Origin of the sequence: Enterobacter cloacae complex sp. I2 (genome assembly GCF_014896205.1) — a bacterium.
In the GTDB taxonomy this organism is placed as follows: Bacteria; Pseudomonadota; Gammaproteobacteria; order Enterobacterales; family Enterobacteriaceae; genus Enterobacter; species Enterobacter quasihormaechei.
In genome coordinates this window covers 56,751-114,108 of the sequence record NZ_JADBRA010000016.1, presented here as the reverse complement: position 1 = coordinate 114,108, position 57,358 = coordinate 56,751, and the positions used below count along the sequence as shown (strand labels likewise).

The window sequence follows — 57,358 nt, the reverse complement described above, 5'->3', positions numbered from 1 at the left end:
TAGATGAATGACAAGCGTTATTTTCATTAAGCATAAAAAAAACCCCGCCAGAAGCGGGGATTTTTCTTATTCGGTTGCAGCGACCGCTGCGCTCCACGCCTGGCTAAAGGCCTGGTGCTGGGACGCGAGCGGCCCGATCAGCGTATTGTACTGGCTCGCCTGCTGGGAGGTCGGGAACTGAATACCGTTAGAGACGAAGCTCACCTGCGTACCCTGCTCACTGATAAAGTCACCTACCTGAACCAGCTGCTGAGTAAAGACCTGAGCCGCTGGGATCAACGGCTGCAAGGCGTTTGACGGTTTAGTTACCACTTTCTCATACACCTGGTCATAAACCGGCTTCAGATCTTCGCCCTGCTTCAACGCGGAACGCGAGGCATCAGCCTGCATTTTGGCATTTTGCAGCTGCTGGCTCAGCACCCCGAGCGCGCCGTTGGACTGGCGCAGCGGTTCACGCTGGGTCACATAATCCTGTGGAACGCGGATGGCGTTCACGCTATCCACCACCGGGCGGATACCGGAATCCATCGCCTGGCTTACCTGCTGTGAATAGCCATACAGAATGGCGTAATCCGACACGAATGGACCAAACTGTTTTTTCTGATCCGCAGTCAGCGTTGGTAAACGCTCGCCGCTACGCATCACTGTATTCTGTAGAAAATCGATAAACGCTTTGCGCTGATCGCCTTCTTTATCGAAACACCCACTCAGGCTAACCACCATCAACAACGCCGCAATAGGCGCAAACCAGCGAGAGCAGGACTTTCCTGTCGCCATTTTATTACTCCTTTCACCCAAAAAAGCGCACACCGGCACACGCGTGCCCAACGCTGACAAGGATAGTCCAGGTCAGCCTTGCAAGATAGAGTTTTCATGCAAAACGGGTATTCCCGTTTTTGTACTGACTATTTACAAAAAAATACCTGTTCATTCCTACATATGACTAATCAGGTAATTAGCATAACTATCCATATAGCTGAAACGGTTAAAGCGATCGTGATCGCACAATTAATCACAGCCGTGACGATCCTGTGTTTGGTTTAGGGACTATTCTTAACATGCTCTCTGATGTTCATGATCCCGATGTGTGATTTATGAGGAGTTCTCAATGGAATTAAAAGATCCTGAGTTTGAGCTGCTGAGCAGCCTGGAACAGATTATTTTTAAAGACGTACCGCCGACGATTACCCTGAATCAAAAGTCCAATCCTTTTAGTGAATTTGAGCGTTTACGTAAAGGGTCGGGCCTGAAAACAGATGAATTCGCAAGAGCGATGGGTGTCAGCGTAGCGATGGTGCTGGAGTGGGAGTCAAAACGTGAAAAACCTACCCCAGCCGAGCTAAAGCTGATGCGCCTGATCCAGGCAAACCCTGACCTTCGCAAGCAGTTAGCCTGATAAAGTTTGTTTGCCCCCGCCCTTGCGGGGGCTTGTGTTTAGAGCCTTTCACATCGCCATCCCGACTCCTCCCACACCAGCTCATGCGTCAGCTTTAATCCTGCCAAAAACGCTTCATCATGGGACACCACCAGCAGCGCGCCGGGGAAATCGGCCAGGGCCGCTTCAATGGCCTGCACGGAGGCCAGATCGAGGTGATTGGTCGGTTCATCCAGCAGCAACAGCTGCGCCGCCTCTTCACGCCACAGCGCGCAGGCCAGCGCGGCCTTCAGGCGCTCGCCGCCGCTTAGCGCGGCCAGAGGCAGCGTCACTTTCTCCGCGCCCAGCTGAAGCTGCGCTAAACGGGTACGTAGCGCCCCCTCCTCGAGCGGTGTATTGCAAAGGCTGAGGTGCGTCATTACCGACTGAGACAGATCCAGCCGGGAAAGATGCTGATCGAGACAGGCATGCCTGACGGAGACCTTACAGGTTCCCGTAACAGGGGCGGTTTCGCCCAGGATCACTTTCAACAGCGTGGATTTTCCACAGCCGTTCGGCCCGCGTAGCGCCACACGCATCGGGCCATCCATTCGCCAGCCGATCGGGGGGACAGGCACGTGCGGAAGCACCAGTTCTTCCAGCACCAGCACCTGTTTCCCTTCCGGAATTTGACTGCCCGGCAGGGTAAACATCACCGCGTTATCCTCTTCAACCCGCTCGCGTGCCTGGTTAACCGCAGCGTTCAGGGCATGATTTTGATCGCTATGCTGTTTTTTCCAGGAACCAATACGCTCTTTCGCCGCTGCTTTGTATTTGACCCGTTCAAACGAGGCAATGTTAAGGCTGTCGACCTTGCGAAGCGTTTTGGCTGAACGCCGCTGGCTGTCGTCATGCTCTTTATGCATACGGGCTCGGGTACGTTTGCGCTCGGTGGCAGCATGCTCCAGCGCGGCGCGGGCGGCCTGCTGCTCGGCATCACGCTGGGTTCGATAGTCAGCATAATTCCCGCCGTAGCTGCGCAAGCCCGAAGCACTCAGTTCAAGTATACGCGGCACCTGCGCCAGCAATTCCCGATCGTGAGAGGCCACCAGCACCCCGCCCTGATACCGGGCAAGCTGCTCGTAGAACCACATGCGGCCCTGCCTGTCGAGGTGGTTGGTCGGTTCGTCCAGCAACAGGTAATCAGCATCTGCGGTGAATGCACCGCACAGCAAGGCACGAATGCGCTCGCCGCCGCTCAGCTCTGCCGCGGGTTTATTCGGGTCAAAAGGTGGAAGCGAGGCCGCGATAAAAGCCCGGCTAAGCCGTTCAGCCAGATCCCAGTGGCCGTCGAGCGTGTCCAGATCGTCGGGTTCATAATGACCGCTGTCGATGCGCGTGCGCGCCGCAAAGATCGCGTCGTAGCCAAGCAGTTCGGCAAGCGTGGTATCCGCAGAAATATCCTGCTGCTGCGCCACACAGGCGTGTGTAGCAAAGCGCTCAATGTGACCGCTGGCGGGCTCATCAATACCTGCCAGCAGCCGCAGCAGGCGCGTTTTGCCGCTGCCGTTGCGGCCAACCAGCGCGCACACTGACGCATCCAGAGAAAGAGACAGAGGGCCAAAAAGGATATCGCCCGTCGCAAACTGACAGGTGACCTGATGCAAAATAAAAGAGGGGGACTGCGCAAAATGAGCCATAAGCACTCCTGAATGAAATCAAAACATCCCCTACCGACGCGGTGCGTTTAGCAAGGATCGAAATTCATCAGTCGTGTTTGTTCATTTTTGGGGGGCGCTCCTGAGGGCGAAAGTTAACGGGAACAAGAATAACGGCAATGCGCCGCCCGTTTCAAGGTTAAATTTTCACCAGCGCCATTGTCAGCGTGAAAAAAACCCGCCGAAGCGGGTCTCTCAATCAGATAAACGCAAACGCATCGCCGAACAGACGATCTTCCCGCGCGTCACGCTCGTTGCAGAACAGGTCGCGGGCAATTTTCGCCATTTCGAAGCGACCGGCGATGTAGATATCGTGCCCCGCCAGCGTCCCGTGATCCTGCAATACCGCGGTCAGCACCGTACCGCTGCGCCCGCGCCAGCCCTCTTCCGGCTGCTCGACAACCGGCTCGATGCGCAGGTTTGGATGATTGACGCTCAGCGCTTCCAGCTCAGACAGATCGTAAAGATGCTTCTCTTCACGGCCGCCCCAGTAGATGGTGATATCGCGATTTGGATTACGCGCCAGCGCCGTTAACAGAATAGAGCGGACATAGGAGAAGCCCGTACCGCCGGCAATCAGGATCAGCGGACGGTCTTCGTCTTCACGCAGCCAGGCCTCACCGTGAGGAATATCGACCACGATTTCACGCTCTTTCAGGATGCGGTCCATCACGGCCATCGCGTACAGGTTAAGCTCAGACGCACCAATATGCAGCTCAATAAATTCCTGCTCTGCTGGCGTTGAGGCCATAGAGAAAGGACGCTTATCACGCTCGTCCATCACGACCATCAGGTACTGACCGGCACGGAATGAAAATGCCGCTTCAGGAACCAAACGGACGCGATATACGGTGTCGGTAATAGCATCTACCGACGTCACTTTACAGCTTAAGGTTGTCATTCGCTCTCTCTGTCGGGAAGTCTATAGGGCTAAACGGTCTTATTCTGCCTTACCGTTATTCATTATGGCCAGCTCGTCCCAGATCGCGTCAATTCGCGCGGTCACGGCAGGATCTTTTACGATCGGGCGACCCCATTCACGGTCGGTTTCGCCAGGCCATTTGTTCGTGGCATCCAGTCCCATTTTTGAGCCAAGGCCGGAAACCGGCGAGGCAAAGTCCAGATAATCAATCGGCGTGTTTTCCACTAACACCGTGTCACGCGCCGGATCCATACGCGTGGTGATGGCCCAGATCACGTCATTCCAGTCGCGGGCATTGACGTCATCATCGCAGACAATCACAAACTTGGTATACATAAACTGGCGCAGGAAGGACCATACGCCCATCATCACGCGCTTAGCGTGACCGGCATACTGCTTCTTCATCGTCACCACCGCCAGGCGATACGAACACCCTTCCGGCGGCAGATAGAAATCCACTATTTCCGGGAACTGCTTTTGCAGGATCGGCACGAACACTTCGTTCAGCGCCACTCCCAGCACCGCCGGTTCATCGGGTGGACGGCCGGTGTAGGTGGAGTGATAAATGGCATCTTCACGCTGGGTAACGTGCGTGACGGTGAATACCGGGAAGTTATCCACTTCGTTGTAATAGCCGGTGTGGTCGCCGTACGGCCCTTCGGGTGCCAGCTCGCCCTGTTCAATGTAACCTTCCAGCACGATCTCCGCGCTGGCGGGCACTTCCAGGTCATTGGAGATGCACTTCACCACTTCGGTTTTGGTGCCGCGCAGCAGCCCGGCAAAGGCATATTCAGACAGCGTATCCGGAACGGGCGTCACTGCGCCCAGAATCGTTGCCGGATCGGCACCCAGCGCGACGGATACCGGGAAGCGTTCGCCCGGACGGGCCGCGCACCACTCCTGGAAATCCAGCGCGCCGCCGCGGTGGGACAACCAGCGCATGATGAGCTTGTTCTTGCCAATCAGCTGCTGACGATAAATGCCGAGGTTTTGACGCTCTTTATGCGGCCCGCGCGTCACAGTGAGGCCCCAGGTGATCAGCGGTGCGGCATCTTCAGGCCAGCACTGCATGATCGGAATTTTGGTCAGATCAACCGCATCGCCTTCCAGCACTTTTTGCTGGCACGGCGCACCACGCAGGCGCTTAGTTGGCATGTTCAGCACCTGCTTAAACTGCGGCAGCTTGTCGAACAGGTCGCGGAACCCTTTTGGCGGCTCCGGCTCTTTCAGAAAGGCCAGCAGTTTGCCCACTTCACGCAGCGCCGTGACATCTTCCTGCCCCATGCCCATCGCCACGCGGCGAGGTGTGCCAAACAGGTTGCACAGTACCGGCATGGCGTAGCCTTTTGGGTTTTCAAACAGCAAAGCCGGGCCGCCCGCGCGCAGGGTACGGTCAGCGATCTCTGTCATTTCCAGATACGGATCAACAGGAAGCGTAATGCGTTTGAGTTCGCCCTGCTTTTCCAGCAGCGCCAGGAAGTCGCGTAGATCGTGGTATTTCATGCAGTTAATCATGGCCTCTCTGTAAGCGCTTCATTATACGGCGTAAGACCGCGTGATGCTGTAATTTTGTTAAATTAGCGTGAACTTCCACGACTTACTCTCTTTTTCGCCATTATAATCACCTTAGCGATCCCGCCAGGGTTTTGGTATGCTTGCGCCCCGAACAATGGGAAGAGTGATTATGCAGGCCTGGTATTTACTGTATTGCAAACGCGGGCAACTTCAGCGCGCGCAGGAACATCTTGAACGTCAGTCTGTTAACTGCCTGACGCCCGTGATCACGCTTGAAAAAATGCAGCGTGGAAGACGCACAACCGTCAGTGAGCCTCTGTTCCCGAACTACCTGTTCGTTGAGTTCGACCCCGAAGTGATCCACACCACGACGATCAGCGCTACCCGCGGCGTCAGCCATTTTGTGCGTTTTGGCGCCCATCCGGCAAGAGTACCGTCATCGGTCATTCATCAGCTTTCTGTCTATCAGCAGCCTGACGATATTACCGATCCTGAAACCCCGTACGCCGGAGACAGCGTGGTGATCACCGAAGGTGCCTTTGAAGGGTTACAGGCCATCTTCTCTGAGCCGGACGGTGAAGCGCGTTCCATGCTGCTGCTCAACCTGCTGAACAAAGAGGTGTTGCAGAGCGTTAAAAACACCGATTTCCGCAAAGTTTAGAACTGCACGCCGAACAAACGACGCACGTTATCATCGGTTTGTGCTGCCAGCCACTGCGCATCTTCTCCGCGCCAGTGCGCCACTCGCTCAGCAATATGCCCCAGATAAGCCGGTTCATTACGTCGTGATGCCGGTTTGGGCTGCATATCCCGGGGCAACAGATACGGCGCATCCGTTTCCAGCAGCAAACGATCGGCTGGGATAACGGGCAACAGCTCGCGCAGCCCCAGCCCACGACGCTCATCGCAAACCCAGCCCGTGATACCCAAATAAAGCCCACGGTTCAGGCAATCCAGCGCCTCCTGACGGGAGCCCGTAAAGCAGTGCAATACCGCACCGGGCAGCTTCTCCAGCCACGGTTCCAGCAGCGCCAGAAAACGTTCATGCGCATCGCGACAGTGCATAAACACCGGCATCCCCAGCTCTGCGGCCAGCGCGAGCTGGGCGGTAAATGCCCTCTCCTGGTCTTCAGGCGTCGAGAAGTTACGGTTGAAATCAAGCCCGCATTCGCCAATGGCAACCACTTCTGGCGTTTGTGCCAGACGATGAAGCACCTCAGCGCTTTCATGCGTCCACTGGCTGCTGTCATGCGGATGCACGCCGGCGGTGGACCAACAGTGTTGATAGCGTTGCGCCAGCTGCCGTGCCTGCTCGCTCTCATGCAGGTTCGTTCCCGTCAGTAACAGCCCGTTCACGCCGGCGGCAAAAGCGCGCGCCACCACCTCATCGCGGTCTTTCGCAAACTGCGCACTGGTCAGGTTAAGCCCGATATCAAACATACGTATCCCCATATGACAACCGCCCTGACGGGCGGCTGGTTTTATTCTTTGGTGGTCTCTTCAGACGGCTCGTCTTCTTCGTCCCCGGTACGTCCCTTTCCTACGTAGAAACGTGCGAAGAACACGCCGACCTCAAACAGGCAGTACATGGGTATCGCCAGTAAGGTTTGCGAGAAGACGTCCGGTGGCGTCAACAGCATACCTACGACAAACGCACCCACCAGGATATAAGGACGCTTCTTACGCAGATCGTCAGGCGTGGTCACGCCCACCCAGCAGAGCAGGACAATCGCGACGGGCACCTCGAAGGCGACACCAAAGGCCATAAACAGCGCCATGACGAAGCTGAGGTAGCTGGCGATGTCCGTCGAAACCTGTACCCCTTCCGGCGCGGTATGCGTCAGGAAGCCAAAGGCCAGCGGGAAGACAACGAAGTAGGCGAACGCCATGCCGATGTAAAACAGCAGCGAGCTGGATACCAGCAGCGGAATAACCAGCTTGCGTTCATGCCTGTACAGCGCGGGCGCCACAAATGCCCAGACCTGATACAAAATGACCGGTGCAGATGCAATCAACGATACCCAGAAGGTCAGCTTGATGGGGGTAAAGAACGGTGAAGCAACGTCCGTTGCAATCATCGTCGCGCCCAGCGGCATCTGTTTAATCAGCGGCGCAGAAACCACCTGATAGATATCGTTGGCGAAATAGACCAGACATAAAAAAATGAGGAAAACCGCAATAATGCAGTTTAACAGGCGCTTACGCAGCTCAATGAGGTGCGCAATCAGCGGTTGAGTATCATCTACTGCCATGTTTACGCTTTATCACTCGACGAGGGGGATGATTCGGAAACAGGCGCGGCGGGTTTTACCTCAGCCGTTTTGACCACGGGCTCTTCCGGCGGCACCTGCTTTTTCACTTCGGGCTCCTGAGGCGATTGCTCTGGCGAAGCGGCCTGATGCTCCGCGCTGGAAGGCGTCACACCCTCGCGCTGCTCTTCGCTGCCCTTCACCACCGGATTATGGATGGTGTTTGCTTCATCGCTCGCCTTCTCAGGATCGTTAATGCTGTATGAGCGCTTCATGGATTCAGCCGCTTCGCGTAGCTCATCCATCGACGCTTTCAGCTCCGGCGTCAGGTTGTCCATGCTCGCCTTTTCAACCTTTTTCAGGCTGTCCTGAAATTCCTGAAGCTTCAATTCCTGCGCCAACTCGTTCTGCACGGTCGTTGCCAGCGAGCGGAGCGCCCGCACCCAGCCCACGACGGTTTTCACCGCAACGGGTAAACGCTGCGGCCCCAGCACGATCAGACCAATCACAAAGACCAGCAGTAACTCACCAAAACCAATGTCGAACACGAATTACACCTGCTCTTTATCGTGACGTTTGGCCTCTTCCTTTTTGGCTTCGTCCTGCTTATCGGCGATAGATTTAGCGGTAAAATCAGCATCCTGACCGGTTTTTTCCTGCTTATTCTCATCATCGCTCATGGCTTTCTTGAAGCCTTTGATTGACGCGCCCAGGTCGGAACCAATCGATCCCAGTTTTTTCGTGCCGAACAGCAGCACAACGATGACGGCAATGATCACTAACTGCCAGATACTGATACCACCCATGCGTGTTCCCCAGTGATAGACGATTAATTAGTCAGATCGCATTATACGTATGCAATCCATCGATAGCGACGCTAATTCAGCGCGTTTTTCGCCAGCCAGCAAGCCAGACAACCACGCCGGCAGCCATAATCCAGGCTGGCATCATTTCCCAGTCCGGACGATTGATCAACAGCAACGTGCCGCTTATCAGCAGCGTCGCGCCAATTCCGAAGAGATAGCGGGACTGCCCCTGACGCACGCGACTGGATTGAAGCTCGTGCGCGATTTTATCCATGCTGTGCTGAAGGTTCTTGCTCTGACGCAAACTGTCGTAAACCAGTTCAGGAATTTCAGGCATTTTTTCAATCCAGAACGGGCCTTTCTCTTTAAGCGAGCGAACCAGCGCAGGAATACCGACCTGATCCTTAATCCAGGACTCAAGGAACGGTTTCGCGGTTTTCCACAAGTCTAACTGAGGATAGAGCTGGCGGCCTACGCCCTCAACGTAAAGTAATGTTTTCTGAAGTAAAACTAATTGTGGCTGCACTTCCATATTGAAACGGCGTGCGGTGTTGAACAGGTTCAGTAAAACGTGACCGAAGGAGATCTCCGACAGCGGCTTTTCAAAAATCGGCTCGCAGACGGTGCGGATCGCAAACTCAAACTCTTCCACGTTGGTATCTGGCGGAACCCAGCCTGAATCCACGTGCAGCTCGGCCACCTTACGGTAGTCGCGGTTGAAGAAAGCGATAAAGTTCTCGGCGAGATAACGCTTGTCCTCTTTATTCAGCGAGCCAACAATTCCGCAGTCGATGCCGATGTATTTCGGATCTTCCGGGTGCTCGTAGCTGACGAAAATATTGCCCGGATGCATGTCAGCGTGGAAGAAGCTGTCGCGGAAAACCTGCGTGAAGAAGACCTGCACGCCGCGCTCGGCCAGCAGCTTCATGTTGGTGCCCTGCTTTTCCAGCGCTGCCACGTCTGAGACCGGAATGCCGTAGATACGTTCCATCACCATCATGTTCTGGCTGCAATAGTCAGAGTAGACTTCAGGAACATACAGCATCGGGCTGTCTTCAAAGTTACGACGCAGCTGAATGGCGTTCGCCGATTCACGCAGCAGGTTAAGCTCATCAATCAGCGTTTTTTCGTATTCCCGCACCACTTCCAGCGGACGCAAACGGCGGCCATCCGGCAACAGGCGCGGCACCCAGCGGGCCAGGCGATAGATCAGCTTCATGTCCGCTCTGATAACCGGCAGGATATCCGGGCGAATCACCTTAATAACCACCTCTTTGCCATTTTCCTTCAGGCGCGCGGTGTGAACCTGCGCAATAGACGCTGAGGCCAGAGGCTGGATGTCGAAATCATCAAACCAGGTGTCGATGGGAATATTACCCATCGCCTCTTCGATTTGTTGCTTTGCTCTCTCCCCGTCAAACGGGGCGACGCGGTCCTGCAACAGCGCGAGCTGATCGGCAATCTGCGGCGGGAAAAGGTCGCGACGCGTTGAGAGCATCTGCCCAAACTTGATCCAGACAGGGCCGAGCTCCTGCAACGCAAGACGCAGGCGTGCGCCCAGCTCCTCATCCTTATGGCGATTCGGCATCCAGAACAGCGTGCGCCGCCAAAGCCGAAGCGGCAGGGTGATGCGCATTCTGGGGATAAGCTCGTCGAGCCCGTAGCTCAAAAAGGTGCGAACGATAAAGTAGAGGCGCCGAATTTCACCAGGCGTCATTTGCCCTCCAGTTTTTCCAGCCGTTTGGTTAACGCATCAACTGCGCGCTCAACTGCCGCGGTCTCTTCAGCAAACCAGGCGACCTCTAAAGGCCCCGGCGCCATACGCCACTCTTCGGTCAGCACCTCGGCAGCATAGCGCTGTTGACGGAGCAGACCTTTGCGCAGGAAAACGGAGCCCGTGCGCAGCGTTTTGCTTATCCCTTCGGCCGCGATGTCGCCGATATAGGGTGCCAGAAGTTCCGCCGGGTCGAATTCGGCCTGATCGCTGAGTGCAACGAAGTTCTGCACCACCTGAATGTCGCCTTCGACCTCCAGCTCACCGCTGCGAATAAGCGCCGTCATCTGCTGACGGTCACGTAGTTTTGGCAGTACGCTCATGTGCGTAATCACCGAGCAGTCAGCCGTGCCTTCCCATTCACCCAGAACGTCAAGCTGGCGTTCGCTGAAGACCAGCACAAGCGGCGTCGAGAACTCCTTTAATACGATACGCAGTACCTTCCCGTTAAGCCGCTGACGTGCGGTTTTCAGCGCCGGTGCGCGATACAGAAAGGCATTCAGTACATTCTCGATGCCAGCGGTGACTAAGGGTTTAATGGGCACGGGAAACCTCCACTCAGAACTTGTAACCACGATGCAGCGCGACGACACCCGCCGTCAAATTGAAGTATTCCACGTTTTCAAACTCCGCATCCTGCATCATCGCTTTCAGCGTGTCCTGATCCGGGTGCATTCGGATGGATTCGGCCAGATAACGGTAACTTTCGGCATCGTTCGCCACCAGCTCGCCAATGCGCGGCAGAACGTGGAAGGAATAGGCATCGTAAGCTTTGCTCAGCGGGTCGATAATGGGTTTTGAGAACTCGAGAACCAGCAGACGACCGCCCGGCTTCAGCACGCGGTACATGGAGCGCAGCGCCTTGTCTTTATCGGTCACGTTACGCAGACCGAAAGAGATGGTGATGCAGTCGAACGTATTGTCCGGGAACGGCAGCGCTTCGGCGTTCGCCTGAACATATTCCACGTTCCCCACCACGCCAATATTGCGCAGCTTTTCGCGGCCCATTTTCAGCATGGAGTCGTTGATATCCGCCAGCACCACGCGGCCCGTTTCGCCTACCAGACGGGAGAATTTTGCGGTCAGATCGCCCGTGCCCCCGGCTAAATCCAGCACCGTTTGCCCACGGCGCACGCCGCTGCAATCAATAGTAAAGCGCTTCCACAAGCGATGAATGCCGAATGACATCAAATCATTCATCACATCGTACTTCGCCGCCACGGAATGAAATACGTGGGCCACCATGTCAGCTTTCTGCGCTTTGGCGACAGTCTGAAAGCCAAAGTGCGTTGTGTCTTGTGAATCGTCAACCATCTCAGAGCCTGCTAATCAGTCAAATGTTCGTGAAGTGTAACAGATTGGGCGCATTTGCCCTACGTTTCAACCACCGTGAAAGAAACGTGCCGGCTGCTCATCTGGCGATAAACTCGCCGCTAAATCGTTGTCTTCATTGCGGGAATTTTGCTCAGCGTCGCCTTCGCGCAAGCGGAACTCTTCGTCCTGAGCGGTCGCCTGCTCCACCAGTTCCGGATTAATCTCGCGTTTCACCTCCACGCCCAGGCTGCGGAACGCCTCCGCCTGTGCCAGCAAATTGCCGCGCCCGGAGGAGAGTTTTTTCATCGCCTGGCGGTAATTATCCTGGGCGCGATCCAGGCTTTGCCCCACCGAGGACATATCGTCAACGAACAGCCGCATTTTGTCGTACAGCTTGCTGGCGCGATCGGCAATCTGCTGCGCGTTACGACTTTGGTGCTCATAGCGCCACAGGTTGGCAATGGTCCGCAAAGCCACCAGCAGCGTGGTGGGGCTGACCAGCATAATGTTATTTTTCAGCGCTTCGGTAATAAGCTCAGGCTGTCTGTCGAGCGCCAGCAGGAATGCAGGCTCGACCGGAATGAACATCAGCACGTAATCCAGCGATCGCAGCCCCGGCAGCTGCTGATAATCTTTCCTGCCCAGCAGACGAATATGGTTACGCACGGAGGCGATATGCTCCTGCAACGCTGATTCTCGGGTGTAGTCATCGTCAGCGTTGAAGTAGCGCTCATAGGCGACGAGCGTCATTTTGGCGTCGATAACCACATCTTTGCCCTGAGGCAGACGCACAATCACATCCGGCTGCATTCGCGAGCGCGCGTCGTTTTCAATGCTGACCTGCGTCTCATATTCATACCCTTCGCGCAGGCCCGAGGCCTCCAGCACGCGAGTTAAGACCACTTCGCCCCAGTTTCCCTGCGCTTTGTTATCGCCTTTGAGCGCCCGCGTCAGGTTGATTGCCTCCTGCGCCATCTGCGCATTCAACTGCTGGAGGTTACGGATCTCGTGCGCCAGGGTGTGGCGCTCGCGCGCTTCCTGTCCAAAGCTGTCCTGCACCTGACGGCGGAAACCGTCCAGCTGTTCGCGCAGCGGCGTCAGCAGGCTGTTCAGGCTCTGGCGGTTTTGTTCATCCACGCGGCGGTTGCTGTGCTCAAAAATACGGTTCGCGAGGTTTTCGAACTGCTCGCTGAGGCGCTGCTCGCTGTTGATCATCTGGCGGATTTTGTCTTCGGCGTGCAGCTGGGTGGATTCAAGGCGGGTGGTCACTTCGCGGAGATCGGCCTCCAGCGAGGTATTGATGTCGCGCAGGTTACGCAGTTCGTTATTGAGCAGTTCACACTCTTCGCGCCAATGGTCGCTCAGCGCAAGCTGCTGTTTCGTCGCGCTGAGTTCAGCCACGATCTCTTCGCGCTCTGCCAGCTGTTCGGCTTTCTGCTGCGCGTGCTGGTAGCTGGAAATGAGCCAGCCAATCCCCACGCTCGCCAGCGCCACTACCGCATAAACCAGGATTGAGATATCCACAATGCCCCCCTGCATCCACGTATAACCCGCACAAAATAGAATTGTGCTGTATAAACGTCCAGTTTGAAAGGGTTTTCCTGCGAGGCGCTACGCAAAAAATAAAGGCCGAACGCGTCGGCCTTTTATCTCAGAAGAGAGAATTAGAGGAGACGGCGAGCCGCTTCAACCACAATTTTCACCGCATGACTTTCGGTCTGCTTCATGGTTTCGGCGTTCGGGATCTCCTGCTGGGTACGGTTGACGATCACGCCCGCCACCATACCGGCACGCAGACCCTGGCTTGCGCACATGGTCAGCAGCGTTGCAGATTCCATTTCATAGTTCATCACGCCCATGGACTGCCACTCTTCCATTGAGCCTTTGAAACGGCTCACCACGCGGCCAGAGAAGGTGTCGTAACGCTCCTGGCCCGGGTAGAAGGTGTCGGAGGAAGCCGTCACGCCCACGTGAGTGGTTGCGCCAACGGATTTCGCCGCTTCAACCAGCGCGGTGGTGCACTCGAAGTCAGCCACTGCCGGGAATTCCATCGGTGCAAAGTGCAGGCTTGCGCCGTCCAGACGCACGGATGCCGTCGTGACCAGCACGTCGCCCACGTTGATGTGCGGCTGAATGGCGCCCGTGGTGCCGATACGCAGGAAAGTACGAATGCCCAGCTGCGCCAGCTCTTCAACGGCGATTGAGGTAGACGGACCACCGATACCGGTAGAGCACACGATCACCGCTTTGCCGTCCAGCTCTGCGCGCCAGGTGGTGAATTCGCGATGGGCTGCCAGCTTAACCGGCTTATCCATCAGCGCGGCGATCTTTTCCACACGCTCAGGATCGCCAGGGACGATAGCCAGCGTAGCCCCTTGTAAATCGTTTTTAGTGAGGCCGAGATGAAAAACATCAGACTTAGACATAGGTGACTCCTCTGTGGGTCGGTTAGTCAGAAGAAGTAAAAAGGTACTTTACAGAAGCAATGTGCATTATTTCGTGATGCATCTCACCATGAATGAAAAAGATTGCAGTTAATTTCCATCAAATAGTGATTCACATCACATTAACAAGTTATATCGACGGGTGCTGCACAAAAGATAGACGCTATAAGGCACTGTGGATTGTTAACCTGGTGTCTATATTTATCTTTGCGCTAATCCATTCATTGGTACGGAGAATGCCATGACTGAAAAAACCGGTTTTGCACCTGCTGCTGCCCCGCATGCCTCAACCATTGTCTCAACCCCTGAAGAGGCCATCACCGCAGGCGAAACGTCGATTCCCTCTCAGGGAGAGAACATGCCGGCGTACCACGCGCGGCCAAAATCCGCCGAGGGCCCGCTGCCTATCGTGATTGTGGTTCAGGAAATATTTGGCGTTCATGAACATATTCGTGACCTCTGCCGCCGCCTGGCGCTGGAGGGTTATCTGGCCGTTGCGCCAGAGCTCTATTTCCGCCAGGGCGATCCGAACGATTACAGCGACATCCCGACGCTATTCAGTAACCTGGTCAGCAAGGTGCCGGACGCGCAGGTGCTTGCCGATCTTGACCACGTTGCCAGCTGGGCGGCGCGCAACGGCGGCGACCCGCACCGTCTGATGGTGACCGGCTTCTGCTGGGGCGGGCGCATTAGCTGGCTGTACGCCGCGCATAACCCGCAGCTGAAAGCCGCCGTAGCCTGGTACGGCAAACTGGTGGGTGAAAAGACCCTGAACTCGCCGAAGCATCCGGTTGATATTGCTACCGATCTCAATGCCCCGGTGTTAGGGCTGTATGGCGGTCAGGATACCGGTATTCCGCTTGATACCGTCGAGACCATGCGCCACGCGCTGCGGGCGGCAAACGCGAAGGCCGAAATCGTGGTGTATCCCGATGCCGGACACGCGTTTAATGCCGATTATCGTCCGAGCTATCACGCGGAATCGGCGAAAGATGGCTGGCAGAGAATGCTGGCGTGGTTTAGCCAGTACGGCGGGAAAAAAGCATAAAAAAAGCCCGGTGGCGGCTGCGCCTTACCGGGCCTACTGGCAGGCCGGGTAAGCGATAGCGCCACCCGGCAATCCAGCACCACTACGCCTGACGCAGATTCTGCGCTGCCTTTACCATATTCGCCAGCGCGGCGCGCGTCTCCGGCCAGCCGCGGGTTTTCAGGCCGCAGTCCGGGTTTACCCACAGGCGTTCCGCCGGGATGCGCTGGGCGGCTTTCCTCAGCAGCCCTTCAATCCACTCCACGCTCGGCACGTTCGGGGAGTGAATGTCATACACGCCCGGCCCAATTTCGTTCAGGTAGTCGAACTCTTCAAACGACTCCAGCAGCTCCATGTCTGAACGCGAGGTCTCGATGGTAATGACGTCGGCGTCCAGCGCGGCAATGGAGTCCATGATGTCGTTAAATTCGCAGTAGCACATGTGGGTGTGGATCTGCGTGTCATCCTTCGCAACGGCGGCGTTAATGCGGAAGGCTTCCACGCCCCACTGTAAGTACGCATCCCAGTCGCTGCGACGCAGCGGCAAACCTTCCCGCAGCGCCGGTTCGTCGATCTGAATGATGCCAATCCCCGCCGCTTCCAGATCCGCCACTTCATCGCGCAGCGCCAGCGCGATCTGTTTGGCAATCGTCTCGCGCGACACGTCTTCGCGCGGGAACGACCAGCAGAGAATGGTCACCGGGCCGGTCAGCATGCCTTTTACCGGTTTATCGGTCAGAGACTGGGCATACTTCGCCCACTCCACGGTAATCGCCGCCGGGCGGCTGACGTCACCGATCACTACCGGCGGCTTCACGCAGCGGGAGCCGTAGCTCTGCACCCAGCCGTTCTGGGTAAAGACGAAGCCGTCCAGGTGCTCACCAAAATATTCCACCATGTCGTTACGCTCGGCTTCACCGTGCACCAGCACGTCCAGCCCGAGGCGTTCCTGCTCAATAATCGCCTGCTTGATGTGTTCCGCAATGCCGGTGCGGTAATGATTCGCGTCCAGATTGCCCTTTTTGAAGTCCAGACGCAGGCCGCGGATCTCGGTAGTCTGCGGGAATGAACCGATGGTCGTGGTCGGCCACGCGGGCAGGTTGAAGCGGGCGCGCTGGGCTTCGGCACGTACCTCGTACGGGCTCTGGCGCTGGCTGTCCCGGGCGGTAATGGCCGCCAGACGCTTTTCCACCGCCGGGTTGTGCACGCGAGCCGAGTGACGACGCGCCTGGATTGGGGCGCTCCAGTCGGCAATCGCCGCCGTATCGCCGCTGTTGAGCGCATCGCGCAGCAGCGCCAGCTCTTCACATTTTTGCAGGGCGAAGGCAAACCAGCTTTTCACTTCTTCGTCCAGGCGGGTCTCCACGCTCAGATCGATCGGACTGTGCAGCAGAGAACAGGACGAAGCCACCCACAGCTCGCGTTTACCGACGATGTCTTTAATTTGCGCGTATTTCTCGGTCAGATCGGCGCGCCAGACGTTACGACCGTTGACCAGACCGGCGGAGAGCAGCCAGTCCGCAGGCAGACGCTTATGCAGATCCGTTACGTCGTCTTTACCGTGAACGAGGTCCACGTGCAGGCCCTGAACCGGCAGCGCGGTAATGGTGTCGAGGTTCGGCGTCACGCCTTCGAAATAGGTGGTCAGCAGCAGCTTCACCTGGCCAGTGAGCGCGTCATACGCCGGTTTAAAGGCATCCAGCCATGCCTGCGGCAGCTCAAGCACCAGCGCCGGCTCGTCGATTTGCACCCACTGGATGCCGCGTTTGCCGAGCTCGATCAGCACCTGCTTATAAACCGGCAGAATATCGTTCAGCAGGCTGAGGCGGTCAAACGGTTCGCCTTTCACTTTGCCCAGCCACAGGTAGGTTACCGGCCCCAGCAATACGGGCTTCACCTGATGGCCCAGCGCCAGCGCTTCGTCCACTTCATCCAGAAGCTGCGTCCAGGTCAGCGCAAACTGCTGGCCCTTAACGAACTCCGGCACCATATAGTGATAGTTGGTGTTAAACCACTTGGTCATTTCCGCCGCTGCCGCTGGCTCACCCGTTGGCGCACGACCACGGCCGATGCGGAACAGGGTGTCGATATCTACCGATCCATCGCTGTTCTGATGACGAGCCGGCACGTTGCCAAGCAGCAGGCTGGTGGTCAGAACATGGTCGTACCAGGCGAAATCGCCCACCGGCAGCAGGTCAACGCCCGCCTGTTTTTGCTGATCCCAGTGACGGGCGCGCAGCTCGCGGCCCACCGCCAGCAGTTCTTCACGGGTGGCGTTACCCGCCCAGTAGCTTTCTTGCGCTTTTTTCAGCTCGCGACGCAGGCCAACGCGAGGGAAACCGAGAGTGTGAGAGCGGATTGTCATGGCATACCCCTTGTAGAAATTCGTTATTTAGACGTCCAGATGTTTACACTTCTATAATTGGCAGGTACTGTATATTCCTCAAGCGCAAAATGTTCATGGCGAAGTGAAGGACTTTCATGATCGAGATAAAACACCTGAAAACGCTACAAGCGTTGCGGAACTGCGGTTCTCTTGCGGCGGCAGCGGCCACGCTGCACCAGACTCAGTCTGCCCTTTCTCACCAGTTCAGCGATCTGGAACAACGCCTCGGTTTTCGTCTTTTTGTGCGTAAGAGCCAGCCCTTGCGCTTTACGCCGCAGGGCGAAATTTTGCTTCAGCTGGCGAACCAGGTGCTGCCGCAGATTGCCAGCGCGTTGCAGTCCTGCAATGAGCCGCAGCAGACCACTCTGCGCATTGCCATTGAGTGTCACAGCTGTATTCAGTGGCTGACTCCCGCGCTTGAGAACTTCCGCCAGAAGTGGCCGCAGGTGGAGATGGACTTTAAATCCGGCGTTACGTTTGATCCGCAGCCGTCGCTTCAGCAGGGTGAGCTGGATCTGGTGATGACCTCAGACATTCTGCCGCGCAGCGGCCTGCACTATTCGCCGATGTTTGATTTTGAGGTGCGTCTGGTGCTGGCCCCGGATCATCCGCTGGCCGCCAAAACGCGCATTACGCCGGAAGATCTTGCCAGCGAAACGCTGCTGATTTACCCGGTACAGCGCAGTCGTCTGGATATCTGGCGCCATTTTCTGCAACCCGCAGGCATCAGCCCTCAGCTGAAAAGCGTGGACAATACCCTGCTGCTGATCCAGATGGTGGCGGCCAGAATGGGGATCGCGGCGCTGCCGCACTGGGTGGTCGAGACGGTTGAACGCCAGGGTCTGGTGGTCACCAAAACCCTGGGTGAAGGACTGTGGAGCCGGCTGTACGCTGCCGTGCGCGACGGCGAGCAGCGTCAGCCGATTACGGAAGCGTTTATTCGCTCAGCGCGGAACCACGCGTGCGACCATCTTCCGTTTGTGCGGAGCGCGGAGCGACCCAGCGGCGATGTACCCACAGCGAAGCCAGGATCACCGTTCCCCCAATAAGGAAGCTCGGCCAGTGCGGCTGTTCCTGCCAGATGGCAAGATTTACCAGCAGCCCCGCCGGGACGTGTACGTTGTTCATGATCCCCAGCGTTCCGGCGTCTACCTGCGTAGCGCCGTAGTTCCACATAAAGTACCCCAGCCCCGACGCCACCACGCCCAGCCAGACCAGAACGCTCCACTGCACGGTAGTGGTCGGCAGCCTTTGCGGATTGCCGAGCAGAAACCACGCCGCCACCGCGACAATCGCCGCGCCCACATAGAACCATGCAAACGCGTTATGCTGCGGCATCGGGCGGGTTTCCATCAGGCGTTTGTAACCCACCATCCCGATGGCGAAGCTGATATTGGCGAGCTGGACGAACATCAGCCCGGTCCAGAAGTGATCGCTCACCTTGTCGTAGCGAATGATCGCCGCGCCAATCACCGCCAGCGCGGCGCTCAGAAGATATCCCCAGCGCAGGCGGCGCTTGCTGAGCAGGTCGTAAATCAGCGTGATATAGAGCGGCGTCAGGACGGTAAAGAGCAAGAATTCCGAGACGGACAGGTAGACGTAGGCCCGAAAGCTGAACAGATACATGATGCCGAGCTGCATCGCGCCCACCAGCATGTACAGAAGAAGGGTTTTCAGCGATTGCCCGCGGGTGCGCAGGAACGGCAGAAATACCAGCGCCGCCAGCCCTACGCGCATCAGCACCGAGAAGTAGCTGTCGACCGATCCGGCAAGGTATTCGCCAATCAGGCTAAAGGAGAAGGCCCACAGGATAGTGGTGATAATGAGTAGCGCCACAATGCTTGTCTCTCAGAAAGAAGGACAGGCATTGTAGCGAACTCTTTAGTTGACAACTGAGCAATAAATAATCAAATGAAGATTATTCAAGGAACAGCTTGCGCAAATACTTAGGCACCGCGTTATCGGCGTTGGTGCCGATCACTTCCAGCTCCGGGTGCAGGTCTTTAAGGCGCTGGTGCGCGTTCTGCATGATGCAGCCTTTGCCCGCCATGGAGAGCATCTCGGCATCGTTCATGCCATCGCCGAACGCGATGCAGTCTTTCAGCTCAAAGCCCAGACGTTTTGCCACCGCTTCCAGGGCGTGGCCTTTGGACACTCCGCCCGCCATCACTTCCAGACAGGTCAGCGTGGAGAAGCTCACGTTGACGCGGTCGCCCCAACGGGCGTTGATCGCCTGCTCCAGCGGCAGCAGCGCTTCGTGGCTTTCGCAGGTAAAGAACACTTTGCTGATCCCCTCCGGATCCAGCAAACCCGGCTCATACAGCGAGTAGTTGAATACCGCTTCCTTGAAGAAGCGCATTTCGTCCGGGCGATGACGGTTCATAAACCATTCGTCGTCACGGTAAACGTTGGTGACGATATCCGGGTTGTTATGCACCACGCCGAACAGATCGGCGGCGATATCACGATCCAGGTTATGGGTGAAAATGAGGTTGCTGTCCGTGTCGTGTACGCGAGCACCGTTGGAGGTGATCATGTACGATTTGATTTCCAGGTTATCGCGGATCTGCCCCACGTCCACGTGGTGGCGGCCGGTGGCGAAGACAAAGTTCACGCCGCGGGCGGTCAGGAGTTTTAAGGTCTCTTTCGCGTAAGGCGACAGGGTGTGGTCGGGGGAAAGCAGCGTGCCATCTAAATCAGATGCAACAACCTGGTACATAGGGATTTAAACCTCTGGTGAAAACAGTAATCAGTTATGCCTGTTGAAAAATTCAACAATAGCGTTGAGCGCGACTGAGCGCATAGCGTCCTTTTCGAAAAGGATCTCATGGTACGCGCCGTTAATGACAAGCGGTTTACCCCCTTCACACGGGTGGCCCGCCGCGGCGCGCAGTTCACAATATCGATCGTGCATGCGGTTATCCACCACACGCTCTTCCTCCGCCTGAATCAGAAGCGTCGGCGTATCATCATCACCCACGCCCGCCAGCACCTGCTCGCCGGCGTGAATGCCTTCCCGCACCCAGTGCCAGGTCGGGCCACCGACGCGTAATCGCGGCTCATCGGCATAGAAGCGCAGGTTACGGCGATAGCGCTGCCGGCTGTGGGTTAACACGTTGATGGCAAACGGCAGCGCCCGCCAGCGCCCTGTCCCGATGGCATAATTTTCCCGAATGCGCTGATGGCCCTCAGCCCAGTCGAGAAGATGTCGTACCATCCAGTCAGGGAAGCGAATCACAATGCCATACATCGGCGCGGTAAGCGCGATGGCATCGCACTGGTGATCGTAGCGCTGCAAAAACAGCGTGGAAATGGCACCGCCCATGGAGTGCGCCAGTATATAGCGCTTGCGCCACGGGCCTGGCTGCACTTCCTGCTCCCAGAACGCGGCGAAATCGTCGACGTAATCGCTGAAGTTATCCACGTGGCCGCGATGGGTATCCGGCAGCAACCGGCCTGAAAGCCCCTGCCCGCGATGGTCGATAATTAATACGTCGAAGCCCAGATGGAACAGGTCATACGCCAGCTCGGCATATTTGACGTAACTTTCGATACGGCCGGGGCAGACCACAATCACCCGGTCATTTTTTTCATCACGGAAACGAACGAAGCGTACCGGGATCCCTCCGACGCCCGTAAATTCATCTTCCTCTCGCTGGCGCCAGAAATCGCTCAGCGGCCCCATGGAGAAAGCCGCAAATGCGTTTTCTCGTGTTTCCCAGTCCTTTTTCTGCTGAAACATTGGGTTTCCACCCCCCGTAATCCAGGGAATATAGTTTTTTTCGTCATCGGTCACAAAATGACTCAACAATAGCGTATTGTGGCATAAAAACAGACGATCCGGGAGTTTCAAATGACCTTCGAGTGGTGGTTCGCTTACCTGCTGACATCCATCATCCTCAGCCTTTCACCCGGCTCCGGGGCCATCAATACCATGACCACCTCCATCAACCACGGCTATCGCGGCGCGGCGGCGTCGATTGCCGGTTTACAGACCGGGCTTGGCATTCACATTGTGCTGGTGGGGATTGGCCTGGGGACGCTGTTCTCCCGTTCGGTGCTGGCGTTTGAAGTGCTGAAGTGGGCCGGTGCGGCGTATCTGATTTGGCTGGGCATTCAGCAGTGGCGCGCGGCAGGCTCAATTGACCTGAATACGCTCTCCCGGACGCAAACGCGCGGCCATCTGTTTAAGCGCGCGGTGTTCGTTAACCTGACCAACCCAAAAAGCATCGTGTTCCTCGCCGCCCTGTTCCCGCAGTTTATCGTACCGCATCAGCCTCAGGTCATGCAGTATGTGGTGCTAGGCGCGACCACCATTATTGTCGATATCATTGTGATGATTGGTTACGCGACGCTGGCGCAGCGAATTGCGGCGTGGATCAAAGGGCCTAAGCAGATGAAGGCCCTGAACAAAGTCTTTGGTTCGCTGTTTATGCTGGTTGGCGCGCTGCTTGCGTCAGCGCGTCATGCTTAGCGAGAAATGATGAGATGAATGCCGAAGCCGGCGAACAGCGCGCCGGCAAAGCCGTCGATCCACTTCGCGATACGCTGATAGCCGCGACGCATTGCCGGTAAGGCGAACAGGCTGGCAACAATAGTGAACCAGGCGAACGTCTCAACGACGATTAGCAGGAAGATCCCCCAGCGCGCGCCCGCGCCGACGCTGTCACCCACAAACAGCGAGAACACGGAGCCGAAATAGATAATCGCTTTCGGGTTCGCCAGGTTGGTCAGGAGTCCTTTCACAAAGCTGCGTCCGCCCGTTGCCAGCTCAACCTTTGGCTCTTCCGGCTTTTTCTCTTCTTTCTTCAGCGCCCCGCGCAGCATCTGATAGCCCATCCAGCATAGGTACAGTCCACCGCCGACCATAATGATGTTGTGTAGCCACGCCATCTTAGCCAGGATCAGGTTCAGCCCGAGCAGCGCAACCGCCGCCCAGACCATGACGCCCATGGTAATACCGAGCACACCCATCATCGCCTCTTTACGGGAGCGGCTGACGGCCGTTTGTGACACGAAGAAAAAGTCAGGGCCAGGGCTCATCAGCGCAACGATGTGCACTAACGCCACGGTGAGAAATAGCATTAACATAATTAGCTCGCGGGGAAATAATTCAGTGAGTCATCATCCTGGCACTTTTTCGCCCGGCTGACTACTCCTCATCATCACCATCGGCGTGAGAGCGGATGAGCGCCATAAATTCTTTACCAAAGCGCTCCAGCTTGCGCGTACCGACGCCGTTGACGCTGAGCATTTCGCTGGCGCTGAGCGGCATCTGCTCGGCCATCTCAATCAGCGTCGCGTCGTTGAACACCACGTATGGCGGGATGTTCTCTTCATCCGCAATGGCTTTACGCAGCTTACGCAGCTTGGCGAACAGCTTGCGATCGTAGTTGCCGCCGTAGGATTTTTGCATCACCCGCGGCTTGAGGGCGACGACGCGCGGAACGGCGAGCTTCAGCTCCACCTCGCCGCGCAGGACCGGTCGCGCCGCTTCGGTGAGCTGAAGCGCAGAGTGCTGGGCGATATTTTGCGTGGCAAAGCCTAGGTGGATCAGCTGGCGGATGATGCTTACCCAGTGCTCGTGGCTCTGATCTTTACCGATGCCGTAAACCGGCAGCTTGTCGTGACCCATGTCGCGGATACGCTGGTTGTTGGCACCGCGCAGCACTTCCACCACGTAGCCCATCCCGAAGCGCTGGTTCACGCGTCCGATAGTCGAGAGCGCTTTACGCGCGTCCATCAGGCCATCGTATTGCTTTGGTGGGTCGAGGCAGATATCGCAGTTGCCGCACGGCGCCTGTCGTCCTTCACCAAAGTAGTTGAGCAGCACCAGACGGCGGCAGGTTTGCGCTTCGGCAAAGGCCCCCATCGCGTTGAGCTTGTGGCGTTCGATATCCTGCAACTGCCCCTGCGGTTTTTCCTCCAGACAGCGGCGCAGCCACGCCATATCCGCCGGATCGTAAAACAGCATCGCTTCCGCTGGCAGGCCATCACGCCCCGCGCGGCCGGTTTCCTGATAGTAGGATTCAATGTTGCGCGGAATGTCGAAATGCACCACAAAGCGCACGTTGGGCTTGTTGATCCCCATCCCGAACGCCACCGTCGCGACGACGATTTGCAGGTCGTCGCGCTGGAATTTCTCCTGCACCTCGGCGCGGATGTGGTTCTCCAGCCCGGCGTGATAGGCCGCGGCGCTAAAGCCGCGGTTTTGCAGACGCGCGGCGGTGTCTTCCACCTTCGCGCGGCTGTTGCAGTAGATAATGCCGGACTTGCCGCGCTGCTCCTGCACGTAGCGTAAGAGCTGATCCAGCGGCTTGAATTTTTCCATCAGCATGTAGCGGATATTCGGCCGGTCGAAGCTGCTGACCTGGATATACGGATCTTTCAGCCCCAGCAGGCGAACGATATCCAGACGCGTGGTGTCATCCGCCGTGGCGGTAAGCGCCATAAACGGCAGCTCGGGGAAGCGCTGACGCAGCTGGCCGAGCGCGGCATATTCCGGGCGGAAGTCGTGCCCCCACTGGGAGATACAGTGCGCTTCATCCACCGCCAGCAGGACCGGGTTCCAGTGCGCCAGGTTTTCGAGGAAGTTGTCCAGCATCAGACGCTCTGGCGCGATATACAGCAGACGAACCTGTCCGGTGCGGCACCCGGCCATCACCTCTTGCTGCTGCTCGCGAGTTTGCGTTGAGTTAAGACAGGCCGCCGCCACGCCGTTGGCGAGCAGCTGGTCGACCTGGTCTTTCATCAGGGAAATAAGGGGCGATACCACGACCGTCAGGCCGTTAAGCACCAGCGCGGGCACCTGATAGCAGAGCGATTTACCGCCGCCGGTCGGCATCACCACCAGGCAATCGCGGCCTTCCAGCACGGTTTCAATGATGGTTTCCTGGCCAGGACGGAACTGCTGGTAGCCGAAGGTTTCATGCAAAACCTGTTTAGCCAGCGATTCCTGATTCAATACTTCCGCCTGCGCCACGTTAACCCCATATGCCAGAAATGAAACAGGCGCTATTTTCAGCGCCTGAGAGAGAAACTTCAACGTTTAACGCAAAAACATTCGAGCAGCTTAGAAAATATCGTTCAGCATGACGCCCACACCGACGCGGGTCTGGTTGAAGTTGTAATCGATCAGCGATTCGCCGTAGCCGCTATACACCTGGGTATAGAGACGCACGTGTTTCGTCACCGGGTAGCTCAGGCCCAGCTCAGCGCCGCCGTATCCGGTGTTCCAGTTGTACTGACCTTTGGCGCTCAGCACCGCGTCACCCAGCTGATAGCCCACCTTGAGCTGATAGTAGCCCATGTATTTGGTGATATCCGGATTGTCATCGGTGCTGCCCACCACGTACCACGGCTTCACTTCCACCATGAAATTGCCGTTCTGCGCCATCAGACGCGTATAGACGCGGTTCCAGCTGCGTGAGGTTGGGTCGGAACGACCGTTGGAATCGTGGTTATAACCCACCTCTACGTCGCGCAGCGTCCAGCCTGCAAACTCATAATCGGTGGCGAAACCGAGGAACAGCTGCGGCTCATAGTTGGTTTCGCGGAACGGTGAAGATTCGCCGCTGTTGGAGAGCTGCCACCATGACTTCTGCGTGTAGGACGCGCCAAGCACCGAGTTCGGCCCCAGGATGCCGCGCCAGAACGGGAAGGCGAGGCTGAGCTGGAACTTCACCTCATCTTTACGCGCATTATCAGACCAGTTATAGGAACTTATCGCCTCTTTGTTGAGATCGCTGGTCTGGGTGTAGATCACGTAGTTTGTGTCATAGGGGTACAGCGTGAACGGATTGTCGTGCTCCTGAAGCATATTGGCGATGATGCTGCCCTGAACGGCAGGTTTATCATGCACTTCTTTGATCGTCGCTTCCTGCGCATATGCTGTGAGGGGCAGCGCAACCGCCGCCAGTAACCAACCCAGATACGTCCGCATCGGTGGTGTTCTCCTGAAATTGTGACATTTAATGAATAGTTTTGTCTGCGCATTCTACAGACTTCTGCGATAACTTCCGCTTCCTCGTTTCTTAAAGTGGCATTCCTTTATCCTGAAGCATAAAATCAACATTTTATTAACAATAAGGATGCCACGTCTGATGTCAGCCACGCTAACCGCCGAAGAAACATTAAAACTCGTGGGCGAGATTTTTGTGTACCACATGCCGTTTAACCGTGCACTGGGTCTTGAGCTGGAACGATACGAAAAAGACTTTGCTCAGCTTAGCTTCAATAATCAGCCAATGATGGTGGGCAACTGGGCGCAAAGCATTTTGCATGGCGGGGTGATTGCCTCTGCGCTGGACGTGGCGGCCGGTCTGGTGTGCGTGGGCAGCACGCTGACGCGCCACGACACCATCAACGAAGATGAGTTACGCCAGCGCCTGTCGCGCATGGGAACCATCGATTTACGCGTCGACTACCTGCGTCCAGGACGAGGAAACCGCTTTACCTGCACCAGCAGCCTGCTGCGTGCCGGGAATAAAGTTGCCGTTGCCCGCGTTGAGCTGCATAACGAAGAGCAGGTTTATATCGCCAGCGCAACCGCCACTTATATGGTGGGTTGAGGCGGCAAATTCGGGTAAAATTGATTCACTTTTTTGTAACGGATTTTCCCGATGGATGCTAAACAGACGCGGCAGGGCGTTTTACTCGCCCTTGCCGCTTATTTTATTTGGGGTATCGCGCCGGCGTACTTCAAGCTTATCGCCTATGTCCCGGCGGACGAAATCCTCACCCACCGCGTCATCTGGTCGTTTTTCTTTATGATCGCGCTGATGAGCATCAGCCGTCAGTGGTCAGGCGTCAAAACGCTGCTGAAAACGCCGAAGAAGGTCTTCCTGCTCGCGCTTTCCGCAGTGCTGATCGGCGGCAACTGGCTGCTGTTCATCTGGGCGGTGAATAACCATCATATGCTCGAAGCGAGCCTGGGGTACTTCATTAACCCGCTGGTGAACATCGTGCTGGGGATGATTTTCCTCGGCGAGCGCTTCCGTCGGATGCAGTGGGTGGCGGTGATTCTGGCCTTCTGCGGCGTGCTGGTGCAGCTGTGGACCTTTGGCTCGCTGCCGATTATCGCCCTCGGCCTGGCGTTCAGCTTTGCCTTCTACGGCCTGGTGCGTAAGAAGATTGCGGTGGAAGCGCAGACGGGCATGCTGTTTGAAACCCTGTGGCTGCTGCCGGTCGCGGCAATCTATCTGTTCGGTATTGCCGACAGCGCCACCAGTCACATGGGCAGCAACCCCTGGTCGTTAAACCTGATGCTGATGGCCGCAGGCGTGGTCACGACGATTCCCCTGCTGTGCTTCACCGGTGCGGCAACGCGCCTGCGTCTCTCCACGCTGGGCTTCTTCCAGTACATTGGCCCGACGCTGATGTTCCTGCTGGCGGTGGTATTTTACGGCGAAGTGCCGGGTGCGGATAAGATGGTGACCTTCGCCTTTATCTGGGTAGCGCTGGCCATCTTTGTTGCGGATGCGATCTATACCCAGCGCAGGACCCGCAGAGGGATGTAGTGCTTTTTTGCCGGATGGCGGCTGCGCCTATCCGGCCTACAAGATCTGTAGGCCCGGTAAGCGTAGCGCCACCGGGCGAATTCTCAAAGCCAGTTCTTCCGCTTAAAGTACAGATACGGTGCCAGCCCGGCGAGGATCATAAAGATAATCGCCCCCGGGTAACCAAAGCTCCACTTCAGCTCCGGCATAAACTCAAAGTTCATCCCGTAGCTGGACGCCACCAGCGTCGGCGGCAGGAACACCACGGAGACCACCGAGAAGATCTTGATGATGCGGTTCTGCTCGATGTTGATAAAGCCCATCGCCGCCTGCATCAGGAAGTTGACCTTCTGGAACAGGGATTCATTGTGCGGCAGCAGGGATTCGATATCGCGTAAAATCTCACGCGCCTGCTCCAGCTGACCGCCCGGCAGACGCGCCTTGCGCACCAGGAAGTTCAGCGCGCGCTGGGTATCCATCAGACACAAACGCACCTTCCAGCCGATATCTTCCAGCTCCGCCAGCGTGGACAACGCTTCGTCGTATTCATCGCCCTGATGGCCTTCCATGATCACGCGGCTCAGCTTTTCCAGGTCGCTGTAGATGTTTTCGATTTCATCCGCCAGCTGTTCGATTTTGGTTTCGAACAGATCCAGCAGCAGCTCATAGGCGTTTCCGTCTATCATCGCCTGGCTGCGGGCACGCATACGGTAGAGACGAAACGCCGGCAGTTCGCGCTCGCGCAGGGTGAACAGGCGGCCATCGCGGATGGTGAACGCCACGGTAGAGTTCCCCGCGTGGTCTTCGGCATCTTCAAAAAAGAAGAAGGAGTGAATGTGCAGGCCGTCTTCGTCTTCAAAAAAACGGGCGGATGCTTCGATGTCTTCCAGTTCCGGGCGTGTCGCCAGGCTTTGCCCCAGTTCAGATTGTACGCGAAGGCGTTCATCGTCGTCCGGCTCGACCAGATCCACCCATACGGCATCAATGAGGGGCTGTGACTCTTCGGCTTCAAGCCGAGTCAGTCGGTTATTTTCGAGTTGAAATGCGCTCAACATGACCGGGACTCCCAATGCAAAAAATATCGGACAGTTCGGTGGGCACACAGAAACAAATTGGGTTTCAGACCATTAAACAGCCTGACTCAGCGCGACGGGAAAAATGCAGTCGCTGACAACCACTAAGGCCATCAGCAAGAGGAGATAGCCTTAGGAGTTGTTCCTGGATGACAGGGAATTGAGCCAGTATCTACTGGGTGTGTCCAAGGCGAATGTCCTCTTAGCGTAATCGTGCGCGCATGTTACGCCAGCAATAACTGTGGCGTCAACACGCAACGGAACGCTGAAGGGCATTAATTGACCTTCAGCGTATAAGGCTAGCAGAATATTACAAAATAGTGATATTTTTCTGAAAGTTACACACTTTCCAGCCTGGCATAGGCTGCCACCAGCCATTTGATCCCCTGCCCCTGGAACGCTACCTGCAAGCGGCTGTGCTCGCCGCTGCCTTCCAGGTTGACGATGGTGCCTTCGCCAAATTTAGCGTGGCGCACGCGCTGGCCCAGCTTGTACCCGGTGTCGGTTTCAGAGATTGGCGACCCCATACGCTGATGGCTGACCGGACGGCTGATGCTGGCGCGCAGGCGCACCTCTTCCACGCACTCTTCGGGCAGCTCGCCGATAAAGCGCGACGGACGGTGATACACCTCTTTCCCGTACAGGCGGCGGGTTTCCGCGTAGGTCAGGGTCAGCTTCTGCATCGCACGGGTCACGCCCACGTAGGCCAGACGACGCTCTTCTTCCAGACGCCCGCCTTCATCCAGCGACATCTGGCTCGGGAACATGCCTTCTTCCATCCCGACGATAAACACCTGCGGGAACTCCAGACCTTTGGCGGAGTGCAGGGTCATCAGCTGAACCGCATCCTGCCAGGTATCGGCCTGCCCTTCTCCCGCCTCCAGCGCGGCGTGGGAGAGGAATGCCTGCAACGGCATCAGATCTTCGTCTTCTTCGTTGTAGCTGAACTGGCGCGTTGCCGTGACCAGTTCCTCTAAGTTCTCTATACGGGTCTGCCCCTTTTCGCCTTTTTCCTGCTCGTACATGGTGCGCAGGCCGGAATCTTTGATCACCCGGTCGGTCTGTACGTGCAGCGGCATGTCGGCGGTTTCCTGCGCCAGCGCGTCAATTAACTCCAGGAAGCGCTGCAACGCGCTGGCGGCGCGTCCGGCGAGGGCTTTTTCCTGCAACAGCTCGCGGCACGCCTGCCACAGCGTAAGCTGACGATCGCGCGAGGCCTGGCGCACCACGTCCAGCGTGCGATCGCCGATGCCGCGCGTCGGCGTGTTCACCACACGCTCAAACGCCGCATCGTCGTTACGGTTGGCAATCAGACGCAGATACGATAGCGCATCTTTGATCTCCTGACGTTCGAAGAAGCGCATACCGCCATAAATACGGTACGGCATGCTCACCTGCAACAGCGCCTCTTCCAGCACGCGCGACTGGGCGTTGCTGCGATAGAGAATGGCGCACTGCTCCAGCGCGCCGCCGTTGTCCTGCCAGGTTTTAATGCGGTTCACCACGAAGCGCGCTTCGTCGAGTTCGTTGAAGGCGCAGTAAATCGAAATAGGTTCGCCGTCGACGCCGTCGGTCCACAGCTTTTTACCCAGGCGCCCGTTGTTATTCTCAATCAGGGCGTTGGCCGCGCTCAGAATATTGCTGGTTGAGCGGTAGTTCTGCTCCAGACGGATGGTTTGCGCGCCGGGGAAATCGTTGAGGAAGCGCTGGATGTTTTCCACCTGCGCGCCGCGCCAGCCGTAGATAGACTGGTCGTCATCGCCGACGATCATCACCTTGCCGGTATCACCGGCCAGCAGGCGGATCCACGCGTACTGGATGTTGTTGGTATCCTGGAATTCGTCCACCAGGATGTTGGTGAAGCGTTCACGGTAGTGTTGCAGGATATGCGGTTTGTTCAGCCACAGCTCATGGGCGCGCAGCAGCAGCTCGGCGAAATCCACCAGGCCAGCGCGGTCGCACGCTTCCTGATAGGCCTTGTAGACGTTCTGCCAGGTCTGCTCGACCGGGTTGCCGAAGCTCTGGATATGGTGCGGACGCAGCCCTTCGTCTTTCTGACCGTTGATGTACCACATCGCCTGACGCGGCGGCCACTGCTTCTCGTCGAGGTTCATCGCCTTGATCAGGCGCTTCAGCAGGCGCAGCTGATCTTCGCTGTCGAGGATCTGGAAATCCTGCGGCAGGTTAGCGTCCATATGGTGCGCGCGCAGCAGACGGTGCGCCAGGCCGTGGAAGGTGCCAACCCACATGCCGCCCTGGCTGGTGCCCATCAGCTGTGCGATACGGTGGCGCATCTCTGCCGCCGCCTTGTTGGTAAACGTCACGGCCATAATCGAATACGGCGAGCAGTTCTCCACGCTCTGGAGCCAGGCGATACGATGAACCAGCACGCGCGTCTTACCACTGCCCGCTCCAGCCAGTACCAGCAGGTTTGTACGCGAGGCGGCAACCGCATCACGTTGTTTATCATTAAGGCTGTCGAGCAGGTAAGAAACGTCCATTGGCACCGTCACGTCATGTCGGGCAGGCAAATGTTTCCATTCGCCAAAACCCTGTTAATTTATACAGAACAATTGATGATTATATCAGCGTCGTGAGGGATGCCAACCGTGAAATTTCCACGTGCGGCAGAAGACGGCTGTCCGGGGTGGTCATCAGATCGGCGTTTTCCGGCTTGATCCAGCAGGCCTGCATGCCGCAGCGGATCGCCCCGGCGACGTCCGTGGTCAGGTCATCGCCCACGTGCAGGATTTCGCCGAGCGGCAAATCCAGTTTTTCCGCCGCCAGGTGATACATATCGTTGAAAGGCTTCGAGCGCCCGTGCGGGCCCGCGCGCAGCACGAACTGAAAATAGTCACCTAGGCCAAACAGCTCGGGCTGAGCGTTGCCGTTGGTGATGGCCACCAGCGGCCACTTACTGGCCAGTTTCGCCAGCGTGTCGTGCGTCTCCTGCGGCACATCGATGCGGCTGCGCCATTTGGCGAAGTTTTCCATGGCCGCTTCGGCCCCCGTGGCCGCATCCTGCGCGCTCAGGCCGGCGTTGAGCATCGCCTGCTCAACCGCCCGGCGACGCCATTCGGTCACGTCGTGGTAAATCTCCGGTTCGGTTTCCCGCAGGGACTGACGCAGCTGCTGGAAGTCTTTATTCTGCATCGCTTTCAGCGCAGGATGGTAGTTCTGCACAAACGCCAGCGACTCCTGCTCGGTACGCAGGATCACCGGACGGTTATCGTATAGGGTGTCATCAAGGTCAAAGGTCAGGGCTGAGATCTGACCGAGTGGGCGGTAAAAACGCATTATTTCCCCCGTTTGGCGCGTGGATGCGCCGCGTCATACACCGAGGCAAGGTGTTGGAAGTCTAAATGGGTATAGATTTGGGTGGTCGACAGATTCGCGTGGCCGAGCAGCTCCTGCACGCCGCGCAGGTCGCCGCTTGATTCCAGCATGTGCGTCGCAAAGGAGTGGCGCAGCTTGTGCGGATGCACGTGGCTGTTCAGCCCCTGCTTGATGCCCCACTCCGCAAAGCGTTTCTGCACGTTACGCGCGGAGATCCGCTTGCCAAGCTTCGACAAAAACAGCGCATCTTCTTCGGCGCCAAACAGCCCGCGCAGATCCAGCCAGTGCTCAATCCAGGAGACGGCGTTGCGGCCAATCGGCAGGCGGCGCTCTTTGCTGCCCTTGCCCATCACCCACACTTCGCCCGTTTCCAGGTCGAGATGTTTTATATCGAGATTGACCAGCTCGGAAAGACGCAGCCCGGCACCGTACATCACCTCCAGCATCGCGCGGTCGCGCACGGCCAGCGGATCGTTAAGATCGATATCCAGCAGGCGGTTTACGTCGTCGACGTCGATATTTTTCGGCAGATGGCGTGGGGCTTTTGGCGTGGCGATCCCTTTTGCCGGGTTAGCTTTCAGCTTGCCCTGACTGACCAGCCAGTCGAAAAAGCTGCGCAGGGCAGAGAGCCGGAGCGCCAGGCTCGCCGGGCTTAAGTTTTTTTTACGGCTACGCACGACGAACCCGCGTACCGTGGCGGCGTCACATTGTTGCCAGCTTTTCAGGCCGATTTCATCGGCAATCTGCATGATGGCATCAAGCTGACGCTGATAGTTGAGCAGCGTAATGGGGCTAAGCTGGCGCTCTACGCCCAGATAGCGCAGAAAACGCGAGACGTCAGTGGCGAGCAGTGCGTCCGTCATACGCGCTCAATCCAGCGCTCCAACAGCTCAGGCAGCATCAGGGCGATTTCCTGTAGCAGCTGCGTGCCCTGCCCCTGCTCATAATGATGCGCGTCGCGGCTGGTAAACAACATCACACCCAGGTCACCATCACGCCCCATCAGCGACATCGCCACCGAGCCAATAGCTTTGGCTTCCGGCAACACCACCAGCAACTCTGGTCCATTAAGCGGCCCCAAATAGTGGTGCTCATGGCCCAGACGCTGAATGCGCAGCGGCTCAAACGCCTGACGGCTAAGCGCCAGATGGGTAAACCCGGACGGCGCGCCAATGCGCCAGCGGTCAGGGAACAGGCGGAGAGTTGCGCCTGCCAGCCCCAGCTCGCGCGCCCAGCGGTGGAAGCGGTTGAGAAACTCTTCGAGACTGTGCGCAGACGCCAGACGCGCCTGGAGGTGCAGAAGACGGTGGAACAGGCTTTCGTTATTGCTGGCCTGCTCCATCAGCAGCGTCATGTTCTCTTCGAGCTGATGGATGTGATTGCGCGAGCGCGCCATGTGCCATTCAACCAGCGACACGGTCTCGCGAACCGGATGCGGCACGCGCATCCGTTCGACGACGCGTGCATTGCGGATAAAAAACTCAGGATTATGCAGCAGGTAATCCACAACGGCGCTGTCGTCCAGCTCCGTTAAGGGTTCCCGCAGTTCTTCCCCTGGTTGCTTCATAGATGGATAAACCCGTCATAAACATGTGTCGCCGGGCCAGTCATGTACAGTGGATGACCCGCTCCTTTCCAGGCGATATCAAGACGCCCGCCCGGTAATTCCACGCGAACCTCTTCTGCCAGTAACCCCTGCGAGATGCCCACGGCCACCGCCGCACAGGCACCGCTTCCACAGGCCTGGGTTTCGCCCGCGCCGCGCTCGTAAACCCGCAGGCGAATGTGTTCACGCTTCACCACCTGCATGAAACCGATGTTCGCCCGCTCCGGGAAGCGTTCGTGGCTTTCCAGTACCGGGCCGAGCGTTTCGACCGCGGCGGTTTGCACATCATCCACCTGAATCACGCAGTGCGGGTTACCCATTGAGACAACGCCGCACAATACTGTCTGCTCGGCGGCGCGCATAATATAGGTCTTTTCCGCTTTGTTGGCGCGAAACGGCACGGCAGAAGGCTCGAAGTTTGGCTCGCCCATGTTCACGCGCACCAGTTCGTCGTCGGTGACGCTGAGCACCATCCGACCGTTGGCGGTGCTGACGCGGATATCGCGCTTGTTGGTGAGCCCTTTTAGCCGAACAAAGCGGGCAAAACAGCGCGCGCCATTGCCGCACTGGGACACTTCGCTGCCGTCGGCGTTAAAAATGCGGTAGTGAAAGTCCAGGTCAGGATCGTAAGGAGGCTCCACCACCAGCAGCTGGTCAAACCCGACGCCCACGTGTCGATCCGCCAGACGACGGATCAGCTCCGGGGAGAAAAAGACATTCTGCGTTACCGCGTCGACGACCATAAAGTCGTTGCCAAGGCCATGCATTTTAGAGAACTGCATCATTTGCTCCATTGCGCGGGTACAGAACGTAATTGTCAGAGATTGACCTGAGTCGGGCCACCGTTATTGCCGCGATCGTTGGTATCCGGCGTAGATGACTCGATACCACTTTGCACCGGTTTTGTCGGCGGTGGTGCGTTTTTATCCTCTGGCGGGAAGTAAAGTGGTCCCTTCAGTCCACAGCCGGTCAGGCTAAACAGAGTGACAAGAACGGCAAGCGTTCGAAAGACGTTTTTCATGTAGAGGTTGCCCGTAAGTTCAAATCTGTTTCTATCATCGCAGGAGAAGACACAAAAGCAAGAGTTTGCCGCTTTCCTGCAACGGGAATTATTTAGCGTTATACTGCCGCCATCACGAAAAACAGGAATAAAACCATGAACGACAGTGAATTTCATCGCCTCGCCGATACCCTGTGGATGACCATCGAAGAGCGTATCGACGACTGGGACGGCGACAGCGATATCGATTGTGAAATCAACGGCGGGATCCTGACCTTAAGCTTCGAAAACGGCAGCAAAATTATTATTAACCGTCAGGAGCCGCTTCACCAGGTGTGGCTGGCGGCTAAACAGGGCGGTTATCACTTTGACCTGAAAGGTGACGAGTGGGTTTGCGATCGCAGCGGCGAAACGTTCTGGGATCTGCTGGAACAGGCTGCAACCGCGCAGGCGGGCGAGAACGTGAGTTTCAGGTAGTTTTGTTGCCCGGTGGCGGCTACGCCTTACCGGGCCTACAACGGCTCGGACCGTAGGCCGGGTAAGCGTAAGCGCCACCCGGCGAAAAGGCTCAGGAGAAATACTGCTGCAACAGCGGTGCGGTATCCTGATTCGCGGGCACCGCAGGGGTAATTGCCTGCGTACGGAACGGGATCACCTGCGCCCGGCCATCTACGTTCACAATCTGGTAGAACTGCGGCAGGTTGAAGTTGATAAAGCTTGAGCCGTAGGTAAAGCGATCGTGCGAGGACGAATAGAAGCGGCTGACGTCGCGCACCAGCTCCTCTTTGCTGCCTTCACAGTGGTGATACACCTCGGCGCGGTTGGTTTCATCCAGAATGTAGATATTAAACCCGGCGTTATCGCCCGACTCTTCGAAGAAGAACTGAATGATCCCTTCACTCGCAAAGCCATCCACCACCTGTGGCAGCTTAACGTGGTTGGTTTCCACCTGAACCGACAGGCCATGCAGCTTGTTGTGCGAAATCGCGCCGTAGAATTCAATGGCGTTTTCCAGCTTCTGGACCGACACGTTCAGGCGCTCAAAGAACAGGCCCCAGGTCTGGCCGGAGACGCGCAGCGCTTTAAAGCGCCCGGTTTCCTGGCGGGTGCTGGAGAGGCGCAGTTCGATGCACTCAGACACCAGCTGCTGCACGCGGGTACGAATCAGGCCGCGCAGGTGCTGGCTGTAGCAGAACACTTCCACGCTGTCCGGCGGCGCGGCGTCCTGGTGCATCTTGCCGAGAATGGTTTTCAGCGCTTCGATCATCGCCTGCTCGCCGTTGAAGTGCAGGGTTCGCACTTCGTTCCACGAGTTGCGGTACAGCAGATCCACGCTGCCCACCAGGCAGTTTTGCTGCTCGCCGAAGCTAAAGACGTCCAGCTTGCGGAAGTCAAAGTGGACCACCTGATTGCGGAAGGCCGCCGTCGGGTCGTATTCCAGGTTGACGATGATCGCCAGATGGCGGATCTCACACGGGCTGTAGAGCGCTTTTGGCGTCGGCGCAGGCAGACGCAGCGGGAAGTGGTGCGAGACGTCCGCCACCATCTCCTGCAACTTGGCTAAATCGACCACCTCGTTGCCCTTGATAAACAACCGGGTGCGTGAGGTGAGAAGGCCGTTAAACCAGGCCCAGGCCACCAGCTTGTTCAGGTAGCGGTTATATTCCAGCGGCTGATGGCTGATGATTGAATCCATGCTTGGCGCACGGTTGTACAGATACCACCCGGTGCGGTTTGCGCGGCCCGGCGGGACGTAGATAAAGGTCAGATTCGGTTCAGACAGGTCAGGCGAAATCTGTGGGTTAACCAGCGTAACCTTGCCTGGCAACGCTTCAAATGCGGCGTACAGCTTACGGGTTAACACCCCGATATCCTGTGGGCTGGCAGAAACGCTAAGGTTGTTGCGGCGGGCAAAGCGGATCAGGTTGCGGTAGCTTTGCATCATCGCATCAAGCAGTTCGTTGTGCGCCTCACGCACCTGATCGATCTTCCAGTTGGCGCGGTTGTCGAGCATGGCGAGACGCGCTTCGTCCCATCCCCACTCTTTGACTAACTGGCTGACCACTTCACGACGCCAGCCAACGCAGGCGCGCTCACGGCTCAGTTTTTCACAGACTTTGAGATAGAAACATCGACGCACCAGGTCAAGACGCGTGGTGTCATCAATGGCCGTCAGGTATTCGGTGACGCGTTCCAGCATCATGCAGTAGGCATCAAGCCCGTAGGAGACGATCTCCCCGTCGTGCAGACGCTGCTTAATGTCTTTCGCCAGCAGACGCGGCGTAGGGTATTCCCAGGAGTAGGCTTCCAGCAGCAGGGTTTTCAGCACCGCTTTGTACGGTGAATCAATGCTCTTATAAAGCTGCCAGAGGCTTGCACCAAAGTACTCTTCGGCGGACAGGGAGCTCAGGCCGCCCAGATCCAGCCACTCGTTTGGCGTCAGAACGCCCTGCGAGTAAAGCGACATGACGTAGTCGTCATAATTCTCTTCTTCATCGCACGGCACCATATTCCACAGAATACGTTTCCCGGCCAGGCGAACGGCGGTACGGTAAAACTCATCCAGCAGCAGAATGTGCTGAGTCGAGCCGCAGTCTTCACCACCCAGACTGCCGCTTTCGTTATGGCGGAAACGGTTTTCATCAATCAGGAAGAAGCTCACTTCCACGCCGAGCGACGCCGCCCAGCTCTCCAGCAGGCTGCATTTACGCTGCAACAGCTGGCGCTCTTCATTGTCGAGCCAGGACTGATGGCAGACCCAGATATCCAGGTCAGAAGAACAGCTTTGCCCAACCGATGAGGTGCTGCCCATGGAGTAAACCCCGGTAATCGGCAGCTCGCCTTTCGGCGAATCCTGCGGCGGCATACCACGGTAGAGCTCAAGTTCGGTCAGGTAATGCTGTTGGGTTTCATCAGGCGTGTAGAGGCAAATGCCCTGGGGAACGTTACCATCGAGGTAACCCGGCATTAGCGGATGGTGATAGTGCAACAATGTCGGCAGTAGACTGTATACCTGCTGGAAAGCAGGTCCCATGGCAGCAAGCGCGCGATCCACGCGCAATTGATTGATGGCATCCAGTCTCTGTTTCAGAGTCTCAATATAGAGGTACAAGACGTATCGCCTGATGTTTCCGGGTGTCGCACGCCAGTCAAAACAGAAAAAGCAGCGGACCCGCAGTATTTCAAAAAATAACCGTTACCCTTCTTTCGCCTTTTGCTTTTCTGGTGGTACAGACGAAAAAATGGTCTAAAACGTGATCAATTTAACACCTTGCCGGTTGACCGTAAAGAAAGATGCGCTACATACAAGTGTAGCACCGTTCTGTACGTGTAAATTCCTGAATACGGCGGTGGCTGACGCGTACGCCGCCCTGTCCCTCTCGCGCTTCATCAACCGTAAAACTGCCATCCGAGTGTCAACAATGTTAGGATGGTTAGCGATTGATAATGACGGTAACAAGCATGTTAGACAATGTTTTGAGAATTGCCACACGCCAAAGTCCCCTTGCGCTATGGCAGGCACATTATGTTAAGCAGCGCCTGGAAGCCTGCCACACCGGATTACGCGTTGAACTGGTGCCAATGGTCACGCGCGGTGACGTAATCCTCGATACGCCGCTGGCGAAAGTGGGCGGCAAGGGCCTGTTTGTCAAAGAGCTGGAACTGGCATTGCTTGAGAACCGCGCCGATATCGCCGTGCATTCGATGAAAGACGTGCCCGTTGAGTTCCCCGAAGGGCTGGGGCTGGTGACCATCTGCGAGCGCGAGGATCCGCGCGATGCGTTTGTCTCTAACCGCTATGCGTCGCTCGACGCGTTGCCAGAGGGCAGCGTGGTCGGCACGTCAAGTTTACGCCGCCAGTGTCAGCTGGCGGAGCGTCGCCCGGATCTGGTGATTCGTTCGCTGCGCGGTAACGTCGGCACGCGCCTTGGCAAGCTGGATAACGGCGACTACGATGCCATTATTCTTGCGGTTGCGGGCCTGAAACGCCTGGGGCTGGAGGAACGCATTCGCGTGGCGTTGCCGCCGGAGCTGTCGCTGCCCGCCGTCGGTCAGGGTGCCGTCGGCATTGAATGCCGTCTGGATGATGCGCGCACCCAGGCCCTGCTCGCGCCGCTGAATCATGACGACACCGCCATTCGCGTAAAAGCCGAGCGTGCGATGAATACTCGTCTCGAAGGCGGCTGTCAGGTGCCCATTGGCAGCTATGCTGAATTAACCGACGGTGAACTGTGGTTGCGTGCGCTGGTCGGCGCGCCGGACGGCTCGCAGATGGTTCGCGGTGAACGTCGCGGCAGGCCGCAGGATGCCGAAGCGCTTGGCGTATCGCTGGCGGAAGAGCTGCTGAATAACGGCGCGCGTGAAATTCTGGCCGAGGTCTATAACGGAGAACCCCCTGCATGAGTATTCTTGTCACCCGCCCTTCTCCCGCAGGAGAGCAGTTAGTGAGCCGTCTGCGCGCACTGGGGCAGGTGGCCTGGAGTTTTCCGCTGATTGAATTCTCCCCCGGTCGCGAGCTGTCTACGCTCGCTGACCAGATGCGTGCCTTGCAGGAAGGCGATCTGCTCTTTGCCCTGTCGCAGCATGCCGTTGAGTTTGCCCATGCGCAGCTGCAACAGCAGGGCGTTAGCTGGCCCTGTACACCCCGCTATTTCGCCATCGGGCGCACCACCGCGCTGGCCTTACACACCGCCAGCGGAATTGACGTTCGTTATCCGTTAGATCGGGAAATCAGCGAAGTCTTGCTACAATTACCTGAATTACAAACCATTGCCGGAAAGCGTGCGCTCATTTTGCGCGGCAACGGTGGCCGCGAACTGCTGGGTGAAACGTTGCGGGATCGCGGTGCAGACGTGACGTTTGTGGAGTGCTATCAGCGCTGTGCGAAACATTACGATGGCGCGGAAGAAGCAATGCGCTGGCACGCGCGCGGCATTAATACGCTGGTGGTCACCAGCGGTGAAATGTTACAACAGCTTTGGTCGCTGATCCCGCTTTGGTATCGCGAAAACTGGTTACTCCGCTGTCGGCTTCTGGTCGTCAGCGAGCGTCTGGCGAACCACGCCCGGGAACTGGGCTGGCAGGATATTCGGATCGCTGATAACGCCGACAACGATGCGCTGCTGCGCGCATTACAATAACTCTCAAATGGGAAGCCATAATGACGGAACACGAAAAATCCTCCGCCGTGGTTGAAGAGACCAGGGAGACTGTGGACACCACGTCACAGCCAGAGACGACAGACAAAACCGTTGAGAAGAAAAACGGCAGCAACAAAACCAGCCTTACGCTGAGCGTGATTGCCATCGCGATTGCGCTGGCCGCAGGCGTGGGACTTTACGGGCTGGTGAAGAAACAGGGCACCAACCAGACGGCCACCAGCGACGCGCTGGTTAACCAAATCACCGCCCTGCAAAAAGCGCAGGAGACGCAAAAAGCCGAGCTGGAAGGCGTGATTAAGCAGCAGGCTGCCGCCCTCGCCGACGCGAACAGCAAGCGTGAAGCGTTGACCAAACAGCTGAGCGAAGTGCAGGAAAAAGTCGCCACGATTTCCGGGACCGATGCCAAAACCTGGCTGCTTTCACAGGCCGATTTTCTGGTGAAGCTGGCCGGACGTAAGCTCTGGAGCGATCAGGATGTCACCACCGCCGCCGCGCTGCTGAAAAGCGCCGACGCAAGCCTGGCCGACATGAACGATCCGAGCCTGATCGGCGCACGCCGCGCCATTACGGAAGATATCGCCAGCCTGTCTGCGGTTTCTCAGGTCGATTACGACGGTATCATTCTTAAGGTGAATCAGCTTTCGAACCAGATTGATAACCTTCAGCTGGCGGACAACAACGACGACGACTCCCCAATGGATTCCGACGGCACCGAGCTGTCCAGCTCCCTGAGCGAGTGGCGTATCAACCTGCAAAAGAGCTGGCAGAACTTTATGGACAGCTTCATTACCGTTCGCCGCCGCGATGAAACGGCCGTGCCGCTGCTGGCGCCGAACCAGGACGTCTATCTGCGCGAAAACATTCGCTCCCGCCTGCTGGTGGCTGCTCAGGCCGTACCGCGTCATCAGGAAGAGACCTACAAACAGGCTCTGGATAACGTATCCACCTGGGTCCGCGCTTACTACGATACCAATGACGCAACCACGACCGCGTTCCTTGAGGATATCGACAAGCTAAGCCAGCAAAACATCACCATGAACGTGCCGGACAAACTGGAGAGCCAGCCGATTCTGGAGAAGATCATGCAGACGCGCGTGCGTAACCTGCTGGCCCAGCCGGGCGTTCCGGCAGAGCGCCCGGCTGAAGCACCTGCCGCCGCGCCAGCGCCTGAAAGCGCGCCGCAAGGAGAGTAATGATGCTAAAAGTCTTCTTACTCTTCATCCTGCTGATCGCCGGGATTGTGCTGGGGCCGATGCTCGCGGGTCACCAGGGTTACGTACTGATCCAGACCGATAACTACAACATCGAAACCAGCGTGACCGGGCTGGTGATTATCCTGATCCTGGGTGTGGTCGTTCTGCTGGCCGTGGAGTGGATCCTGCGTCGTATTTTCCGTACCGGCGCGCATACCCGCGGCTGGTTCGTTGGCCGTAAGCGCCGTCGCGCCCGTAAGCAGACCGAGCAGGCGCTGCTGAAGCTGGCCGAAGGCGATTATCAGCAGGTTGAAAAGCTGATGTCGAAAAATGCCGACCATGCAGAACAGCCGGTTGTAAACTATCTGCTGGCCGCTGAGGCGGCGCAGCAACGAGGCGATGAGGCCCGCGCCAATCAGCATCTTGAACGCGCCTCTGAGCTTTCTACTAAGGATCCGATTCCGGTTGAGATCACCCGCGTTCGTCTGCAACTGGCGCGGAATGAAAACCATGCGGCACGCCACGGCGTTGACCGTCTGCTGGAAATTACGCCTCGTCATCCGGAAGTGCTGCGTCTTGCTGAGCAGGCATACATCCGGACCGGTGCGTGGGGATCGCTGCTGGACATTATCCCTTCCATGGCGAAAGCCGACGTGGGCGACGATGAACACCGTGATGAACTTCAGCGTCTGGCGTGGATTGGCCTGATGGATCAGGCGCGTGCCGATCTTGGCAGCGACGGGCTGAAGGCCTGGTGGAAAAACCAGAGCCGTAAAACGCGCCAGCAGGTCCCTCTCCAGGTGGCGATGGCCGAACATCTGATTGAGTGTGACGACCATGACACCGCGCAGGAGATCCTCCTCGACGGTCTCAAGCGACAGTATGATGACCGCCTGGTAATGGTGATCCCGCGTCTGAAAACTAATAATCCTGAGCAGATCGAAAAAGTACTGCGCCAGCAGATCAAAACCGTCGGCGATCGTCCGCTGCTGTGGAGTACGCTGGGCCAGTCTCTGATGAAGCACGGCGAGTGGCAGGAGGCAAGCCTCGCCTTCCGCGCGGCGCTGAAGCAGCGCCCGGACGCATTCGATTACGCCTGGCTTGCTGATTCGCTGGACAAGCAGCACAAGCCGGAAGAGGCCGCAGCCATGCGACGTGATGGACTTCTGCTGACGCTACAGAACAACGGGACGCAGCAGTAGATTACAAGGAGGCCAAATGGCCTCCTTTTTTTAGGCATAAAAAAACGCCTGCTATAAAAGCAGGCGTTAAAACAGGTCTGTAAGACAACATATGTGGTGCTTCACTCAACGTTGTGTCCATGGTGTTTGATGAGGCCGAAGCGACATCTGTCAGTGGACGATAAGCACCGTAAACGGCTCTGCGTCATTCCTGAGTTTATGAGGCCCTGAGGCGAGCATAAGAGATGGAATGAGCATCTACCCCTGTATTATTGCACGTATTGTGCCAGGTTTACACACAGAACTTTTACATCACGCAACATTTTAAGATAAAAGGAAATTATGCTGTTAAGAACCGCCTTACGCCGTACAACATCGCGTTAAGGGCGGCGATCTGTCGTCAGCAGGAGACGCTTAAAGCGACAAAATAAAAATTTCTGTATTATTAATGAGTTATATGTCGCTGAATCGCGACAAGGATGCAGGGTGTTGTCGGGGGATGGCTACAGGATGAAAAAGCGCAGAAAACAAAAAACCCCGCCGAAGCGGGGTTCAAAATTGGTCGGCGAGAGAGGATTCGAACCTCCGACCCACTGGTCCCAAACCAGTTGCGCTACCAAGCTGCGCTACTCGCCGATGTACTGCTTTTTTGAATTTTTAGTTCAATTCATTAAAAGTCGTGGTGCGAGGGGGGGGACTTGAACCCCCACGTCCGTAAGAACACTAACACCTGAAGCTAGCGCGTCTACCAATTCCGCCACCTTCGCAATTCACAACTCTTTCAATAATGGGGTGGCTAATGGGATTCGAACCCACGACAACTGGAATCACAATCCAGGGCTCTACCAACTGAGCTATAGCCACCACTGTATTCTTTCACGCGGTTCTGACTACTTCTCAGACCACCGCAGCTCTAGCGCCGGGACTAAAATGGCGCGCCCGACAGGATTCGAACCTGAGACCTCTGCCTCCGGAGGGCAGCGCTCTATCCAGCTGAGCTACGGGCGCTTAGCGCCGTTGCGGGGCTGGATATTACGTACCTCCGTCCCCGCTGTCTAGTGCTTTTTTGAAAAAAATGCGCGTTTGGTTATGGTTTGCACATTTTGCCGCTTATTCCTCCACTTTATGGGCGGAGCCGCGGCGACCCAGGCCAAAAAGCTTATAGGCAGCCGTCACGGCGGCCAGGAAGATCATCCCGACAAACAGCGACATGCGGGTATCTTCATTAAAGTACATTCCAATTAATACGCAAATCAGGAACGCCATCGTCAAATAGTTTGCATACGGGAACAAAATGGAGCGGAACGGATGGCTGGCAATCGCCTGCCTGTGCGCCTGACGAAAACGCAGCTGGCTAATCAGAATCACAAACCACGGCACCATCCCCGGCAGCACGCTGGCGCTGTAGACGTAAACGAACACGCGCTGCGGATTGGGGATGATGTAATTCAGGCAAGAGCCAATCAACAGAATGACAATTGATACCGCCACGCCCGCCACGGGGACACCCACGCGAGAGACTTTGCCCATCACTGCCGGCAGCTGTTTGTTTTGCGAGAGCGCGTAAAGCATACGCCCGCAGCTGTACATTCCGCTGTTACAGCCGGAAAGCGCCGCCGTCAGCACCACAAAGTTGATAATCGCGGCCGCCGCCGTGATGCCAATCTTTGCAAAGGTTAAAACAAACGGGCTGCCAGTCGTGCCAATTCCGTTCCACGGGAAAATGGTCACGATAACGAAGATGGCGCCTACATAGAAAATCAGGATACGCCACAGCACCTTGCCTACCGCGCTACGCAGCGTCACCTGCGGGTTTTTCGCTTCACCTGCGGTGATCCCGATTAGCTCTACGCCCTGATAGGATGCCACCACGATACAGAGCGCCGTCAGGAAGCCCTTCCAGCCGCCCGCAAAGAAGCCGCCGTGCCCGGTCAGGTTACCAAAACCGATGGCGTGCCCGCCGTTACCGAAGCCAAAGAAGATGACCCCGAGGCCAACGACAATCATCACGATAATGGTGGTGACTTTGATCATCGCAAACCAGAACTCGATTTCGCCGTAAAGACGAACGGCGGCAAGGTTCGCCAGCGCCACCAGCCCTACGGCAATAAGCGCGGGTATCCACTGGGCCATCTCCGGGAACCAGAACTGCACATAAACCCCGATGGCGGTGATCTCCGAAATCCCCACGGCCATCCACATAAACCAGTACGACCAGGCCGTGAGATAGCCAAAGAACGGGCTCATATAACGGTGGGCGTAAACGGCGAAAGAGCCCGTCACCGGCTCCAGGAACAGCATTTCGCCCATTGAGCGCATGATGAAGAAGACGAACAGCCCGGCAATAATATACGCCAGCAGGACGGAAGGCCCCGCCCACTTCAGCGTGCTTGCCGAGCCCATAAACAGGCCAACGCCGATAGTCCCGCCCAGCGCAATCAGTTCAATATGTCGAGCTTCCAGCCCACGCTGAAGCTCCGGTTTTTTCTCTGCCATAATTCCTCGGTTGTGTTTGCTGTTTCCCGACTTGTTGCCGGTTATTATTTTTGAGGGGTACTGAAATACGGAGCGAATGGTTTCTTAAATTCTGGCAAATGGCAAACAATGCATTAAAAAAATGAATGCATTGCACACAAACTCAGCAGTTTTGCGGGGGGCGTTGCAGCGCGAACGGTAGATCGCGCTGCATATTGATTACATTTTCCCGGTGTAGTGCCAGGCGAGGTAGCGCAGGAGGCGAATCTGTCGTTTGATGCGCGTCGGTTGGGAAAGCAGACGGTACAGCCACTCCAGCCCCAGGTTTTGCCAGACTTTCGGCGCACGCTTAACGTGGCCGGTAAAGACGTCGTAGGTGCCGCCAACGCCCATATAGAGCGCATCCGGGCTGACCAGACGGCAATCGCGCATCAGTATTTCCTGGCGCGGCGATCCCATGGCAACGGTGACAATTTTCGCCCCGCTGTCGCGCACGCGCTCATATAACGCCTGGCGATCTTCCGGCCTGAAGTAGCCATCCTGACTGCCCACGATGTTGACATTCCACTGGCTACGCAGCTTTCGTTCGGTCTGTGCCAATACCTCGGGCTTGCCGCCAATCAGAAATACCGGCGTGCCTTCAGCGCCTGCGCGCTCCATAAGCCGCTCCCAAAGATCGGCTCCCGCCACGCGAGACACATTAGCGTCAGGAAACTTTTTCCGGATCGAACGCACCACGCTAATACCGTCTGCGTATTTAAACTCCGCGGCTTCGATCAGGCTTTTCACTTCCGCGTTATCTTCAACCGCCAGCATTTTTTCTGCGTTGATGGCCACCAGCGTGCCCGACTTCATCTGCCCGTCCGCGAACAGAAAATCCAGCGCGTGCTGCATGTCACGCCAGCCAATCAGCTGTAGCCCACGCAGCGCATAACGCGGGGCTGAAGTTTTATCCGTCATGATAATCCCTACTCAGACTTGCGACAGCGTTGTGCTGCCCTGTGGCTCACGTCTGTGCACAAGCCCTGCACTGTCAAACAGCCAGTACAGGAGTTTTGCCAGCAGCAGACAGACGCCGAAAACAACCATAAAGAACACCACGCGCGAGACGAACGAATCCAGCCCCTCGCGCGCCAGAACGATCATATTGAAAATGGCACCGAAACAGAAACTGTGCAAAACAGCGGCTTTGTAGCGGTTGGTCTCTTCGTTACCCAGCGTGTACAGCCAGTCGAACCATTTTATTATCAGTCCGACCGCGATGGCGCCGGGCAGGATAAACCACGTCCCGCCCATCACCACCAGCGAGCCAATCAGGGTGGGGGAAATCGCCAGGCCCGAGTGGTTATTCAGCACTTCCCAGGTGAAGTAGTTCGCCGTGTTCAGGACAATGCCGGGACGGTCAGGCCACAGCCACGTCGGAATAAAGACATAGAAATCGCGAACAATCGGCGCCAGCCCCTGGAATTCGATCTTGTCGTAGTTTTGCAGCAGCAATGCCAGGTTCTCCCACGGCGAGAAGGTATCGCGCGTCAGATACAGGAAGGTGTAAAACGCTTCGTCACCGGCTACGTTAAGACCGTAGCGCTTCAGCGCCAGCCAGAACATCCCCACAATCCCAAAGACGCCTGCCGCCGCCAGCATCCACAGGGAGATCCAGCCGCGAATAATGCCGATAAACAGGAAAATCGCGAAGGCGATAATGATGTTGGCGCGAGTACCGCCGACAATCATGTAGGTCAGAATGCCAAACGCGACGGTGCTGACCAGGAAGAACAGCCAGGCTTTGCTGTCCTGGCGCAGGAAAAAGACCACCAGCATCGCCGGGATGAAGAAATAGAAGAAGCGCTTGAGCGCGACGCCGGAGACTTCGGCGGAAAAAATCTGGCTATAGGACTGCAACTTAAACAGTAAAAAACCGTTATGCATGAAGAAAATCGCCACGCTGACCAGGGCGATGGTCATCAGCATGACCCACGTCAGATGGGTTTCTACCCGGTTCATGGTAAACAGCGGGCGACGGGGCGCGGTGTCTTTCGCCGCGCGCAGGCGCGTTTTATAGGTGACGTAGTACACGGCGTAGAAGCAGGTCGCAGAGAGCAGCGCCTGCAACAAGATTTCCGGCGGAGCAACGCCCACATCAAAGCGGAACACGAGGATGCTGGTCAGCGGGAAACCAAAGAAAAAGGTCAGCAAAAACAGCAGCGAGAAGAAGACGTTGAAGTTAAAACGTACGCGCCGGAACTCAAACCAGGTGAGCGTGGCGATAAACAGCGTGCTCAGCAGCCAGACTACGAGCAGGCCGCTAAACTGCAACTGGCTCATGCGTTGTCTCCTGAAGCAATACGCAGCGCGCGGTGCCACGGCGTGAGGTAGTTCGGGCTGAAAAAGTCGATGCTATTTTTATCCACCAGCGCGAGCTGGCGCTGTGCTTCCCGTACCACCCCGACATTAAGCGTGTCAGAGGTAAACAGCACCGGAATGTGCTGCTCGGCCATGTCCTGCCAGAACGGGTTTTCGCGGTTGAGCACGCACGGTACTCCCGCCTGAATCAGCAGACACAGCGTGCCAATCCCCTGCTGACGGGCAAAGATGAAATAGCCCAGATCGCATTTTCGCAGCAGCGCGAGATAGTCATCAAATTCCAGCTTATCCCTGAGAATATGCAGATTGTCTGCGCTAAACAGCGCAAGCCCCTGCTGGCGGACCTCGTCGATGTAGGCGTCGTTATTGGCGGGATAGCCCATCGGCACCACCACGTTCACCGTGTCGCCAAACTGCTGATGCACAGCCCGGAGCGCCGCGACATGCTCGTTGCTGCGATCGCCGGAATTCCCCACCAGGATGGTCAGTTTGCCCTCACGAACCGCGTCATTCGCCATCGTATTCAGCGCCGGATCCATGCGGGTCGGGAAATAGAGCAGCTCGCCGCGCACCTTCGGATGCTGTTTAGCAAAATAGGTGAGATCGCCGCGGGTGGCAAAAACGCAGCCCACGCGCGCCTGCGCCAGGCGGCGCAGCGGGTAGAACAGGCGGAATTTCCAGCCGTGGGAGACTTCATAGAGATCCGCTCCCCAGATATGCCAGCTGAACTGGGAGGGTTTGATCCCGCCGCTCAACAACGCCAGCCACAGGCCGGTATTGAACTGCCCGTGGAAGAAGAAACGCTGGCTTCGATCCGCTTTGGCTTTCGCGACAACGGCTTTGGTCAGGGCCGCTTTGTCTGGCCAGAAAGTCATGTTCAGTGCCGGACAGGCCGCGCTCAGGCCATTATCTTTTCCAACAACCATAAACTTGCGCGCGTCGGGCGTGCCGGATGCCAGCTCATCGTTGAAGAACCGCAGAACGGTCTGGTTATGATGCGGGATGTCCGATCCCAGAATGTGTATCAGTGCAGTCATGCGCGTTTACGCCAAAGTAAAAATACGCCGCAACAGGCAGCGAAATAAACGATATAGGTTGCCATATAGGCCTGAGCCGCCCCCAGCGCTCCGTGGGTAGGGATCAGCCAGTGAGAAAATGCCGTCAGCAGCGCAAACTGGCTAATCTCTGCCAGGATATACAGCCGCAGCGAGGCCTTCGCAATCACCAGATAGCCGAAAACGTACGCCCCCACTTTCAGCACATCGCCGACCAGCTGCCAGGCAAACAGATCGCGCATGGCGGTAAACTTCGCCGAAAACAGCAGCCAGATGGCAAAGTCACGCAGCAACCAGACGGTAAAGCTGGCGACCGCAACAGCCGGCAACACAAAACGCAGGGAGCGAAAAATCTCGCGGGTAATATCCTGCCTGGACGTCAGGCGCGATAAGGTTGGCAGTAAATAGACGCTAAAGGAAGCCGTAATAAATTGGAGGTAGGCATCGGAAATGCTGCTCACGCCCTGCCAAATCCCCACTTCTTCCCAGCTGTAATGCGCCGCCAGCAGGTTTCGCATCATCACATAGGCTACCGGAATGGTGACGGAAGTGATGAGGGCCATCAGCGTAAATTTCGCCAGCTGGCCTGCCAGTAACTTGTCCCACTGCGGTTTCAGGTAACTCAGCGGGACATCGCCTCTGCGCATCAGCATAAACGCCGCCGGGATGACAACCAGGGCAGGCACCAGCGCCAGCCCCAGCAGTGCGCCTTCATAGCCGCCCAGCCGGTAGCAAAAGTAGTAGGCAATAACGCCGATGACGCTGCCGAAGATCAGCGCCAGTGCATTCCCGGCGGCATCACGGAAGCCTTTCATCAGCGCCAGCAGCAGGTTCGCCCAGGCGATGCCCATCTGAACCAGCGCCACCAGGCGTACCAGCCCCTGATAGTGCGTATGTCCGAACAGCCCCTGGCTGATGGGTGCCGCCGCCAGCAAAAAGACGACGGCCAGCAGCGTAGAGAAGCCCAGCACCATTGCAGATGAGGTCCCCACCACCGTGCGGAGCTTTCCGGCATCGTCATGATGCTGCGCTACGTATTTGGTGACGCCGTTGAATATCCCGGCCCCCGCCAGCACGCCAAGCACCGTGACCAGCTGGCGGAAATTCCCGGCCAGCCCAACGCCTGACGGACCAAATGAGACGGCCAGCAGCTTGACGACCAGCAACCCGGCGCCAATTTTTACAAGCGTGGACGCTGCCGTCCACACCGACGCTTTTGCCAGAGACATATCAGGCGAAATAACTCAGAAGCGAATTGATCACCGTACGCTGGTTAACCGGCCCAAGGTTGTAGAACAGGGGCAGACGAAGCAGACGTTCGCTCTCTTTGGTGGTGTAGCGGTCTTCACCGGCAAACGCGCCGAAGGCTTCTCCCGCCGGGCTGGAGTGCAGCGGAATGTAATGGAATACCGCCATAATTTCCGCTTCTTTCAGCCAGGCAATCAGCTTGCTGCGATCGTCGTTATCGCGCAGCTTGATGTAGAACATGTGGGCGTTGTGGACGCAGTCGGCTGGTACGGTCGGCAGCTCAATACGCCCTGCCTTAGCCAGCGGCGCCAGCGCGTCGTAGTAGGTTTGCCACAGGGAGAGGCGGTGCAGATTGATTCGCTCTGCCGCTTCCAGCTGCGCCCAGAGGTATGCGGCCTGCAAATCCGCCATCAGGTAGCTTGAGCCGATATCACGCCAGGTGTACTTATCCACCTGGCCGCGGAAGAACTGGCTGCGGTTGGTCCCTTTCTCACGGATCACTTCCGCACGCTCTACCAGAGCGCGATCGTTAATCAGCGTCGCGCCGCCCTCACCGCCTGCGGTGTAGTTTTTGGTTTCGTGGAAGCTAAAGCAGCCGATATGACCGATGGTGCCCAGCGCGCGTCCTTTGTAGGTGGACATCACGCCCTGCGCGGCGTCTTCCACCACGAACAGGTTATGCTTTTTGGCGATGGCCATGATGGTGTCCATTTCGCAGGCCACGCCCGCATAATGCACCGGCACGATCGCCCGCGTTTTGTCGGTGATCGCCGCTTCAATCAACGTTTCGTCAATGTTCATGGTATCCGGGCGGATATCCACAAACACGATTTTCGCCCCGCGCAGGACAAAGGCGTTCGCCGTGGAGACGAAGGTGTAGCTCGGCATGATCACCTCATCGCCGGGCTGGATATCCAGCAGCAACGCCGCCATCTCGAGCGATGCGGTACAGGACGGCGTCAGCAGAACCTTGGCACTGTGGAAACGTTGCTCCATCCACTGCTGGCAGCGACGGGTGAACCCGCCGTCGCCACAGAGCTTGCCGCTGCCCATAGCAGATTGCATATAATCAAGTTCAGTGCCCACGACCGGAGGCGCGTTAAATGGAATCATCTTGTCACCTGTATAACCAGTAGGCGGTGGCGTCGATGCTGGCACCACTCGCAATATAACGTTTAAGCGCAGCGGTGTTGCCCATCTGGGTCGCGACCCGCAGCGTTGATACTCGCTGTTGCTCCGCCCAGTGCAGCGCCGCCTGCATGAGTTTTTCGCCCATGCCGCGTCCGGCTAATAAACCGATGCGCGCCTCGTGCTCGTTGAGCCTGCGAAGCGAAACAAAACCTTCAATCGGACCTTCCGGCGCACGAAACACCAGACAGACGTGGTCAAACGTGCCCTTTATCGCGTTCTCAATCCACTGGGCATAAAAACGGCCGCTGTCATCGGGCGCATACCAGGGCGCCCGGAAACGGCTCTGAGCGAATGCCAGCGCCGCCATGTTGCGCAGCGCGGGAATATCCTGCTCTGATGCAATTTCCGCGCCCGGTGAGTCGTGGCGGGCCACGGTAATAGAGAGATCAACCTCACCCTCAACCAGCCGGAATCCGTGCTGCTGGAGCGCGTCCAGCATATCGGCCCGGTTTGCCGGGATCTTAGCCTGCACGCGCGGCCAGGCGCCGAAGTCGGCTTCCCGCAACGCAGGGGCATTTTCGCGCAGACGCACTATCGCTGAGGGGCGCGCAAAGAATGTGCTTTCCCACTCAAGGGGTTCCAGCACGCCGTGGAGGATACTCAACGCCACACGCCTTTAGTATCAACAACATACTGCTGACGCACGGCATCACCGGAGACCGCTTTAAACGCATTGTGATCCACCAGCAGTACCAGCACATCCGCCGTCGCCAGCGCGTCATCCAGTGCGGTAAGGGTGCAGTGACCGGCAAGCTTTGCCGGCAACGCATGAATATTCGGCTCAACCACCAGCGTTTCACCGCTGTGCCAGTCAGCGATCATCCCGGCAATTTCCATCGCCGGGCTTTCGCGCAGATCGTCAATATTCGGTTTGAATGCCAGACCAAAGCAGGCGATTTTCAGCTCGCTGGCGCGTTTGCCGCTGTCGGCCAGGCAATCCGCGACCGTGGCTTTCACCTGGTTGATCACCCAGTGCGGTTTGTGGTCGTTCACCTCGCGCGCGGTGCGAATCAGGCGTGCCTGTTGCGGGTTTTGCGCCACGATAAACCACGGATCGACCGCGATACAGTGTCCACCCACGCCCGGCCCCGGCTGAAGAATGTTCACGCGCGGGTGACGGTTGGCAAGGCGGATCAGTTCCCAGACGTTAATTCCCTGATCGGCGCAAATCAACGACAGTTCATTCGCAAACGCGATGTTGACGTCGCGGAAGCTGTTTTCGGTCAGCTTGCACATTTCGGCGGTGCGGGAGTTGGTCACCACGCATTCGCCTTCAAGGAAAATCTTATATAACTCGCTGGCGCGCGCGGAGCAGACCGGGGTCATGCCGCCAATCACGCGGTCATTTTTAATCAGCTCAACCATTACCTGGCCCGGCAGCACGCGCTCAGGGCAGTAGGCGATATTGATATCAGCCTGGTCGCCCGCCTGCTGCGGGAAGCTGAGATCGGGGCGCGCCTCGGCCAGCCACTGGGCCATCTGCTCGGTGGCTCCAACAGGTGAAGTGGACTCAAGGATAACCAGCGCCCCTTTCTTCAGCACTGGCGCAATGGATTTGGCCGCCGCCTCGACGTAAACCATGTCAGGCTCATGATCGCCTTTAAAAGGGGTTGGTACCGCAATCAGGTACGCGTCGGCTTCTACCGGCGTCGTGCTGGCGCGCAGGAAGCCCCCGTCCACCGCTTTTTTCACCACGCGATCGAGGTCAGGCTCCACGATATGAATTTCGCCACGGTTGATGGTTTCCACCGCGTGCGCGTTGATATCTACGCCAACAACCTGCTTTTGACGAGAGGCAAAGGCCGCCGCAGTAGGCAGTCCGATATAGCCAAGACCAACAACAGAGATGGTAGTAAAACTCATAGCGTTACCCGATTGTGTTTAAGTGCGTGCAAAATACGGCCACAAGCCTGCCCGTCCCCGTACGGGTTATGGGCGCGGCTCATCGCCTGATACTCTTCATCGTCATGCAGTAAGCGCGTGACCTCTTCGACAATACGACGCGGATCCGTTCCGACCAGACGGACGGTACCGGCAGTTACCGCTTCCGGACGTTCGGTGGTTTCGCGCATCACCAGTACCGGCTTGCCAAGAGAAGGCGCTTCTTCCTGAATGCCGCCAGAATCGGTCAGGATCAGCCAGGCGTGGTTCATCAGCCAGACAAACGGCATATAGTCCTGCGGCTCAATCAGGAGCACGTTTTCCACGTGGCCGAGGATACGGTTGACCGGTTCGCTGACGTTAGGGTTAAGGTGTACCGGATAGACAATCTGCACATCCTCGTTCTGCGCGGCAATTTCAGCCAGCGCGTGGCAGATTTGCTCAAAACCACGGCCAAAACTTTCGCGACGGTGGCCCGTCACCAGGATCGTTTTCTTGCCGTTATTCAGGAACGGATAACGCGCAGCGAGTTCTGCCTGAAGTTCGCTGTTAGCCAGTACGCGGTCGCGCACCCAAATCAGCGCATCAATAACCGTATTGCCGGTGACGAAAACTTTGCTGTCGCTGATATTTTCTCGCAGCAGGTTCTGACGTGAGTTCTCGGTAGGCGCAAAATGGTACATCGCCAGGTGGCCGGTGAGGGTACGGTTGGCCTCTTCCGGCCAGGGAGAATAGAGATTGCCGGTACGCAGTCCCGCTTCGACATGGCCCACAGGGATACGCTGATAGAACGCGGCCAGGCTGGTCGCCACGGTGGTGGTGGTGTCGCCATGCACCAGCACCACATCAGGCCTGAACGACTCCAGAATAGGCTTTAATTCTTGCAGAATACGGCAGGTAATTTCCGTCAATCCCTGTCCCGGTTTCATTATATTGAGATCGTAATCCGGGACGATAGAAAAGAGGGTTAAGACCTGATCGAGCATCTCACGGTGCTGGGCAGTTACGCATACCTTCGCTTCAATGTCAGGATCTCTGGCCAGCGCATGAACCAGAGGTGCCATCTTGATGGCCTCCGGCCTGGTGCCAAATACGGTTAGTACTTTCACATCGATTCTCTTCGATTAGACGATGAAGGCCGCAGCCTTCATCGTAGACGGCGTTCTTAGTTTGTGCGGCGACGCAATAACGCTACGCCAGCGCCAGTCAGTGCGCCCACAATCCCCCACATGATCATCAGGAAGGCGCGACGCGGACTATCGCGTTTTACAGGCTCTTCAGGCGTTCTCAAATAACGATAGGTCTGAAAACGCGGGTCCAGCGTTGGACCGACGTTGAGCGTATTGAGCATGGCGCGGTTTTGGTCGTAATCAAGGTCAAAGTCAGGGCCAACCGCCTGGATATTTTCCAGACGTGCCTGAAGCATTGGGCGACCCAGGAGGAACATTTCTGAATCCGGGAGTTCGTCAGCCGGAACATCCGTTTCGCTACGGGAAATATTGTGCTGTTCAGCAATCTTCAGCGCCTGCTCAATATTATGCACGCGTCGCGCGAAGATGGCCTTTGCGACCTCTTCCTGACGTTTTACCTGTGCCTTCATCTGGATTGTACGTGCCGCCCAGGCGCCTTTCAGCTCGTCATTCAGATGGCTCGCCGCGCGCTGGCTGGCAAAAGCAACGTACTGACGCAGCAGGTTATTGGCGTCCGGCGCCGTTTCCGCAATCAGCTTCACGCTGTCGCTAACATTACGGAGCATATCGCCAGGCATAAACTGAATGTTATTAATTAAATCATCCAGCAGCGCGGCATCCGCTTTGCTGTTCCCGACCATGCGCTGCTTGTAGTAGTCCGTCTGGGACCAGAAATCGCGACGTGTATCCCACGACGCCAGCTGCATCACAAACTCTTTGTAGGATTCATCCATCACCGAGGCCTGATCCGGGGTCGCCAGATTGGCCTTAATATCAAGATTACGCAGGAATTGCTGCTGGGAGTAGTAGCCTCCAAGCATATTCACCGTTGGTCGGTCTGTAATTGCCGTGGCGCTCCACTCTTGTTTTGCAAAGAAGGTGTAGGCAAGCGCTAACAGTGCGAACCCCAATGCAATACCCACAATCCACAGTTTGCCTTGCCATAACACTCGAAACAAACCACGAATATCCAGCTCGTTCTCAGTGCCCACTGATTTCGCTCCCGCCAACGGTTGAGTCATCATAGTCCCGGTTTTACTTAGTTAATGTTGTGTTTTTGCCACTGTTCCGACGCATCCTGCGTTTTAAACGTTTAATAAAACGCGCGACTTTCCATGCACGCTTAATGCAGTAACCGTACATGAAAAATGCTAGCAAGAATAATACCAACATTACCCATTCAGGAATGAAATGTGCGTATTCCGCAGCAACGCCAATCGCAGCCAGAATAGCAGCCGCAAGCGTAATCAGCACAAATGCCTGACGAGACGTGAAGCCAGCACGCATAATCAGATGATGAATATGCTGGCGATCGGGAGAGAACGGGCTCATCCCTTTACGCAGACGGCGGTACATAATGGCGACCATGTCCATCAGCGGGATGGCGATAATCCACAGAGCCGTTACCGGGCTTATCGGGTGAGTTTTGCCCTGGGTGGTCTCCAGCAGAACCCAGATCACCGTAAAGCCAATCAGGGTGCTGCCCGCATCGCCCATAAACACTTTATAGCGACGCCCTAACACACCCAGGTTCAGGCAGATATAAGGCAGGATGGCGGCAATCATGGCAAAGCACCACATTGACAGGCTGTACTGGCCGTCAAACCATAAAATGATGCCGATAGCGCCAAATGAAACAGAGGACAGCCCACCGAGCAGGCCGTCTATACCGTCAACCATGTTAAAGGCATTGATGGCTGCCCAAACGGCAAACAGCGTCAGGAAGAAGCCGAATGGCCCAAGCACCAGCTCCCAGGGACCAAACACGTAGCCCAGACTTCTGAGATAGAGACCGCCCACCACCATCATAATGATGCCGATAGCCGCCTGTACCGTCGCGCGGAACTTCACGCTGATATCAAAACGGTCATCAAGGGCGCCGACCAGTACCAGCACACCGGCACACGCCAGATAGAGTGCGGCATGGGGGATATAGTAATCCGCGATCCCGAATGTGAAACAGATGCCTGCGTATACCGAAATGCCGCCCACCAGCGGAATAAGCCCCTGATGACGTTTACGGAAGTTCGGTTTGTCCACTAACCCAATTCTTTTTGCTACCTTGCGCGCAATGAACAAAAAACAGGTTGTGAATAAAAAAATACTGATCAGCTCAGTTACTGCAGTGAGTAGATTCACAATGGATTGCTCTCAACAAATGTTAGTCCCGGAAGTATAACCATGAAGCCTCTGCCTCAGAAGGATTAAAGATGGCTTCTCACAACTCCCTTTGTATGTTTTTCAATCAATTATTTCTTTGACTGTGCAAACCTTCTTATTGTCGCACCGACAGGTCTAAATTGGGAGTGTGTGGTAATAGCGTATAGTCCATAAATAAAAAACGCCACGTAAAAACGTGGCGTTTACTGGGATTATTTACGTTACGAGCGTTTCATCATGTCGAAGAAATCGTCGTTCGTTTTGGTCATCGCCAGTTTGTTAATGAGGAATTCCATTGCGTCGATTTCGCCCATTGGATGGATGATTTTGCGCAGGATCCACATTTTCTGGAGCTCTTCCTGAGTGGTAAGCAGCTCTTCTTTACGGGTACCGGAACGGTTGTAGTCGATGGCCGGGAAGACGCGTTTCTCTGCGATCTTACGAGAAAGGTGCAGTTCCATGTTGCCTGTACCTTTAAACTCTTCGTAGATTACTTCGTCCATTTTGGAGCCGGTATCGATCAGCGCCGTCGCGATAATGGTCAGGCTACCGCCCTCTTCCACGTTACGCGCCGCACCGAAGAAACGCTTCGGACGGTGCAGGGCGTTGGCGTCCACACCACCGGTCAGTACTTTACCGGAAGCCGGCACCACGGTGTTGTAGGCACGAGCCAGACGGGTAATGGAGTCGAGCAGGATGATCACGTCTTTTTTGTGTTCAACCAGTCGTTTCGCCTTCTCAATAACCATTTCCGCAACCTGAACGTGGCGAGAAGCCGGTTCGTCGAAGGTAGACGCAACCACTTCACCTTTCACCAGACGCTGCATCTCGGTCACTTCTTCCGGACGTTCGTCAATCAGAAGCACCATCAGCACACAGTCTGGATGGTTGTAAGCAATGCTCTGCGCAATGTTTTGCAGCAGCATGGTTTTACCGGCTTTTGGCGGTGCCACAATCAGACCACGCTGACCACGACCAATTGGCGATGCCAGATCCAGCACACGAGCGGTTAAGTCTTCAGTAGACCCGTTACCACGCTCCATGCGCAGGCGAGAGTTCGCGTGCAGCGGCGTTAAGTTCTCGAACAGGATCTTATTGCGGGAGTTTTCCGGTTTGTCGTAGTTAACTTCGTTAACCTTCAACAGCGCAAAGTAGCGTTCACCCTCTTTAGGAGGACGAATCTTACCTGAAATGGTGTCACCAGTGCGGAGGTTGAAACGGCGGATTTGGCTAGGGGATACGTAGATGTCGTCAGGGCCGGCGAGGTAGGAGCTGTCTGCGGAGCGGAGGAAACCAAATCCGTCTTGCAGTATCTCCAGCACACCGTCGCCAAAGATATCTTCGCCACTCTTAGCGTGCTGCTTCAGGATGGCGAAAATGATGTCCTGCTTGCGCATACGAGCCTGGTTTTCCAGTCCCATATTTTCGCCGAGAGTGATCAGCTCAGAAACCGGCGTATTCTTTAATTCGGTAAGATTCATAATGGTGTGGGTTCTTAAACTCGGGGTGATTCTCGAACTTAATGTTGTGAATGGTATGGCAGGGTCATCCATGCCTGTTTAGCGGCCATCACCTCATGTCTGTTCGCTGTCTGGTCACAGGGAAAGAACGCAGAACTGAAACGACAAGACGGATTGAGTGACAAGCCCGGAATCTAGCAACTTCACGCACTGTTTACATTAACAACGGGAAGTATCGGGTAAAACAAGATTCAAACAACAAGATATGTTTAAAACGTAGTCATAGCTAACTTAGCACGACTAAAGCCGGGCGTCCAGAGCTCGCCATTAATTAGGCGCTCTGAACGCTCAGCTGAGAAACCTTACGCCAGATTAGCGTCCAGGAACTCTTTCAGTTGACCTTTGGACAGTGCGCCCACTTTGGTCGCCGCCACGTCACCGTTTTTGAACAGCAGCAGGGTCGGAATGCCACGGATACCGTATTTTGGCGCGGTGCCCGGGTTCTGGTCGATGTTCAGCTTGGCAACGGTCAGTTTGCCCTGATATTCGTCAGCGATTTCATCCAGAATCGGAGCGATCATTTTGCAAGGACCACACCATTCAGCCCAGAAATCAACGAGGATCAGCCCGTCAGCTTTAAGTACGTCCGTGTCAAAACTGTCGTCAGTCAGGTGAATAATTTTATCGCTCATATATAACTCCACAGGAATAAGCCTGGTACGTTGGTTTTGTCACCACCAACGACGTGTTGATGTCGCATTAACCAACTAAAGGTTG

Annotated in this window: 54 protein-coding genes and 4 tRNA genes; 12 read left to right on the top strand and 46 right to left on the bottom strand. The window is 56.6% G+C overall.

Going from position 1 to position 57,358, the window contains the following annotated elements; translation table 11 throughout:
- Positions 1-66: 66 nt before the first annotated feature.
- Positions 67-777: a DUF3053 domain-containing protein gene (locus IM300_RS15245; protein ID WP_063452198.1), complete on the bottom strand. Its 711-nt coding sequence runs from the start codon at positions 775-777 to the stop codon at positions 67-69.
- A gap of 331 nt (positions 778-1,108) precedes the next feature.
- On the opposite strand from IM300_RS15245, the gene IM300_RS15240 reads away from it, so the two are divergent.
- A complete protein-coding gene (locus tag IM300_RS15240) occupies positions 1,109-1,396 on the top strand; it encodes an HTH-type transcriptional regulator (protein WP_063452196.1) in 288 nt (95 codons plus the stop codon).
- A 38-nt stretch (positions 1,397-1,434) separates the two neighbouring features.
- Here the strand turns inward: IM300_RS15240 and IM300_RS15235 are convergent, their stop codons facing one another.
- From IM300_RS15235 to ubiD, 3 genes are all read right to left on the bottom strand, one after another.
- The gene (locus IM300_RS15235; RefSeq protein ID WP_193037154.1) at positions 1,435-3,054 is read right to left on the bottom strand and encodes an ABC-F family ATP-binding cassette domain-containing protein; all 1,620 of its coding nucleotides are present in this window, start codon (positions 3,052-3,054) and stop codon (positions 1,435-1,437) included.
- A gap of 217 nt (positions 3,055-3,271) precedes the next feature.
- The gene (fre, locus tag IM300_RS15230; RefSeq protein ID WP_006812340.1) at positions 3,272-3,973 is read right to left on the bottom strand and encodes an NAD(P)H-flavin reductase; all 702 of its coding nucleotides are present in this window, start codon (positions 3,971-3,973) and stop codon (positions 3,272-3,274) included.
- A gap of 39 nt (positions 3,974-4,012) precedes the next feature.
- Positions 4,013-5,509 carry a 4-hydroxy-3-polyprenylbenzoate decarboxylase gene (ubiD, locus tag IM300_RS15225; RefSeq protein ID WP_193037152.1) on the bottom strand — a complete coding sequence of 499 codons (1,497 nt, stop codon included), beginning with the start codon at positions 5,507-5,509 and terminating at the stop codon, positions 4,013-4,015.
- Between the two features lie 169 nt (positions 5,510-5,678).
- Here ubiD and rfaH point away from each other — a divergent pair, with 169 nt between their 5' ends.
- Complete coding sequence (rfaH, locus tag IM300_RS15220; protein ID WP_063452193.1) at positions 5,679-6,170, top strand: transcription/translation regulatory transformer protein RfaH; 492 nt, start codon at positions 5,679-5,681, stop codon at positions 6,168-6,170.
- On the opposite strand, the gene tatD is transcribed toward rfaH, so the two are convergent.
- From tatD to udp, 9 genes are all read right to left on the bottom strand, one after another.
- Positions 6,167-6,949, bottom strand: a complete 783-nt coding sequence (gene tatD, locus IM300_RS15215; RefSeq protein ID WP_193037150.1) for a 3'-5' ssDNA/RNA exonuclease TatD — start codon at positions 6,947-6,949, stop codon at positions 6,167-6,169. The genes rfaH and tatD overlap by 4 nt on opposite strands.
- 41 nt (positions 6,950-6,990) lie before the next feature.
- Positions 6,991-7,761, bottom strand: coding sequence for a Sec-independent protein translocase subunit TatC (tatC, locus tag IM300_RS15210; protein WP_063452191.1), 771 nt, complete (start codon positions 7,759-7,761; stop codon positions 6,991-6,993).
- A gap of 2 nt (positions 7,762-7,763) precedes the next feature.
- Complete coding sequence (tatB, locus tag IM300_RS15205; protein WP_003860783.1) at positions 7,764-8,306, bottom strand: Sec-independent protein translocase protein TatB; 543 nt, start codon at positions 8,304-8,306, stop codon at positions 7,764-7,766.
- A 3-nt stretch (positions 8,307-8,309) separates the two neighbouring features.
- The gene (gene tatA / locus IM300_RS15200) at positions 8,310-8,564 is read right to left on the bottom strand and encodes a Sec-independent protein translocase subunit TatA (RefSeq protein WP_063452190.1); all 255 of its coding nucleotides are present in this window, start codon (positions 8,562-8,564) and stop codon (positions 8,310-8,312) included.
- 76 nt (positions 8,565-8,640) lie between these two features.
- Positions 8,641-10,281 carry a ubiquinone biosynthesis regulatory protein kinase UbiB gene (ubiB, locus tag IM300_RS15195; RefSeq protein ID WP_102749584.1) on the bottom strand — a complete coding sequence of 547 codons (1,641 nt, stop codon included), beginning with the start codon at positions 10,279-10,281 and terminating at the stop codon, positions 8,641-8,643.
- On the bottom strand, positions 10,278-10,883 hold the full coding sequence (locus IM300_RS15190; protein ID WP_193037148.1) for an SCP2 domain-containing protein: 606 nt from the start codon (positions 10,881-10,883) through the stop codon (positions 10,278-10,280). The genes ubiB and IM300_RS15190 overlap by 4 nt, the downstream gene beginning before the upstream one ends.
- A 13-nt stretch (positions 10,884-10,896) precedes the next feature.
- Positions 10,897-11,652, bottom strand: a complete 756-nt coding sequence (ubiE, locus tag IM300_RS15185; protein WP_063452187.1) for a bifunctional demethylmenaquinone methyltransferase/2-methoxy-6-polyprenyl-1,4-benzoquinol methylase UbiE — start codon at positions 11,650-11,652, stop codon at positions 10,897-10,899.
- 66 nt (positions 11,653-11,718) lie between these two features.
- Positions 11,719-13,176 carry a DNA recombination protein RmuC gene (gene rmuC, locus IM300_RS15180; protein ID WP_107534432.1) on the bottom strand — a complete coding sequence of 486 codons (1,458 nt, stop codon included), beginning with the start codon at positions 13,174-13,176 and terminating at the stop codon, positions 11,719-11,721.
- Between the two features lie 140 nt (positions 13,177-13,316).
- A complete protein-coding gene (gene udp / locus IM300_RS15175; protein WP_045417628.1) occupies positions 13,317-14,078 on the bottom strand; it encodes a uridine phosphorylase in 762 nt (253 codons plus the stop codon).
- A gap of 259 nt (positions 14,079-14,337) precedes the next feature.
- On the opposite strand from udp, the gene IM300_RS15170 reads away from it, so the two are divergent.
- Positions 14,338-15,144, top strand: coding sequence for a dienelactone hydrolase family protein (locus IM300_RS15170; protein ID WP_063452185.1), 807 nt, complete (start codon positions 14,338-14,340; stop codon positions 15,142-15,144).
- A gap of 82 nt (positions 15,145-15,226) precedes the next feature.
- Here the strand turns inward: IM300_RS15170 and metE are convergent, their stop codons facing one another.
- On the bottom strand, positions 15,227-17,488 hold the full coding sequence (metE, locus tag IM300_RS15165; RefSeq protein WP_193037146.1) for a 5-methyltetrahydropteroyltriglutamate--homocysteine S-methyltransferase: 2,262 nt from the start codon (positions 17,486-17,488) through the stop codon (positions 15,227-15,229).
- Between the two features lie 116 nt (positions 17,489-17,604).
- Between metE and metR the strand changes: the two genes are divergently transcribed.
- Positions 17,605-18,558, top strand: coding sequence for an HTH-type transcriptional regulator MetR (metR, locus tag IM300_RS15160; RefSeq protein ID WP_063868862.1), 954 nt, complete (start codon positions 17,605-17,607; stop codon positions 18,556-18,558).
- On the opposite strand, the gene IM300_RS15155 is transcribed toward metR, so the two are convergent.
- The 3 genes from IM300_RS15155 to pldB form a co-directional block, all read right to left on the bottom strand.
- Positions 18,446-19,345: a carboxylate/amino acid/amine transporter gene (locus IM300_RS15155; RefSeq protein ID WP_063452182.1), complete on the bottom strand. Its 900-nt coding sequence runs from the start codon at positions 19,343-19,345 to the stop codon at positions 18,446-18,448. The two genes, metR and IM300_RS15155, sit on opposite strands and share 113 nt — an antisense overlap.
- 82 nt (positions 19,346-19,427) lie before the next feature.
- Entirely contained in the window at positions 19,428-20,228 is an 801-nt protein-coding gene (yigL, locus tag IM300_RS15150; RefSeq protein ID WP_193037144.1) for a sugar/pyridoxal phosphate phosphatase YigL, read from the bottom strand.
- A 30-nt stretch (positions 20,229-20,258) separates the two neighbouring features.
- Entirely contained in the window at positions 20,259-21,251 is a 993-nt protein-coding gene (pldB, locus tag IM300_RS15145) for a lysophospholipase L2 (RefSeq protein WP_063452180.1), read from the bottom strand.
- Positions 21,252-21,362: 111 nt separating this feature from the next.
- On the opposite strand from pldB, the gene rhtB reads away from it, so the two are divergent.
- A complete protein-coding gene (gene rhtB, locus IM300_RS15140; protein ID WP_028014786.1) occupies positions 21,363-21,983 on the top strand; it encodes a homoserine/homoserine lactone efflux protein in 621 nt (206 codons plus the stop codon).
- On the opposite strand, the gene rhtC is transcribed toward rhtB, so the two are convergent.
- From rhtC to pldA, 3 genes are all read right to left on the bottom strand, one after another.
- On the bottom strand, positions 21,980-22,600 hold the full coding sequence (gene rhtC / locus IM300_RS15135) for a threonine export protein RhtC (RefSeq protein WP_010426287.1): 621 nt from the start codon (positions 22,598-22,600) through the stop codon (positions 21,980-21,982). The two genes, rhtB and rhtC, sit on opposite strands and share 4 nt — an antisense overlap.
- A 61-nt stretch (positions 22,601-22,661) precedes the next feature.
- A complete protein-coding gene (recQ, locus tag IM300_RS15130) occupies positions 22,662-24,491 on the bottom strand; it encodes an ATP-dependent DNA helicase RecQ (protein ID WP_063868856.1) in 1,830 nt (609 codons plus the stop codon).
- 90 nt (positions 24,492-24,581) lie between these two features.
- The gene (gene pldA / locus IM300_RS15125) at positions 24,582-25,451 is read right to left on the bottom strand and encodes a phospholipase A (protein WP_063452178.1); all 870 of its coding nucleotides are present in this window, start codon (positions 25,449-25,451) and stop codon (positions 24,582-24,584) included.
- Between the two features lie 160 nt (positions 25,452-25,611).
- Here pldA and yigI point away from each other — a divergent pair, with 160 nt between their 5' ends.
- Together yigI and rarD are read left to right on the top strand one after the other, a co-directional pair.
- On the top strand, positions 25,612-26,079 hold the full coding sequence (gene yigI, locus IM300_RS15120) for an acyl-CoA thioesterase YigI (RefSeq protein ID WP_006812366.1): 468 nt from the start codon (positions 25,612-25,614) through the stop codon (positions 26,077-26,079).
- Positions 26,080-26,130: 51 nt separating this feature from the next.
- A complete protein-coding gene (rarD, locus tag IM300_RS15115; RefSeq protein WP_193037142.1) occupies positions 26,131-27,027 on the top strand; it encodes an EamA family transporter RarD in 897 nt (298 codons plus the stop codon).
- An 83-nt stretch (positions 27,028-27,110) separates the two neighbouring features.
- On the opposite strand, the gene corA is transcribed toward rarD, so the two are convergent.
- From corA to IM300_RS15080, 8 genes are all read right to left on the bottom strand, one after another.
- Positions 27,111-28,061: a magnesium/cobalt transporter CorA gene (corA, locus tag IM300_RS15110; protein ID WP_063868853.1), complete on the bottom strand. Its 951-nt coding sequence runs from the start codon at positions 28,059-28,061 to the stop codon at positions 27,111-27,113.
- Between the two features lie 150 nt (positions 28,062-28,211).
- Positions 28,212-28,268: a YsgD/CorL family protein gene (gene ysgD, locus IM300_RS22665; RefSeq protein WP_212743980.1), complete on the bottom strand. Its 57-nt coding sequence runs from the start codon at positions 28,266-28,268 to the stop codon at positions 28,212-28,214.
- A gap of 149 nt (positions 28,269-28,417) precedes the next feature.
- A complete protein-coding gene (gene uvrD, locus IM300_RS15105; RefSeq protein ID WP_063868850.1) occupies positions 28,418-30,580 on the bottom strand; it encodes a DNA helicase II in 2,163 nt (720 codons plus the stop codon).
- 79 nt (positions 30,581-30,659) lie between these two features.
- A complete protein-coding gene (gene yigB / locus IM300_RS15100) occupies positions 30,660-31,376 on the bottom strand; it encodes a 5-amino-6-(5-phospho-D-ribitylamino)uracil phosphatase YigB (RefSeq protein ID WP_102749596.1) in 717 nt (238 codons plus the stop codon).
- Positions 31,376-32,278, bottom strand: a complete 903-nt coding sequence (gene xerC / locus IM300_RS15095; RefSeq protein WP_063868846.1) for a tyrosine recombinase XerC — start codon at positions 32,276-32,278, stop codon at positions 31,376-31,378. Before xerC ends, yigB begins: the two co-directional genes overlap by 1 nt.
- The gene (locus IM300_RS15090; RefSeq protein WP_063868844.1) at positions 32,275-32,982 is read right to left on the bottom strand and encodes a DUF484 domain-containing protein; all 708 of its coding nucleotides are present in this window, start codon (positions 32,980-32,982) and stop codon (positions 32,275-32,277) included. The genes xerC and IM300_RS15090 overlap by 4 nt, the downstream gene beginning before the upstream one ends.
- Positions 32,979-33,803 carry a diaminopimelate epimerase gene (dapF, locus tag IM300_RS15085; RefSeq protein ID WP_022646661.1) on the bottom strand — a complete coding sequence of 275 codons (825 nt, stop codon included), beginning with the start codon at positions 33,801-33,803 and terminating at the stop codon, positions 32,979-32,981. The genes IM300_RS15090 and dapF overlap by 4 nt, the downstream gene beginning before the upstream one ends.
- Before the next feature lie 35 nt (positions 33,804-33,838).
- On the bottom strand, positions 33,839-34,042 hold the full coding sequence (locus IM300_RS15080) for a lipoprotein (protein ID WP_006812373.1): 204 nt from the start codon (positions 34,040-34,042) through the stop codon (positions 33,839-33,841).
- A 135-nt stretch (positions 34,043-34,177) separates the two neighbouring features.
- Between IM300_RS15080 and cyaY the strand changes: the two genes are divergently transcribed.
- Positions 34,178-34,498: an iron donor protein CyaY gene (cyaY, locus tag IM300_RS15075; RefSeq protein WP_028014797.1), complete on the top strand. Its 321-nt coding sequence runs from the start codon at positions 34,178-34,180 to the stop codon at positions 34,496-34,498.
- 91 nt (positions 34,499-34,589) lie between these two features.
- Here the strand turns inward: cyaY and cyaA are convergent, their stop codons facing one another.
- Positions 34,590-37,133: a class I adenylate cyclase gene (gene cyaA, locus IM300_RS15070; RefSeq protein ID WP_193037140.1), complete on the bottom strand. Its 2,544-nt coding sequence runs from the start codon at positions 37,131-37,133 to the stop codon at positions 34,590-34,592.
- A 350-nt stretch (positions 37,134-37,483) separates the two neighbouring features.
- Between cyaA and hemC the strand changes: the two genes are divergently transcribed.
- From hemC to hemY, 4 genes are read left to right on the top strand one after another with little or no spacing between them, the layout of a single operon-like run.
- The gene (gene hemC, locus IM300_RS15065; RefSeq protein ID WP_139158017.1) at positions 37,484-38,425 is read left to right on the top strand and encodes a hydroxymethylbilane synthase; all 942 of its coding nucleotides are present in this window, start codon (positions 37,484-37,486) and stop codon (positions 38,423-38,425) included.
- Positions 38,422-39,162: a uroporphyrinogen-III synthase gene (gene hemD / locus IM300_RS15060; protein ID WP_193037138.1), complete on the top strand. Its 741-nt coding sequence runs from the start codon at positions 38,422-38,424 to the stop codon at positions 39,160-39,162. The genes hemC and hemD overlap by 4 nt, the downstream gene beginning before the upstream one ends.
- Before the next feature lie 20 nt (positions 39,163-39,182).
- Positions 39,183-40,376 (top strand): uroporphyrinogen-III C-methyltransferase, encoded by a 1,194-nt coding sequence (gene hemX / locus IM300_RS15055; protein WP_112792052.1) that lies wholly within the window; start codon positions 39,183-39,185, stop codon positions 40,374-40,376.
- 2 nt (positions 40,377-40,378) lie between these two features.
- On the top strand, positions 40,379-41,578 hold the full coding sequence (gene hemY, locus IM300_RS15050; protein ID WP_063452167.1) for a protoheme IX biogenesis protein HemY: 1,200 nt from the start codon (positions 40,379-40,381) through the stop codon (positions 41,576-41,578).
- 538 nt (positions 41,579-42,116) lie between these two features.
- Here the strand turns inward: hemY and IM300_RS15045 are convergent.
- The 17 genes from IM300_RS15045 to trxA all read right to left on the bottom strand — a co-directional run bounded on the left by IM300_RS15045 (position 42,117) and on the right by trxA (position 57,273).
- Positions 42,117-42,193, bottom strand: a tRNA-Pro gene (locus tag IM300_RS15045).
- 44 nt (positions 42,194-42,237) lie between these two features.
- Positions 42,238-42,324, bottom strand: a tRNA-Leu gene (locus tag IM300_RS15040).
- A 21-nt stretch (positions 42,325-42,345) separates the two neighbouring features.
- Positions 42,346-42,421, bottom strand: a tRNA-His gene (locus IM300_RS15035).
- 67 nt (positions 42,422-42,488) lie between these two features.
- A tRNA-Arg gene (locus tag IM300_RS15030) sits at positions 42,489-42,565 on the bottom strand.
- Between the two features lie 102 nt (positions 42,566-42,667).
- On the bottom strand, positions 42,668-44,053 hold the full coding sequence (locus tag IM300_RS15025; RefSeq protein ID WP_193037136.1) for an amino acid permease: 1,386 nt from the start codon (positions 44,051-44,053) through the stop codon (positions 42,668-42,670).
- Between the two features lie 198 nt (positions 44,054-44,251).
- Positions 44,252-44,992, bottom strand: a complete 741-nt coding sequence (gene wecG / locus IM300_RS15020; protein WP_102750776.1) for a lipopolysaccharide N-acetylmannosaminouronosyltransferase — start codon at positions 44,990-44,992, stop codon at positions 44,252-44,254.
- A gap of 12 nt (positions 44,993-45,004) precedes the next feature.
- The gene (gene wzyE / locus IM300_RS15015; RefSeq protein WP_063868827.1) at positions 45,005-46,357 is read right to left on the bottom strand and encodes an ECA oligosaccharide polymerase; all 1,353 of its coding nucleotides are present in this window, start codon (positions 46,355-46,357) and stop codon (positions 45,005-45,007) included.
- Positions 46,354-47,433, bottom strand: coding sequence for a TDP-N-acetylfucosamine:lipid II N-acetylfucosaminyltransferase (locus IM300_RS15010; RefSeq protein WP_193037134.1), 1,080 nt, complete (start codon positions 47,431-47,433; stop codon positions 46,354-46,356). Before IM300_RS15010 ends, wzyE begins: the two co-directional genes overlap by 4 nt.
- Positions 47,430-48,680: a lipid III flippase WzxE gene (wzxE, locus tag IM300_RS15005; RefSeq protein WP_102750778.1), complete on the bottom strand. Its 1,251-nt coding sequence runs from the start codon at positions 48,678-48,680 to the stop codon at positions 47,430-47,432. The genes IM300_RS15010 and wzxE overlap by 4 nt, the downstream gene beginning before the upstream one ends.
- A 1-nt stretch (position 48,681) precedes the next feature.
- Complete coding sequence (gene rffA, locus IM300_RS15000; RefSeq protein ID WP_193037132.1) at positions 48,682-49,812, bottom strand: dTDP-4-amino-4,6-dideoxygalactose transaminase; 1,131 nt, start codon at positions 49,810-49,812, stop codon at positions 48,682-48,684.
- 4 nt (positions 49,813-49,816) lie between these two features.
- Positions 49,817-50,494: a dTDP-4-amino-4,6-dideoxy-D-galactose acyltransferase gene (gene rffC / locus IM300_RS14995; RefSeq protein ID WP_193037130.1), complete on the bottom strand. Its 678-nt coding sequence runs from the start codon at positions 50,492-50,494 to the stop codon at positions 49,817-49,819.
- Complete coding sequence (gene wecC, locus IM300_RS14990) at positions 50,491-51,753, bottom strand: UDP-N-acetyl-D-mannosamine dehydrogenase (protein ID WP_063868819.1); 1,263 nt, start codon at positions 51,751-51,753, stop codon at positions 50,491-50,493. Before wecC ends, rffC begins: the two co-directional genes overlap by 4 nt.
- The gene (gene wecB / locus IM300_RS14985; RefSeq protein ID WP_063868817.1) at positions 51,750-52,880 is read right to left on the bottom strand and encodes a non-hydrolyzing UDP-N-acetylglucosamine 2-epimerase; all 1,131 of its coding nucleotides are present in this window, start codon (positions 52,878-52,880) and stop codon (positions 51,750-51,752) included. The genes wecC and wecB overlap by 4 nt, the downstream gene beginning before the upstream one ends.
- 56 nt (positions 52,881-52,936) lie before the next feature.
- Complete coding sequence (gene wzzE / locus IM300_RS14980) at positions 52,937-53,983, bottom strand: ECA polysaccharide chain length modulation protein (protein WP_063868815.1); 1,047 nt, start codon at positions 53,981-53,983, stop codon at positions 52,937-52,939.
- 13 nt (positions 53,984-53,996) lie between these two features.
- Positions 53,997-55,100: a UDP-N-acetylglucosamine--undecaprenyl-phosphate N-acetylglucosaminephosphotransferase gene (wecA, locus tag IM300_RS14975; protein ID WP_001050933.1), complete on the bottom strand. Its 1,104-nt coding sequence runs from the start codon at positions 55,098-55,100 to the stop codon at positions 53,997-53,999.
- Between the two features lie 242 nt (positions 55,101-55,342).
- Complete coding sequence (gene rho / locus IM300_RS14970; RefSeq protein ID WP_001054528.1) at positions 55,343-56,602, bottom strand: transcription termination factor Rho; 1,260 nt, start codon at positions 56,600-56,602, stop codon at positions 55,343-55,345.
- A gap of 341 nt (positions 56,603-56,943) precedes the next feature.
- Positions 56,944-57,273, bottom strand: a complete 330-nt coding sequence (gene trxA, locus IM300_RS14965; protein WP_006812392.1) for a thioredoxin TrxA — start codon at positions 57,271-57,273, stop codon at positions 56,944-56,946.
- Between the last annotated feature and the right edge of the window lie 85 nt (positions 57,274-57,358).

Coding starts and splice junctions, on each gene's coding strand:
- xerC (WP_063868846.1), bottom strand. CDS start 32,278: ATGACGGACGCACTGCTCGCCACTGACGTCTCGCGTTTTCTGCGCTAT.
- ubiE (WP_063452187.1), bottom strand. CDS start 11,652: ATGGTTGACGATTCACAAGACACAACGCACTTTGGCTTTCAGACTGTC.
- metR (WP_063868862.1), top strand. CDS start 17,605: ATGATCGAGATAAAACACCTGAAAACGCTACAAGCGTTGCGGAACTGC.
- rfaH (WP_063452193.1), top strand. CDS start 5,679: ATGCAGGCCTGGTATTTACTGTATTGCAAACGCGGGCAACTTCAGCGC.
- fre (WP_006812340.1), bottom strand. CDS start 3,973: ATGACAACCTTAAGCTGTAAAGTGACGTCGGTAGATGCTATTACCGAC.
- rffA (WP_193037132.1), bottom strand. CDS start 49,812: ATGATTCCATTTAACGCGCCTCCGGTCGTGGGCACTGAACTTGATTAT.
- hemX (WP_112792052.1), top strand. CDS start 39,183: ATGACGGAACACGAAAAATCCTCCGCCGTGGTTGAAGAGACCAGGGAG.
- yigI (WP_006812366.1), top strand. CDS start 25,612: ATGTCAGCCACGCTAACCGCCGAAGAAACATTAAAACTCGTGGGCGAG.
- IM300_RS15025 (WP_193037136.1), bottom strand. CDS start 44,053: ATGGCAGAGAAAAAACCGGAGCTTCAGCGTGGGCTGGAAGCTCGACAT.
- IM300_RS15080 (WP_006812373.1), bottom strand. CDS start 34,042: ATGAAAAACGTCTTTCGAACGCTTGCCGTTCTTGTCACTCTGTTTAGC.
- rhtB (WP_028014786.1), top strand. CDS start 21,363: ATGACCTTCGAGTGGTGGTTCGCTTACCTGCTGACATCCATCATCCTC.
- wzyE (WP_063868827.1), bottom strand. CDS start 46,357: ATGAGCCAGTTGCAGTTTAGCGGCCTGCTCGTAGTCTGGCTGCTGAGC.
- uvrD (WP_063868850.1), bottom strand. CDS start 30,580: ATGGACGTTTCTTACCTGCTCGACAGCCTTAATGATAAACAACGTGAT.
- hemC (WP_139158017.1), top strand. CDS start 37,484: ATGTTAGACAATGTTTTGAGAATTGCCACACGCCAAAGTCCCCTTGCG.
- udp (WP_045417628.1), bottom strand. CDS start 14,078: ATGTCTAAGTCTGATGTTTTTCATCTCGGCCTCACTAAAAACGATTTA.
- dapF (WP_022646661.1), bottom strand. CDS start 33,803: ATGCAGTTCTCTAAAATGCATGGCCTTGGCAACGACTTTATGGTCGTC.
- IM300_RS15090 (WP_063868844.1), bottom strand. CDS start 32,982: ATGAAGCAACCAGGGGAAGAACTGCGGGAACCCTTAACGGAGCTGGAC.
- IM300_RS15235 (WP_193037154.1), bottom strand. CDS start 3,054: ATGGCTCATTTTGCGCAGTCCCCCTCTTTTATTTTGCATCAGGTCACC.
- rarD (WP_193037142.1), top strand. CDS start 26,131: ATGGATGCTAAACAGACGCGGCAGGGCGTTTTACTCGCCCTTGCCGCT.
- yigB (WP_102749596.1), bottom strand. CDS start 31,376: ATGCGTTTTTACCGCCCACTCGGTCAGATCTCAGCCCTGACCTTTGAC.
- rho (WP_001054528.1), bottom strand. CDS start 56,602: ATGAATCTTACCGAATTAAAGAATACGCCGGTTTCTGAGCTGATCACT.
- cyaY (WP_028014797.1), top strand. CDS start 34,178: ATGAACGACAGTGAATTTCATCGCCTCGCCGATACCCTGTGGATGACC.
- wecC (WP_063868819.1), bottom strand. CDS start 51,753: ATGAGTTTTACTACCATCTCTGTTGTTGGTCTTGGCTATATCGGACTG.
- IM300_RS15240 (WP_063452196.1), top strand. CDS start 1,109: ATGGAATTAAAAGATCCTGAGTTTGAGCTGCTGAGCAGCCTGGAACAG.
- corA (WP_063868853.1), bottom strand. CDS start 28,061: ATGTTGAGCGCATTTCAACTCGAAAATAACCGACTGACTCGGCTTGAA.
- tatC (WP_063452191.1), bottom strand. CDS start 7,761: ATGGCAGTAGATGATACTCAACCGCTGATTGCGCACCTCATTGAGCTG.
- wecG (WP_102750776.1), bottom strand. CDS start 44,992: ATGACGGATAAAACTTCAGCCCCGCGTTATGCGCTGCGTGGGCTACAG.
- tatA (WP_063452190.1), bottom strand. CDS start 8,564: ATGGGTGGTATCAGTATCTGGCAGTTAGTGATCATTGCCGTCATCGTT.
- metE (WP_193037146.1), bottom strand. CDS start 17,488: ATGACAATCCGCTCTCACACTCTCGGTTTCCCTCGCGTTGGCCTGCGT.
- ubiD (WP_193037152.1), bottom strand. CDS start 5,509: ATGATTAACTGCATGAAATACCACGATCTACGCGACTTCCTGGCGCTG.
- ubiB (WP_102749584.1), bottom strand. CDS start 10,281: ATGACGCCTGGTGAAATTCGGCGCCTCTACTTTATCGTTCGCACCTTT.
- wzxE (WP_102750778.1), bottom strand. CDS start 48,680: ATGTCTCTGGCAAAAGCGTCGGTGTGGACGGCAGCGTCCACGCTTGTA.
- IM300_RS15170 (WP_063452185.1), top strand. CDS start 14,338: ATGACTGAAAAAACCGGTTTTGCACCTGCTGCTGCCCCGCATGCCTCA.
- IM300_RS15245 (WP_063452198.1), bottom strand. CDS start 777: ATGGCGACAGGAAAGTCCTGCTCTCGCTGGTTTGCGCCTATTGCGGCG.
- IM300_RS15010 (WP_193037134.1), bottom strand. CDS start 47,433: ATGACTGCACTGATACACATTCTGGGATCGGACATCCCGCATCATAAC.
- tatD (WP_193037150.1), bottom strand. CDS start 6,949: ATGTTTGATATCGGGCTTAACCTGACCAGTGCGCAGTTTGCGAAAGAC.
- trxA (WP_006812392.1), bottom strand. CDS start 57,273: ATGAGCGATAAAATTATTCACCTGACTGACGACAGTTTTGACACGGAC.
- pldA (WP_063452178.1), bottom strand. CDS start 25,451: ATGCGGACGTATCTGGGTTGGTTACTGGCGGCGGTTGCGCTGCCCCTC.
- wzzE (WP_063868815.1), bottom strand. CDS start 53,983: ATGACTCAACCGTTGGCGGGAGCGAAATCAGTGGGCACTGAGAACGAG.
- rhtC (WP_010426287.1), bottom strand. CDS start 22,600: ATGTTAATGCTATTTCTCACCGTGGCGTTAGTGCACATCGTTGCGCTG.
- pldB (WP_063452180.1), bottom strand. CDS start 21,251: ATGTTTCAGCAGAAAAAGGACTGGGAAACACGAGAAAACGCATTTGCG.
- yigL (WP_193037144.1), bottom strand. CDS start 20,228: ATGTACCAGGTTGTTGCATCTGATTTAGATGGCACGCTGCTTTCCCCC.
- hemY (WP_063452167.1), top strand. CDS start 40,379: ATGCTAAAAGTCTTCTTACTCTTCATCCTGCTGATCGCCGGGATTGTG.
- hemD (WP_193037138.1), top strand. CDS start 38,422: ATGAGTATTCTTGTCACCCGCCCTTCTCCCGCAGGAGAGCAGTTAGTG.